Below are 56,804 nucleotides of genomic sequence, written 5' to 3' on the forward strand. Positions count from 1 at the left end.
TACGTTATCTGGACAGCAAATATCAGGCTGTCATCTACGAGACGTATCTGACCGGGCATACGGTCCGGGAGGCGGCGGTGATATTGGGGATCCCGGAGGGAACGGTCAAATCACGGCTGTACGCGGCTATGAAGACATTGCGACGGTCGTTAGGAGAGCTGGGTTCGCGATGAGGAAGCGAAAGGTGAAACACACCGACGTGGCGGCGTACGTGCTCGGTGTGCTGGACCGCGCGGAGGCTCACGCCTTCGAGAAGCATTTGAAGGGCTGCGTGCGATGCGGACGGCAGGTCGCGGAATTCGCGTCGGTGGAAGACGCGCTGGCGAAGGCCGACCTGCGCTACCTGTCCCCCGTCGCCACGCGATGTCGCGGCCGGCTGTCGACGATCACGGCCAACCTCGTCGTGGTCTTCCTGGCGTGCGTCGTCGCGGCCTTGATGTCGTCGCAACGATCGTCCCGGCGGGTCTCGTCGGATGCGGACATCTCGGCTCCTGCTCCCCTCGACGACCAGCGATTACTCCCGTTACCGCTTACGTTCGAGTAGTCTGCCGCAAGCCGACACGAAGGTCTCTACGGTGCATACCGAAGTAAATCCCGAGAGTCCCTTCGGCGGGCCTTCGGTACCGAAGCGTCGCGCCGCCGGGTTACTGGGTCGAGACAGCGAACTCGACACGATCACCGGCCTGTTCCGCGCCGCCCTGCACGGCCGCGCCGTCAGCGCGGTGGTGGTCGGCGAGTTCGGCATGGGCAAGTCGGCGATGCTCACCGCGGCCGGTGAGCTCGCCGGGGCGGCCGGGTTCACCGTCGCGATCGCCACCGCGTCCCGGCTGGAAACGCACCTGAGCGGCGGTGTCGGCCGCCAGCTGGTCGAAGGGCTCACCCACGCGCCCCCCGAACCCGGATCGCCGCGACCGCGCACACCGCATGCGGCCGAAATCCTGCCGGACCACCCTCCCCGGACCGAACGGGAACAGACGGAGGCGCTCGACGCCTTCTTCCACACCGTCCGCCAGGCCGCCGAACAGGGACCGGTCTTCCTCGGCATCGACAACATCCACCTCGCCGACCCGTGGTCGATGCGCTGTCTCGCCTACATCCGGCATCGGGTCGAGCGGTTGCCGGTGCTGGTCGTGCTGACCTCGCTGATCGGGCATCTGCAGACCGGCGAGGTCGCCCTGCTGGAGATGTCCGGCTGCACCCCGGCGACGATCCTGCTGCGCGGTCTCGGGACGCGGCACGTCGCCGAATTCCTCCAGGTCTCCGCCGGACGGTTCGCCGAGGAATGCCGCGAGATCACCGGCGGCAACCCGTTCCTGCTCGGCGCGCTGCGCCGCCGCCTGGTCCCGGGGATGGACCTGGACACCGCCGGGTCGGCGATGATCGGCGAGGTGCTGCGGGTCCGCATGCACGAGTACACCGCCGCGCCGAAGATGCTCGAAGCCGTCGCGATCCTCGGCGAGGACGCGAGTTTCGACCTGCTGGCACAACTGGCCGGGGTCGACGAGAGCACGGCGCTGGAAGCCATCGACACGATGGTGCGCGTGCACCTGCTGACCAACAGCCACCGGCCGGCGCTGACCTACCGGTTCGTCCGCAACTCGGTACTCGCCGACATGCCGCTCACCACCAGGGCGGTCACCCAGTCACGGGCGGCGCGGCTCCTGCACGACGCGGGTGCCGCGCCGGAGCGGGTCGGCGTCCATCTCCTGGAGGCGACCGCGATCAGGATCCCTTGGGCGGTCGACGTCCTGCGGCTGGCAGCGCGGCATTCGGTGGTCGAGGGCGACCCGGAGCTGTCCGTCCGGTTCCTTTCGCGCGCGCTCGAAGAACGGCTCAGCGAACGCAAGCGGATGGCGATCCTGCTCCAGCTCGCGCACGCGGAATTCCACTGTGCACCGGATTCGGCGCCGGCCAGGGTGCGCGAGGCCGTCGACCATATCGACGACCGGGAAACGGCGGCCTTCGTCGCGACGGCCATGATCCTTTCCCTGTGCTGCGGCCCGGACGCGCGGCTGGCGATCAACTCCGCCGGCCAGTTCGCCGCGCGGCTCGACGCGGGCGGGCCCGACGCCGTCTGGCCGCTGCTGTGCATGACCTATCTCGCCGAGGCGGGCAGCAGACTCGGGCCACCGCCGGACTTCCGCGATTTCGAACGGCAATGGGCGCCGCTGAACGATCCCGCCGCGCAACAGAGCCGATCGGGCCTGCTCGCGCTCGACACGGTGCGCGGCGGGAAGTCCTCGGCGGACGCCGTCCGGCATTTCGGGGAGGCGTTGTCCGGCGAACAGCCCGAACTGTTCGAGCAGCCGTATTTCTTCACGCTCGCGACGGCCGCGCTCGCCGACGAACCCGCGCTCACCGACAAGCTCTGCCAAGTGCTCGATACCAAACGCCTGCCGTGGGACTTCCACGTGCCGAAAGGCGCCCTCGCCACCCTCGCCCGCGGGATCGCCCTGCAGGCGGGCGGAGACCTCGTGCGCGCGAGTGTCCACTTCGAATCGCTGGTGCGGCAGTTCGACGAACGCGGCGCCACCAGCCGTTGCCCGATCGCGGTGCTGTGCGCGGGAAGACTGATCGAGGTCTCGGTCGACCTCGGCCGCCACGACGTCGCGAACGGGGTGCTGGACAAAATCGATTTCGGGGCCACACAAGCACTGTTCACGCACAACTACCTGCTTTACGCCCGAGGCAGGCTCCGTGCGGCCACCGGTGAACCGGAACTCGGGTACGAAGACCTGCGCGGCTGCGGCCGCCGTCTCGAACACCACGGCATGCGCTTCCCCGGTTTCGCCCCTTGGCGGGCGCACGCCGCCCGCACCGCACTGGCGCTCGGCCGCACCGACGCGGCGGCCCGGCTCGCCGAGGAGGATCTCAAGGCCGCGGAGCGCTGGGGAGCGCCGAGGATCCTCGGCGGCGCGCTGACCACGGCCGGCCTCGTCCGCGAGGACGAAGAGGGCGAACGCCTGCTCACCAAGGCCGTCGACGTCCTCGGCGGGTCGACCGCGAAACTCGCGCTGGCCGAGGCGCTGACCGAACTCGGCGTGCTGCAGGCCCGGCACGGGCAGGCCGAGAAGGCGATCGGCACGCTGCGGATGGCCGCGCAATCGAGCAAGCACTGCGGGGCGCGGCCGCTCGCGAGACGGGCCGCGGAGGCTTTGCGGGACGCGCGGACGAGTCTCACGACGGCGAAGGACAACGAACACGGCCTCACCAAACAGGAGTACCGCGTCGCGCTGATGGCGTCACAAGGTCTCACCAACCGGGAGATCGCCGAAGCACTGCATCTGACCCGCCGCACCGTCGAACTGCATTTGTCCGGGGCGTACCGCAAACTGGGGATCACCGGGCGTACCGAATTGAGTTCGGCACTCGGGCGGTCTCAGCGCGTGGACACCGATTGACGGTTTCCGGGGGCGGCGGGTTCACTCCGCGGCATGCCGGGAATCGAATCCGAACCACTCAAATTCGCCTATTGGGTCCCCAATGTGAGCGGCGGTCTGGTCACCAGCGACATCGAGCAGCGCACCGACTGGGGATACGAGTACAACCGGGATCTCGCCGTCCTCGCGGAGAACAGCGGCTTCGAATACGCGCTGAGCCAGGTCCGCTACACGGCCAGCTACGGTGCCGCCTACCAGCATGAATCGACCGGGTTCAGCCTCGCGCTGCTGCTCGCGACGCAGCGGCTGAAGGTGATCGCGGCGGTCCACCCCGGGCTGTGGCATCCCGGCGTGCTCGCGAAGTTCATCGCGAGCGCGGACGTGATCTCCGGCGGGCGCGCGGCGGTCAACGTGGTGAGCGGCTGGTTCAAGGACGAATTCACGAAGCTCGGCGAACCGTGGCTGGAACACGACGAACGGTACCGTCGTTCGGAAGAGTTCATTCGCGTACTGAAGGAACTCTGGACGAACGACCACGCCGAATTCACCGGCGATTTCTATCGGATCCACGATTTCGACATCAAACCCAAACCGGCCGCGCGGCCGCATCCGGAGATCTTCCAGGGTGGCAACTCCACCGCCGCACGGAAGCTCGCGGGCCGGGTCTCCGACTGGTACTTCAGCAACGGCAAGGATTTCGACGGCTTCAGCGAGCAGGTCGAGGAAGTCCGCGGCTACGCGGCCGAGAACGACCACGCCGTTCGCTTCGGGCTCAACGGCTTCGTGATCGCACGGGAGACCGAGAGCGAGGCGAAAGCCGTGCTGCGCGAGATCGTCGAGAAGGCGAACACCGAGGCCGTCGAGGGCTTCCGCGGCGCCGTCAAACAGGCGGGAAGCTCCACATCGGACAAGAAGGGGATGTGGGCCGACTCGGAGTTCAAGGATCTGGTGCAGTACAACGACGGCTTCCGCACCGGGCTGATCGGCACGCCGGAGCAGATCGCGGACCGGGCCATCGAGTACAAGAAGCGCGGGGCGAACCTGCTGTTACTCGGCTTCCTGCACTACCTGGAGGACGTGGAGCACTTCGGGAAGCACGTGCTGCCGGTGATCCGGGAAAAGGAGGCCGACCTCGAACGCAATTAGTCCTCTGGATGCAGGGGTTTACGGCAGGTAGACGGTCTGGCCCGGGTGCATGGTCGGGCCGCAGTCCTTGAGCGGGCCGCCGAAGCGCGCCTTCTCGACGTCCGGCATGGTCTTCGCGGCGTACTCCTGCACGGCCTTCAGCTTCTCCGGGCTGGACACGGCGTCCTTGCGCACGAAGTCGCCGTTGCGCGGCCCGCTGCCCGGGTACACGAAGATCGGCTCGTAGTCGCGGTCGATCCGCGGGTCGACGGTGATGCCGTTCCCCGCGGCCCACGGGCCCCACGAGTGGATGAAGGTCGGCTTGACCTTGTCGAACACGTAGTCGCGCAGCCCCGGCACGTCGCCCTTCTTGAGGAAGTCCGCGACGTCCGCCTCGACGAGCCCGGCCATGTCGACCAGGTGCAGACGGCTGGTCATCGACGAGCCGCCGAGGTCCGGCAGCAGCAGCGACGCCTGCTGGAGGCCGAGGATGTCGGCCATGGTGTTGAAGCCGCGGCCGAAGCGGTCGGCGATCAGGCACGCGGGCACCGTCGGGACCTCTTGGAACTTCTTCGACGCCGACGCGAAACCCATCCCGGACGGGATCGCGGCCGCGACCAGCACGAGCACCACGACGGTCCGCAGCGCCGCCCGCGAACGGCGCAGGAGTTCACCGGCGGCCAACGTCCCCGCCAGCACGGAGAGGATCCAGATCGGGGTCGCGAACCGGTGCTGGCCCATCCAGTCCGGGACCATCACGCCGTACGCGATGATGCCCAGCGCCAGCGGCACCAGCAACGCGATCAGCGCGCGCCGCCATTCCGCCCGGACCAGCGCGTAGCCGATGGTCAGCGCCAGCAGGATCGTCCCGGCGACACCGGCGTAGCCGACCAGCTCGAACGGCTGCTTCAGCGCCGAAAGCCCGGGCAGGCCCTGCCCCTTCGCGATGGAGGGGTTCGCCAGCAGCCTGCCGAACTCCGCGATCCGCCAGGCGAGATACGCCCCGAACGGGATCGCGAACGCGACCACCGACACCACGACGAGCTTGATGCTCCGCCCCAGCAGCGGCTTCCGCAGCTGGAACAGGACGACGAGCGGGTACGCGCCGCCGTAGATCAGGCCTTCGGGGCGGGTCAGCGCGGCGAACGCGACCAGCACCCCGGACCAGACGGCGACCTTCGCGGTGAGCACGGTGTCCTTGCGGACCGCCACGAACAGCAGCACGGCGAGCCACGCGACGGCCATCCCGAACAGCGAGTTCTCCAGACCGGAGATCGTCCAGATGACGAACGACGGGATCGCGGCCAGCGTCAGCCCGACGACCAACGTCGCCAGCCAGGCGAAGCGCGCGAAGACCTGCTTCGCCGCGACGTGGCACGCGGCCAGCGTCCCGGCGGTGAACAGGAGCCCCAGCAGCTTCGGGAAGAGCACGTAGTCGGGAAGGCCGAACAGCATGCCGCTGTCGAAGATGCCGACGAGCTTGCCGAGCGCCAGCATCACGAGCCATGTCGAGTTCGACCAGCCCTCGACCGACGGCTGCCCCGGCTGCAGCACCGGGCCGATCCCGTCGGCGAAGCTGCGCGCGTAGGAGAAGGTGATGGCCGCGTCGTCGACGATCCAGTGGCCGTAGAGGGTGGCGTGCCAGGCCAGCGCCGCCACCCCGGCGAGGACCGCCAGGTACGGCGCGACACGGGCGGCCAGGCCACGACGGGCCGGCGTCTCCGCCGGGTCGGGCACGTCTTTTTCGGAAGCTTCGCTGAGTGCGCTCGCCGTCATGTCCCCGTCTTTGCCTTTTCGCTCACGTGCCGTCGCCGAAACTGTAGCCAATACCCCATCGGCCGCCCGCGACACGTCATATCCAGGCGTGATCCGCGCCACACCCCTCTGCTAGGAAAGATGCGAGATGTCGTTCACCAACCGGACCGAGGCATTGCCGTCCGGGTAGAACTCGACGATCGACAGCGAGGCCAGGTCCAGATGCAGGCGGAACAGCAGCGACGGCCCGGCGTCCAGGCCCATCCGCAGCAGCGCCTTGATCGGCGTGACATGGCTGACCAGCACGATCGTCCGGCCGCCGTACTTCGCGATCAGCTCGTCGCGGGCCTTGCGGACCCGACGGTGGACGCCGTCGAAGCTTTCCCCGCCCGGCGCCGCGATCGAGGTGTCGGAAAGCCAGCTGGACTGGAATTCCGGGTCGCGGTCCATGGCCTCTTTGAAGGTGAGGCCCTCCCAGTCGCCGAAATCGGTCTCGATCAGCCCGGGGTGGGTCTCGACCCGGCCGCCGAGCGCGTCGGCGATCGCCTGCGCGGTCTGCTGGGTGCGGATCAGCGGTGAGGCGATGATCGGCGCCGCCTCGCCGTCGACGACCAGGCCCTCCATCGCGCCGAGGCGTTTCGCGGCGGCGGCCGCCTGCTGCTTGCCGTGCTCGGTGAGCGGCACGTCGCCGCGGCCGGAGTACCGCTTCTCGACCGACATCGCCGTCTGGCCGTGCCGCACGAGGAGCAGTTTGGTCGGTGTCCCGGTCGCGCCGGTCCAGCCGACGGGGCTGACCCTGTCCTGCTTCACGGTCTTCTTCGGCGCTTCCGCCTGCTTCCCGGCGTCCATCGCTTCGTTCGCGAGCCCGTCCGCGTGGGAGTTCTCCGCGCGCGGGATCCACTCGTAGCGCACGCGCGAGAACCGCGCCGCCAGCTCCTTGGCCTCGGCGTTCAGCGGCTGCATCGACGGGTGCTTGACCTTCCAGCGCCCGGACATCTGCTCCACCACGAGCTTCGAGTCCATCCGGACGTCCACTGTGGACGCTCCGAGCTCGGCGGCCGCGGCGAGCCCGGCGATCAGGCCGCCGTACTCGGCGACGTTGTTGGTCGCGATGCCGACGTAGGCCTTGCGCTCGGCGAGCACCTCGCCGGTGGCCGCGTCCTTGACGACCGCGCCGTACCCGGCGGGCCCCGGGTTGCCCCGAGAACCGCCGTCGGCCTCGACGAGCACGTGGTCGGTCACAGGCCGGACTCCAGGGTGCGCACCAGGATGGCGCCGCAGTTCTCGCACTGGATGACGTTGTCCTCCGGGGCCGCCTTGATCTCGGCGATCTCGCGGCGGTCGATGTCGAGCTGGCAGGCGCCGCAGCGGCGGGCCCGCAGCAGCGCCGCGCCGATGCCCTTGTGCGCCCGGACCCGCTCGTAGAGCTTCAGCAGGTCTTCCGGGAAGCGCGGCAGGAGCTTGGCGCGGTCTTCGTCGCGACGTGCCTTCGTGGTGTCGAGATCGGTGAAGTGCTCGTCGCGGCGCCCGATGGCTGCGGCGACCTCGCCCTCGGCCTTCGCGACCTCGGCGCTGGTGCGCTGGGCGTCGAGTTCGAGCGCCTCGCGGCGTTCCATCAACTCCAGCAGGTCGTCCTCCAGCGCGGACTGACGCCGGCTGAGGCTGTTCAGCTCGTGCTCGATGTCGGTCATCTGCTTCGCCGCGACGGAACCCGATTCGAGGAGTTTGCGGTCGCGGTCTCCGCGAGCGCGCACCGACTCGATCTCCTTCTCCTGGCGGGCGATCTCGCGGTCGAGATCGGACGCCGCCGTCTGGACCGAGACCAGCGCGTCACGTCGTTCGCGCACCGTCTTCTCGCCCGCGTCGATCTCGGCGATCTCCGGCAGGGTGCGGCGGCGGTGGGCGGTACGCGAGAGTTCGGCGTCCACCTTCGCGAGTTCGAGCAGCTGGCGCTGGACGGCGGGGTCGGCCTTCACGGTGCTCCTTGGAGTTCTTAGTGCTCGGTTCGGGTGGCCCGTAGCGTCCACGGGTCGGTGCACCGCGTGGAGACGTGAACGTCGACGTTACCCGCAAACGCGGCACGGACGACGCCCGAGGCTTGCTCGCACCACGGCCACTCGCTCGCCCAGTGCGTGACGCCGACCAGGGCGGGGACTTCGGCGATGTCGGCGAGGTGCTCGCCGGCGGGATGATGCCGGAGATCGGCGGTGACGTACGCGTCGACCCCGGCGGCGGTGGCCCGCTTGAGATAGCTGTCGCCGGAACCGCCGGAGACGGCGACACGGCGGATCGGGCGGGCCGGATCGCCCGCGCCGTAGACGCCGGGCTCCGTGCGGGGCAAGGCGTTCGCGACGCGTTCGACGAAGGCGGAGAACGGTTCGGGCGCGGGCAGTTCGCCGATGCGGCCGATGCCGGTGACCCCGTCATCGCGGGGGTCGAGCGGGCCGAGAACGGTCAGGCCGATGGCGTCGGCGAGCGCGTCGGAGACGCCGGGGGACGCGGAATCGGCGTTGGTGTGCGCGCAGTAGAGGGCGACACCGGCGCGGATCAGGCGGTGCACGAGGCGCCCCTTCGTGCTGTCCGCCGGCACGCCGTGGACTCCGCGCAGCAGCAGCGGATGGTGCGCGACGATCAGCTGCGCGCCACCGGCGATCGCCTCGTCGACCGTCTCGTCGACCGGGTCGACGCAGAACAGGACCTTGTCCACGTGCTCGGCCGGGTCGCCGCAGACGAGTCCGACGGCGTCCCACGATTCGGCGAGTTCGGGCGGGTACGCCTGCTCCAGGGCGGCGATGACTTCGGCTAGCGCGGGCACCCGGGGATTTTCGCATGTAGCGTTTCCGGGCATGCGACTTCGGGTGCTCTGTGCCGCTTCGCTGCTTCTCGTGGTGTCACCCACGCCGGCGTCGGCGTCTCCGGGCCTCTGGGAACTGACCGATCTGGCCGCTCAGCGCGTGCAGATCGCCGACAAGGTCGCGGCCGCGAAGTTCGGCACGCCGTCGCCGATCGACGACCCGGTGCGCGAACGGCAGATCCTCGACTCGGTGGCCGCGAAGGCACCCGGCCTCGGTCTCGACCCGGCCGATGTGGTGCGGTTCTTCCGCGACCAGATCGAGGCGAACAAGGTCGTGCAGCGCGGCCTGTACGCGCGATGGACCGAGCACCCCGGCACGCGGCCGCCCGGGCGACCCGATCTGGGGACCGAGGTGCGGCCGGTGATCGACCGGCTCAACGCGGGGCTGCTCACCGAACTCGCGGAGACCGGGGACGCGCGGGCGCGGCGGTCGTGCGACGTGCGACTCGCGGTCACTGTGCGGCTGGTCGACGCGCGGCGCGGGCTGGACCGGCTGCACTCCGGGGCGCTTTCGGAGGCCGTGCGATCGGCCTGTTCACGCTCCTGACCTGCGAAAAGGGAGCAAGGGACCTTTGCTACCACGCCGGCTGCCACCGCTCGCGCCGCATGTCGCGAAAGCCACTTTCGGGACATCTGACGTCCTGAAAGTGGCTTTCGCGACATCCTCGGGAGCGGCCAGTTGAGCCGCTGACCTGTGCAAAGAGAGCAAGGGACCTTTGCTACCACCCGGGCTCAGTCCAGGGCTTTCGCATCCTTGCTGATCGCCCAGCGGCCGGCCGCGCGCATCACGCGCCCCGTCCACAGAACCGCCCGGTAGGCCTTCGTCGCCTGATCGGGCACGTCGGGCCGGACGACCTGGTACGGCGCCACGGACGCGCTCGACCGGAGGTGCAACGGCATCCTGGTCATCGCCTCTTTCGGCGATCTCGCCTGGACGAAGTGATGCTCCGACAGGATCCGCCCGACCTCGTAGGGGTGCGGAAGCTTGACGGTGATGCGGTACCAGCGGAGCCCGGTTGCCGGCGACTCGACGCTGGGTGTTGGTGCGCTCATACGCGACCTTCCTGCGTGTTTCTCTCCAGGAGGTCTACTCCCGCTTCGCCCCGGCTTTCCAGCTTCGCGCGCCCGGTAGCCGTCCGGAGCCGGTGAGCGGTCGATCTCCATCGGCCTTCACACTGATCAGGTGCTGCACATCGTCTTCGTCTGTTCCGGCAACATCTGCCGCTCCCCGATGGCCGAGCTCGTCTTCCGCGCGAAGGCCGAGGAGGCGGGTCTCGATCACCTCGTGCAGGTGTCCAGCGCGGGCACCGGCGGCTGGCACGTGGGCGAGGCCGCGGACAAGCGGGCCCGCGCGAAGCTGGCCGAACACGGTTACCCGACCGGCCACGTCGCGGCCGAGGTCGACCGCGGGCATCTGGCCGCCGATCTGCTGCTCGCGGCGGACGAGGGACACCTGTCGTTCCTCCGGCGCAAGGTGTCGGACCCGGCGAAGGTCCGCCTGCTGCGTGAGTTCGATTCGTCCGCGCCCGCGGGTGCCGAGGTCCCGGACCCGTACTACGGCGAGGACGATGGCTTCGAGGACGTCCTCGGCATGATCGAGCGGGCCGTTCCGGGCCTGCTCGACTGGGTGCGCGCACACGCCTGAGGCCGACCGCTTACCGTGGTGGGGTGCGGTTGAAGTTCCTGCTGAAGCCCGGGTGGCTGGCGTTGACGTTGGTGGTGTTCACCTTCGCCATCACTTGCTTCACCCTGCTGGCACCGTGGCAGTTCTCCCGTAACACCGAACGCGAGCATCAGAACGCGGCGCTGCGGGAGTCGTTCTCCGGGCAGCCACGCTCGCTGGAGGAGCTGCTCCCCAACGGAGCCGTGCCTGATCAGCGCACCGAATGGCACCTGGTCGCGCTGAAGGGCACGTACCTGCCCGAGGGCGAGGTCGTGGCCCGTCTGCGCTCCGTACAGGGCGAAGCGGCCTACGAGGTCCTGACGCCGTTCCGGACCGTCGAGGGCACGGTCGTGCTGGTGGACCGCGGGTACGTCCGGCTCGACGACAAATCGCGCGCGCTCCCCTTCGCCCCGCCTCCCGCCGGAACGGTCGACATCGTCACGCGTGCACGCCACGACGAAAGGGACGGGAAGAACCGCGACGCCTTCGCCGACGAGTCGACCGGCGGGAAGCTGCAGAGCTACGTCATCGATTCGCAGGTAGTCGCGCGGGCAGCGAAGCTGGACATCCGTCCGGGTTACTTCCAGCTCGACGTGAACCAGCCCGGCGTGCTGGGTGCCCTGCCGCTGCCGCAGACCGACGCCGGACCGTTCTTCTCCTACGCCCTGCAGTGGATCGCGTTCGGCGCGATGGCGGTGATGGGATGGCTGTACTTCACCGTCCGCGAGCTGAAGCCGGGCGGCGCGCTGACGACGGAGCGGCCGCAGCGGCGCAAGAGCGTCGCGGAGATGCTGGCCGAAGACGAACGCTCCGAAGTGGCCACCTGATCTGACCCGAAAATGGACCTTTTGCAGGTCCATTTCCCGTGTTCCTCTTCGAATATGCTGATTCACCCGTGGGACGCCGCCCACGACGACGCCGAATGGCGGGCCTGGCTCTCGACGCACGACTTCGGCCAGCTGATCGCCGGCGGCACGGGCCGTGACCTGCCGATCGTCAATCCAGTGCACTTCGTCTACGACGGCGACCGGACGGTCCTGCTGCACCTCGCGCGCCCCAACCCGGTCTGGCCGCTGCTGGAGGAACACCCGCGCGCGCTGCTCGCGGTGATCGACGAGCACACCTACATCCGCTCCGGCTGGAACACCCCGGCCGACCCGCCGCACGGGGTGCCGACGTCGTACTACGCGTCCGTCCAGCTCGAATGCGACGTCCGGCTGGTCGACGACGCCGCGGAGAAGGCCGCGCTCCTGGACCGGCAGCTCGCGCATTTCGAGCCCGGTTCGGGCAGGTCGAGGGTGAGCGCGACCGAGGCTCCGGACAAGCGGCTGCTCCCCGGCATCCGCGGCGTCGAGTTGACCGTGACCGGGGTGCGGGCGAAGTTCAAGTTCGGCGGGAACAAGCAACCGGCCGACCGGTCACGGATCGACGCGGAACTCGCGCGGCGCGACGGGCCGATGGACGCACGGGCGCGGGCGCAGCTGGCGCGGCGGGAGCGGTAGCAAAGGTCCCTTGCTCTCTTTCCGCAGGTCAGCGGGCCTGGTGGTAGCAAAGGTCCCCCGCTCCCCCGCCCGTCCCGCAGCCAGGACGACCGACGGGCACTGTGTGGATTTTGGGACATCTGACGTCCCAAAATCCACACGGTCAGTCCCCAGGTGGTAGCAAAGGTCCCTTGCTCCCTACGCGATTTCGGGTCACCCTACGCAACAAAATCCACGCGGCCACCACACGGAGTAAGGGGTGTGTGGATATAGGGACACTCAACGTCCCTATATCCACACACCCCCACCCAAAGTGGTAGCAAAGGTCCCTTGCTCCCCCGGCGAGCGGAAACCGCAGGTCAGCGCCGACGCCGCCGCAGCCCGAGGACACCCGCCAGCACCACCGAGCTGATCGCGCCCAGCCACCCGACCACCCGCGAGAGCTCCACGGCCCGCGTCACGTGCCCGGCGTCCGGGTTGCGGCCGATGCCGAGCACCGGCAGTTCCTCGACCCCGTGCGGATACACCGTCCGCCCGCCGACCCGGATCTCCAGCGCCCCGGCGAAAGCGGCCTCGACGCGGCCGGCGTTCGGGCTCGGGTGCGCGGTGGTGTCCCGCCGCCACGCCCGCCACGCGCCGCCCGCCGAGCCGCCGACGACCGGCGCCGCGAGCACGGTCAGCCCGGCCGCGACCCGGGTGGGCACGAGATGGACGATTTCGTCCAGCCGGGCGACGAGCCACCGGTACCGCTCGGGGCGTCCGCGGCCGATGCCGCGCAGCAGGCTGATCGCCCGCGAGCCGAGCAGACCGGGGACACCGGCCAGTGCTCCCCACACCAGCGGCGCGATGACGACGTCCGCGGTGTTCTCGGCGAGCGTCTCCACCGAGGCGCGCGAGAGGCCGATGACGCCGAGGTCGTCGGCGACCCGCGGGTCCAGTGTGGACAGTGTGCCGCGCGCGGTCTCGAGTTCGCCTTCTTCGAGATCGCGGGCCAGTGAGGTGCCGTGCGCGGCCAGACCGGCGGCGCCGAGGACGGCCCAGGTGGTCACCGCGGTCGTGGTCGCCTGCAGGACGGGACTGCGCCGTCCCGCCCGCTCGGCGAGCACGCCCACCAGCACGGCGGAGCCCGCGAGACCGCCGGTCCACAGGACACCGGCCACCGGATGTTTCGACCGGACCTTCGCGTCCACCGCCGAAGCCGCTCTGGCGAACGCCGTCACCGGACGCCGCGACCGAGGGTCCCCGATCGCCCCGTCCGCGGCCACCCCCAACACCAAGCCGATCGCGCGCGCCGCGCTCACCGTCGCCCCCTGCATGCAGTATCCCTCGAAGACCTGCAGAGATTACTCGAAGATCATCCGTCCAGAAGGACGGCCATCTCGTCACGCGCCTGGATGACGATGTCCCGCATCGCGCGTTCGGCCCGGTCAGGGTCACCGGCGTCGACGGCCATCGCGACCTCGACGTGCAGGGCGACGGCCTCGGGCTGCGGCTCCTCCGGCATCAGCCCGTGCCCGGTGCGCCCGGCGAGGACCTCGGCGACGACCGCCGAAAGCTGGGCGAACATCGGATTCCGCGACGAGGACAGCAGCAGATCGTGAAAAGCGACGTCGTGCCCGAGGAAGGTGTCGAGGTCCCGCCGGTGCGCCGTCTCCTCAAGCCTCTTCGCCAAGGCACGGAGGCGGCCGCCCTCCTCCGGCGTCGCCCGCAGCGCGGCGTACCGGGCGGCGCACGGTTCCACGCCGGAACGCAGTTCGGTGAGGATGCGCAGCGCGGTCTTCCGCTCGGAGCCGTCGAGTTGCCAGCGGAGCAGCCTCGGGTCGTAATGGTTCCACTCGCTCGGCTCGCGCACGATCACCCCGACCCTGCGCTTGCTGCTGGTCAGGCACATCGTTTCGAGGACGCGCACCACCTCGCGCGCCACCGTGCGCGAAGCGCCGAACCGCTCTTGGAGCTCCTCCGAGCGCAGCACGGAGCCCGGCGGAAGCTCCCCGTTCGCGATCGCGGAACCGAGAGCGTCGAGCACTTCGGCATGCCTGTCGTTGCCCACCAGGCGAGTCTAACGTTCTGACTCGATTAAGTAGTACTTGATGTTGCTTAAGTAGTACTTTTGAGCTGTACTCGTCCCGGCTACAACGACGTGGGAGGTACGGATGACCGTCATCGTGGTGATGGGCGTTTCCGGCTCTGGCAAGACGACCGTGGGCACGGCACTCGCCGAACGCCTCGGCGTCGACTACGCCGAAGCGGATACGTTCCATCCGAAGGCGAACATCGAGAAGATGAGCTCCGGCCACCCACTGAACGACGAAGACCGGCAACCCTGGCTCGAAGCCATCGCCACCTGGATCCGGGACCACCAGTGCTCCGGCGGCGTCGTGACGTCTTCCGCGCTCAAGTATCGCTACCGCGACATCCTGCGCAGCGGCGGGAAAGTCTGGTTCCTGCACCTCCACGGCGACCGCGACCTGCTCGCCGATCGGATGAAGACCCGCTCCGGCCATTTCATGCCGGTGTCCCTTTTGGACTCGCAGCTCGCCGACCTCGAACCGCTGCGTCCGGACGAGCACGGCCTCGTCGCCGACATCGCGAAGAAGCCGGAAGAGATCGTCGAAACCGCCCTTTCCGCTTTCAAGGACCGCTGATGACCACCACACTCGCCGCCGCCTGGACCGGACACGACACCCGCCTCATCGGCGCGACGGTGCTCGCCATCGCCGTGATCGTCGTCCTGATCACCAAGGCGAAGCAGCATCCGTTCCTGGCCCTCATCCTCGGCTCCGGCGTGCTCGGGCTCGTCGGGGGCATGCCGGTGGACAAGCTGATCAAGAGCTTCAGTTCCGGCGTCGGCTCCACCGTCGCGTCGGTCGGCGTGCTGATCGCGCTCGGCGCGATCCTCGGCAAGCTGCTCGCCGACTCCGGCGGCGCGGACCAGATCGTCGACACCATCCTGCGCCGTGCGGGCGACCGCGCCCTGCCGTGGGCGATGGCGCTGGTCGCCGCGCTAATCGGGCTGCCGATGTTCTTCGAAATCGGCCTGGTCATGCTGATCCCGGTGATCCTGCTGGTCGCCAAGCGCACCGGGAAACCGTTGCTGATGCTGGGAATTCCCGCGCTCGCCGGGCTTTCGGTACTGCACGGTCTCGTCCCGCCGCACCCCGGCCCGCTCGCCGCCGCGGGTGCGTTGAACGCGAACGTCGGCCTCACCCTGGCCTTCGGCCTGCTCGTCGCGATCCCGACGGTGATCATCGCCGGACCGCTGTTCGGCAGGCTGGCCGCGAAGATGGTCCCGGACGCCGTCGCGCCGGAGCGGCTCGTCCCGGAATCGTCCTCTTCGGACGGACGGCGGCCGGGCTTCCTCGCGACGCTGTCCACGGTGTTGCTGCCGGTCGTGCTGATGATGGGCAAGGCGCTCGCGGACATCCTGCTGACGAAGGAGAACCACCTCCGCCGCGTACTGGACTTCATCGGCGACCCGCTGGTGGCACTGCTCGCCGCGGTGCTGCTCGGCATGCTCACCCTCGGCAAGTCCGCGGGCTTCACACGGGACAGGCTTTCGTCCACGGTGGCCGATTCGCTGCCGCCGATCGCCGGCATCCTGCTCATCGTCGGCGCGGGCGGCGGGTTCAAGCAGACCCTCGTCGACGCCGGGGTCGGCAACGTCATCACCAGCCTGGCCACCGGCGCGAACCTGTCGCCGCTGTTGCTCGGCTGGCTGGTCGCGGTCGCGATCCGGCTCGCCACCGGCTCCGCGACGGTCGCCACCGTGTCCGCGGCGGGCATCGTGGCACCGCTCGCGGCGACCATGGATCCGTCGCACAGCGCGCTGCTGGTGCTGGCGATCGGCGCCGGATCCCTGTTCTTCTCCCATGTCAACGACGCCGGGTTCTGGCTGGTCAAGGAATACTTCGGGCTTTCGGTCGGGCAGACGCTGAAGAGCTGGTCGATCATGGAGACGGTGATCTCGGTGGTCGCGATCGCGCTGATCCTGCCGCTGGGCGCCTTGTTGTAGCCGCGACACCTTGCGCGTGAAGGCCCCCTTCCCTCGGCTCAGCCGAGGGAAGGGGGCCTTCACGTATCTCCGGGTTGACACGTGACCTTTTGGTCACCTATTCTTCCGAAGTGCCCGACGACGACCTGGTTTTCAAGGCCCTGGCGGATCCGACCCGCAGGTTCCTGCTCGACCAGCTGTTCGCGCGTGACGGCCGCACACTGACCGAGCTGGAGTCCGAAGTGGACATGAGCCGGTTCGGCGTGATGAAGCATCTGAAGTTGCTGGAAGAAGCCGGACTTGTCGTCACGCGCAAGGAGGGCCGGGAGAAGAAGCATTTCCTCAACCCGGTACCGATCCGGCAGATCCACGACAGGTGGATCGACAAGTTCACCGAGCGCAACGTGACCGCGTTGCTCGACCTCAAAGCCGAACTAGAGACCGAGGAGCCCTCATGACCGACACCCAGGTTTACCGCGTCTACATCAAGGCCACCCCGGAGAAGATCTGGGACGCCATCACGAAGCCCGAGTGGTCGCAGAAGTACGGCTACACCGGCCTCGTCGACTTCGACCTGCGGCCGGGCGGCAAACACGCCACCCATCCGACGCCCGAGTACGTCCAAGCGGGTTTCACCAACGACTTGGTCGACGGCGAGGTCCTGGAGGTGGATCCGCCACGCAAGCTGGTCATCACCTGGAAACTGCGGATGGACCCAGCCTTCGACAAGGAGCCGTACACCAAGCTCACCTACGAGATCGAAGAGACGAAGACCGCGGGCACCCGGCTGACCGTCACCCACGACGTCACCGACGCGCCGACGACGGCCGCGCTGGTCAACGGTTCGCAGGAGGACATCAACGCCGGACCGGGCGAGAACGCCGGTGGCGGCTGGGCGTGGATCCTGTCGGACCTCAAGACGCTGCTGGAGACGGACGAGCCGCTCGTCCCCGCCGCTTCCTGACCGGCACCGACCCGAAGGGGCCCTTCACCGCAGCACAAGCGGTGAAGGGCCCCTTCGGCTTTCTCAAGCCTCAGGCGCCGCGAGGATCGCGTCGAGCAGACCAGGGAACACCGAGTCGAGTTCTTCGGCGCGCAACGCGTTCATCCGCGATGTGCCCTCGTAGTACTGCCGGATGATCCCAGCGCGCCGCAGCACCTTGAAATGGTGCGTTCCGGTCGACCGAGTCACCGAGATGTCGAACGTCCCGCAGCGGATGTCGCGCCCCGCCGCGGCCAGTTGCCGCACGATGCTCCGACGCACCGGATCCACGAGCGCCTCCAGTACCGACTGGAGGGCGACCTCCGCGAGGTCCGGGTGGTCGGTAATTCGCTCGACCGTGCTCTGCGACATGCCCGCAATGGTACGACACCGGTCAAAGTTTGACGACCGCCAACGTTTGATGTCTATCATACTTTGACAGTCATCAACCTACTGCGGGGACACCTGATGCCGAGTTCGAGCACGCCGACAGCGCTAAAGACGCGAAGCGGGGTGACGATCACCGCGCTCGCCACGGGATTCGTCATGGCCTCGCTGGACACGACCGTGGTCAACGTCGCGGGCGCCGCCATCCAGGCGGACCTCGGCAGCACCTTGACGGAGCTGACCTGGATCATCGACGGCTACATCCTGACCTTCGCCTCACTCCTGCTGCTGGCGGGCGGCCTGGCGAACCGGCTCGGCGCGAAAGGCGTTTACCAAGCGGGTATGGCGGTGTTCTTCGCCGCCTCGCTCGTCTGCGCGCTCGCGCCGAACGCCGAATGGCTGATCGCCGCGAGGCTCGCCCAGGGCATCGGCGCCGCGTTGTTCATGCCCAGTTCCCTGTCTCTGCTGGTGCGCGCGTTCCCCGAACGACGACAGCGCACGCGGATGCTGGGGCTGTGGTCGGCCATCGTCGCCACCTCCGCCGGTATCGGCCCGACACTGGGCGGGCTGTTGGTCGGCGCGTTCGGCTGGCCGAGCATCTTCCTGGTGAACCTGCCCATCGGGATCATCGGGATGCTGCTGACCCGGCACCACATCGCCCCGGTCGGCAGCAGTCCTCAAAGTCTCGCGGTACCAGGACATCTGCTCGGCATCGTCGCCCTCGCGGCGATCAGCTTCGGGTTGATCGAAGGGCCGCGGTTCGGCTGGGTTTCGGCGCCGGTGCTCGGCACCGCGGCGGTGGCGCTGATCGCCCTCGTCCTGCTCACGGCCCGCGAGCGGCGGACCGCGAACCCCCTGTTGCCGTGGCCGTTGTTCCGCGATCCCCGGTTCGGCGGGGCCAACCTCGTCGGCTTCCTGTTCAATTTCGCGTTGTACGGCACGATCTTCTTGCTGGGCTTGTACTTCCAGAACGCGCGCGGCGCGGACCCGTTCGAAGCGGGGCTACAGCTGTTGCCGATGACGATCTTCTTCCCGGTCGCGAACGTCGTCTTCTCCCGGATCTCCGGCCGGTTCGGCAACGGAGCGCTCATCACGGCCTTTCTCGCCCTTGCCGCGGTTTCGACGCTGTGTCTGGTGATGATCTCCCCCGGAACGCCGTACTGGGTGATCGCGCTCGGGGTCGGCACGGCGAACCTCGGGGCCGGGGTCATCTCGCCGGCGATGACCGCGGTACTCGTGGACGCTGGCGGACCGGAGCACGCAAATGTCTCCGGATCCGTGCTGAACGCGAACAGGCAACTGGGCTCGCTGGTCGGGGTCGCGGCGGTCGGCGTGGTCCTGCACGCGACACCGGATTGGACCGCGGGGGCGTCGCATTCGTTCCTGCTCGTCGGCCTGGCCTACGCCGCGGGCTCGTTCGTCTCTTGGCGGCTGCTCGCGTGAAGGCCCCCTTCCCTCGGCTGAGCCGAGGGAAGGGGGCCTTCACGCGCGATCTAGACCCGTTTGGTCGCGGCCTTGAGAGAGGCCTTCGCGGCGGCGGAACCGCCGATGGTGTCCAGCGCGAACAGCGCCGCACCGACCACGGGGGCGACGTCGACCACCTGGATCGAGGCCTGCGGGGCCACTTTCAGGCACCGCCGTTCGATCTCCGCGATCACCGGCGCGCCGACCCCGGTCAGCACTCCCCCGCCGAGGATGACTTCGGGTGCCTCCTCGGTGAGTTCGAGCCGTCGCAGGATGACCGAGACCAGCAGGGCGACCTCTTCGACGAACCGGTCGACCACGTCCTGCGCCACCTCGTCGCCGTCCGCCGCGACGGCGAACAGCAGCGGGCACAGACCGTGGATCGAGTCGGCGTGCAGATCCTGGAAGTGCAGGCGCTGCACCACTTCCAGTACCGAGGACGCCTTGAAGTGCGCACTGACGGCGGCTTGCAGAGCCGTGCCGGGACCGCGGCCGTCCTCGGCGCGGACGGCCCACCACAGGGCCTCCTCGCCGAGCCGGTAGCCGCCGCCCCAGTCACCGGAGATCTTGCCCAGCGCGGGAAACCGGTGTTCACGGCCGTCGGCGCTGACGCCGGCGCCGTTGATCCCGGCGCCGCACACCACCGCCACCCCCGTTCCGTCGGAACTGCCCGCGCGCAGCAGCGCGAGCGTGTCGTTGCCGACGATCAGCGTGTCGCTCCAGCCGCGCGCCGCCAGCGCGGCGTGCAGGATCGCTTCCTCCCGCGGGAAATCCAGGCCCGCTAGATAGGCCGACGTATGTGTCGCGAACGGACGTTCGTCAGGAAGCCCTGCCCCGCGAAGGGCTTCCAGGACCAGCTTCTCCAACGCTTGGACGCTGCCGTCGACCCCGATGTTCTGCGGGGACGCGCCCGGTCCTCGCGACTGCCCGAGCACCCGTCCGTCCCGCGAGACGATCAGGACGTCGGTCTTGCTGTTGCCGCCGTCGATCGCGACGACGACGTCCTGTGAGCCGGCCGTCATGCCCCCGCCCACGGCAGGAACTCACGGTTGATCTTCACCAGCGTGTCGGCGAGCTGATCGGCCTTGGTGTACTGGCCGATCAGCGGATGCGCGAGCAACGCGTCGGCCACCCTGTCCCGGCCGCCCTTGATCGCCGCCTCCAGCGCGAGGTGCTCGTACGCGGTCACCCCGGCGATGAGCCCGGCGAACCGCTGCTCCACCGGCGGCTGCGGGATCGGACGCGGACCCTTACCGTCCACAAGAGACGGAACCTCGATGACGGCGTCGTCCGGCAGGAAGTCGAAAGTGCCTTCGTTGCGGACGTTGACGACGTGTTCCTCGGCGGGGCCACCCGACGTGAGCGCGTGCACGAGCTGCACCGCGGCCTCGGAATAGTAGGCACCGCCCCGCTTTTCCAGCTGCTCCGGTTTGGTCACCACCTCCGGGTCGAGGTACACCTTGAGCAGTTCTTCTTCGACGTCGCTCACGACGTCCGCGCGCGGCCGCTCGGTGCGCTGTTTGGTGACCTGCTCGTCGTGCCCGTAGTAGTACTTCAGGTAGTACGACGGCACGACGTTCATCCGCCGCATCCATTCGACGGGCGCGGTGACGTGCTCGCCAAGGAATTCCGCGTGCTCCGCCAGCAGTTCCGGCAAGCGGTCCTCGCCGTCGACGAGCACCTTCCGCTCCCAGCTGAGATGGTTCAGTCCGGTGTGGACGAGTTTGACGTCGTCGACACCGGCGCCGAGCAGGTGCGCGAAGGTGCGCTGCAGGTGGATCGCGACGTTGCAGAGCCCGACGGCGCGGTGGCCCTCGTTCAGCAGCGCGCGGGTGACGATGCCGACGGGGTTGGTGAAGTTGACGATCCACGTGTCGTCCCCGGCGATCTTCCGGACCCGGTCGGCGATGTCGAGCACCACCGGCACGGTGCGGAGCGCCTTGGCGAGGCCGCCCGCGCCCGTGGTCTCCTGTCCGACACAGCCGCAGGCGTGCGGGAACGTCTCGTCCCCGCGGCGCGCGCGCTGCCCGCCGACCCGCAGCTGGATCAGCACCGCCGACGCGCCTTCGACGCCTTCTTCGAGACTCGCGGTGGTGCGGACCCGGGCCGGATGCCCGGCGTGGCTCAGCAACCGGTTGCTGAAGTCCCCGACCGCTTCCACCCGGTACGCGTCCGGATCGATCAGCACGATCTCGTCGACGTCCAAAGTGGACCGCCGTCCGGCGATCCCGTCGATCAGCTCGGGCGTGTAAGTGGATCCACCACCGACGACTGCCAGTTTCATCCCTTGACCCCTGTGAATGTGACGCCCTTGACGAAGGACTTCTGCGCGAATACGAACAGCACGATCACCGGCAGCATGATCAGCGCGGTGGCCGCCATGGTGAGGTTCCATTCCACGTGGTGCATCCCGCGGAACGACGCGATCGCCAGCGAAAGCGGCCAGCTGTCGCGGGTCTCACCGGTGTAGAGCAGCGGACCGAAGTAGTCGTTCCAGGTGAAGAGGAAGCAGAACATCGCGGTGGCCGCGATCCCCGGCTTCGCCATCGGGATCAGCACCTTGACCATCGCCTGGAACTCGTTGCAGCCGTCGATCTTCGCCGCTTCGAGATAGTCCTTCGGAATGGTGAGGAAGAACTGGCGCAGCAGGAAGATCGAGAAGGCGTCGAAGAAGAAGTACGGCACGATCAGCGGAACCAGCGTCCCGGTGAAACCGAGCCGCACCCACAGGTCGTACAGCGGCACGACGGTGACCTGCGGCGGCAGCATCATCGCGGCCACGGTCAGCATGAAGAACAGGTTCTGTCCGCGGAACTTCAGCTTGGAAAGCGCGTACGCCGCCGGGATCGCCGAAACGAGCGCTCCGAGGGTGGCCAGCGACGAGTAGAGCATGCTGTTGCCGAAGTACTGCAACAGCGGCGCCTTCTCGAACACCTCGACGAAGTTCTCGAAGTGCCATTCCTTCGGCCAGAAGTTCGACGAAAGCGCCTGGTCGCTCGACATCACCGCGGTGAGGAAGACGAACAGGATGGGCAGCATGAAGATCACGCCCATCGCGATGCCCACGCTGTGCGTCGCGATCCAGTACAGCTTCTTGTCCCATTTGCGCCGCACCCGCACCTTCGGCGGTTCGGACGCCGGGGCGGTGTGCCGGGGCTCGGCCAGTGTGGTCATCCGCCCTCCTCCTGGTGCTGGGACTTACGAAGCTGCCGCACGAGAATCCAGGTGAACCCGGCCGAGACGATGAACAGCAGGACCGCCATCGCCGCCGCGTAACCCATGTTGAAGTACCGGAAACCCTGGACGTACAGCCAGACCGGGTAGGTCAGCGTCGAGTTCTGTGGTGCGCCGATGAATCTCGTGTTGCCCGCGACGTCGGCCGCGCCCGCGGCCGCCGATCCCGCGACGATCGCCTGGGTGAAGAACTGCAACGCGAAGATCATCGAGTTGACGACACCGAACAGCAGCACCGGCGAGATCGACGGCAGCGTCACGTGCCAAAACCGGCGGACCGGCCCGGCGCCGTCGAGTTCGGCGGCCTCGTACTGCTCCTGCGGCACATCGAGCAGCGCCGCCAGGATGATGATCATCAGCTCGCCCGAACCCCACATCACGAGCAGGGTCAGCGCGGGCTTCGACATCGCCGGATCGTTGAACCACAGGCCGCCGTCGATGCCGACCGCGCCGAGGAACGCGTTGACCGGTCCGTATTCCGGGTTGAACAGGAACACGAACGCCAGGGTCGCCGCGGCGGGCGGGGCCAGCGAAGGCAGGTAGCAGAGCGTCCGCACCAGGCCGACACCCGATTTGAGCCGGGAGATGATCGACGCCGTGCCGAGGGCGAACACCACACGGCAGAACGTCAGGACGATCACCAGCCACAGCGTGTTGTACGCGGCGGTGCCGACCAGCGGCTCGCTGGTGAACATGCGGATGTAGTTGTCGAAGCCGACGAATTCCGGCGCGTTGATCAGGTCGTAGCGGGTGAACGAGTAGTACACCGTGGCGATCAGCGGGTAGCCGAAGAAGATCAGGAACCCGAGCGTCGCCGGTGCGATGAAGTAGAAGACTGTGCGACGACGGCGTGCCGCGTTCCCCTTCCGCGTCCGGGTGGACGCGGAAGAGGAACCGACCGCCCTGGAATCCAGGGTCGTTGTCATGCGATCAGCCGCCGGCGCGTTTCTGGGCCAGCTCGTCGTTGATCTGCGCGTCGACCTGCTTGAGACCCGCGACCATGTCGGGGATGTTGCCCGCCTGCCACTTCTCCGCGAAGTCGTTGACGGCCTTGAGGTGCGCGTCGCCGATCGGCGTCGACGGGTTCGGCATCAGCTTCCCGCCGTTGTAGAGGTCGAGGAACGTCTTGAATTCCGGCGTGACCTCGAGCTTCGGGTCGGTCAGCGCGGCCTTGGTGCTCGGGACGTTCTTCAGCCCGTTCGACAGCTCGACCAGTGTCGAGGTGTCGAGGGTGACCTGCTTGATCAGTTCCCAGGCCGCGCCGGGGTTCTTGGCGCCCTTGGGGATCGCGATGATCGTGCCCGTGGTGAACGCGCCGCCGTAACGGTCCGGCTTGCTGTCGAGCACCGGCGGGGCCGCCGTGCCGAACTTCAGGGTGGGAGCCTGGTCCTTGATGAACGCGGTGCGGTACTCGCCGTCGATCATCATCGCGAGCTTGCCGCGCTGGAAACCGTGGTCCGCCGAGTACTCCTCGCCGAGGCCCGCCTTGAACTGCTCGACCTTGGCGTGGCCGCCGTAGAAGTCGACGAGCTGCTTCTGGAAGTCGAACATCGCCTTCCACTCGGGGCTGTCGGCCAGGTGCGACTGCCCGTCCGGGCCTAGGTAGGTGGCGCCGAAGTTCGGGGCCCAGTACTGCGCGTAGTTGGCGTAGAACGGCATCGACGGCAGGAAGCCCGCGGTCTTGATGGAGCCGTCCGGATTGAACTCGGTCAGCTTCTTGGTGGCCTCGAACAGTTCCGAGGTCGTCTTCGGCGGCGAGGTGATGCCCTTCGCCGCGAACATGTCCTTGTTGTAGTAGAAGCCGTAGACGTCGGCGAGCAGCGGCATGGCGCAGCGCTTGCCCTGGAACTCGGTGTAGCTGCGGACCGCGTCGGGAATCTGTGCCAGGTCGATCTTGTCGCGGTCGATGTAGGGCTTGAGATCCTGGAAGCTGCCCGTCGAGCACCACGCGCCGAGGTTGTCGGTGAAGAACGAGATCGCCACGTCCGGCGGGTTGCCACCGCGGATGGACTGGGTGATCTTGTCGTCGTCCTGCTGGCCTTCGTGCTTGATCTCGATGTTCGGGAACTTCGCCTTGAGCTTGTTGAGCCCGGCGGTGACCACGTTGTACTCGCGGTCGGTGAACTTGCTGTAGACGGTCAGCGTGAGCTTCGCGTCCGCGGCGGGGGCGGCCGCCGCGTCACCCGACCCGCCGTTCGGGCCGCTTGCCGCGCCCGAACAGGCGGACACCAAGGCGGCGACGGTGACCGCGCCGAGCACTATCGAGCCGCGCCAACGGCGGCCGCTTCTCCGAACCTGGGTCGTGGAACTCATGACCCTCCTCCTAGTTGGTTGGGGCGGGAGACGGTGGTTCTGTTCGTGAATCCGGGATAGCCACGATCGGGTTCGGCTCTCCCGCCCCGGACCGTCTCGGCCCGAGGAGCGAAGGGGTGTTGACGCCGAAGACGTCCCTGCGCACGGTGGCGAGCGCCGATTGGAGCGCACCCGCGCGGACCGCGTTGCCCTGCACCGAAGCGACCCCGACGGGGGTGCGGGGCAGGACCAGCTCGTGCAGCCTTTTCGCGACCAGGGCGGCGAATTCGTCACCACCGGCCCGGCTGGTGTCACCGGAAAGAAGCACGAGTTCGGGGTCGACGACCGCGATCAGGCTGGCCGCTCCGCCCGCGACACGGCGGGCGAGGTCGTCGAGGAAGGCTTCGTTCTCGCTTTCGCGGGCCTTGGCGACCGCGTCCGCGCCGGTCTCGGCGTCGATGCCGTGCGCGGCGGCGAGTTCGACGACCGCCGGGGACGCGACGAGGTCACCGAAACGATCTCCGGCGCGGGGCTTCTCGTTCGATGTGGCCACGGAAACCGGGTCGGGAACGCGCATCCAGTCGATCTCGCCGCCACCGCCGGTCGCGCCGCGCAACAGCCTGCGGCCGACCACCACCGCGCCACCGACGCCGTCGCTGAGCCAGATCATCACGAAGTCGTCGAGTCCGACGGCCTGGCCGACCGTCATCTCCACGATCGCGACGAGGTTGACGTCGTTCTCGATGGTGACCTCGACGCCGAGCTCCGCGCTGAGCCTGCGCGGCACGTCGAACCCGAGCCAGCCGGGGATGTGCGGCGCGGAGGAGAGCAAACCGGTGCGCGGGTCGAAGGCTCCCTGCGCGCCGATGACGACGTGGCGGAGATCGGTGGCGGCGAGCCCGGCGCTGTTCGCGACATGGGTGAGCGCCGCACCGAACGTGCCGACGACGTCCGCGCCCTCGTGTACCGGCACCGGGACCTGGTACTCGGCGAGTACCGCGCCCGTGACGTCCGCGACGACGAAATCGGCCTTCTGCGGTGTCAGGTCCACGGCCGCGACGTAGGCGACACCGCCGTTGACCTGCCAGAGCTGCGCCCTCGGGCCACGGCCGCCACCGCGCACGCCCGCCTTGGTGACGACGTCGTCCTGTTCGAGGCGGGTGAGCAGCTGCGCCGTCGCGGGCTTGGACAAGCCGATCGCGACCTCGAGCTCGGAGCGCGTCAGCGGGCCGTCCTTGAGGAGGACCTCGATGGCCGCGCGATCGTTGATCTCGCGCAGCATTCGCGGACTGCCGGCTCGCACTGGGGTTACTCCCGACTTCGTTAGGAAACTTTACAGACGGTTTCCGGGGACTGTAGTGAGCCGAGCCACAGCCGTCAACGGGGCCGGGAAACGGGGAGGTAACGCTTGCCGTGTCCCGCACAGTGGGTATGCATGGGCGCACCGAGCGTGGATGGCAGCCGTTCCAGTTCTTGACTGGTCATTCTTGAATGACTATTCTCAAACTCATGGCCCGACCACGCCAGTTCGACGAGACGACAGCGATCGAAGCCGCGGCGGCGGTCTTCCGGCAGCGGGGATACAACGCGACTTCAGTCGATCACCTCGTCGAGGCGACGGGTGTCCACCGGGGAAGCCTGTACGGCGCGTTCGGCAGCAAGCACGGCTTGTTCGCCCGGGCGCTGGAACACGTCACCGCGGACCGCGACGAGCAGCTCGACATCCTGCTGGTCGCACTGCTCGAACTGGCGCCCACCGACAAGCGGCTGCGCGCCCACGCACGGGCCGTCATCCAGGACCTCGGGACGACCCCCGACCAGCTGGGACGACGGCTGCTGGCCCGCGCCCGCGTGCAGGACACCGACGACGAAGGAGAAAAGACATGAGCAACAACCGGGTCACCATCAGCGGCGACCGGCTCGTGGTCGAACCCGTGGGGATCGACAAGGTCTGGTCATTCACCCGGCGGCTCGAATTCCCGCTCGCCCACGTCCGCGGCGCGACACACGACCCGGGGATGCGCGATGAGCCGAAGGGCTGGCGCGGACCGGGTCTCCGGATCCCCGGCAAACTCGCCGGCACCTTTCACGCCGACGGCGACCGGCAGTTCTGGAACGTCTCCGGATTCGACCGCACGGTCGTCATCACCCTCGACGAGGCCGAGGACTTCAACCGGCTCGTGCTCACGGTCGACGATCCCGCCGAGACCGTCACCGCCGTCAACAACGCGATCGCGGTCGCTTGAGTACATGAAGGCCCCCTTCCTTGCGCCTGGCGCAAGGAAGGGGGCCTTCATGTACTCGGCAAGGTGGGTTAGACGCCTGCCCAGGCCGCCAGCATCACGCGCGCGATCGAGGAGTTCCCCGGCAGCACCAGCTGCCGCGTCCCACCGGCGATCGGCGTCGGCACAGCGCCCGCGTTCCGCAGCTGACTGTTCGCGAAAGCGGCCCGCACCTCCTCGCGCGAAACCCAGAACGCCTCTTCGATCTCGTCCTCCGCGGGCACCAGCGGAGCGGAGATGTCGGCCCTGGCGGCGAAGCCGAGCATGATCGACCGCGGGAACGGCCACGGCTGGCTGCCGAGGTAGCGCACGTCGCGCACCTCGACGCCGACCTCTTCGCGGATCTCCCGCTCGACACAGCCTTCGAGCGACTCCCCCGCCTCGACGAAACCGGCGAGGATCGAGTACCGGTCCGGCGGCCAGATCGGCTGCCGGGCCAGCAGGACATGCTCGCCGTTGACACCGGCGTCGTCGTGCACGAGGCAGATCACGGCCGGGTCGGTGCGCGGGTACTCCTCCCGGCCGCAGCCGGTGCATTTGCTCGCCCAGCCCAGCTGGACCAGCTCGGTCGGGCTTCCGCAGCGCGTGCAGAACTTCGCCTGCCGCCGCCAGGCCTGCAGCGCCTGCGCGGTGGTGAACAGCCCGGCCGACGTGTCGTCGAGCAGGTCGCCGTAGCCGCGCAGGTCGACCCAGATCTCGCCTTCGTGCCGGGCGACCTGTTCCACGACGCCCCAGCTGCCCGCCATTTCGACGGTCTCGGTCTCCCCCGCGGGGTGGCCGGGCAGCGACCAGTAGTCGGTGCCCTGCCACTCCCCCAGGAAGACCGCGTCGGCCGGCGGCTCGGCGCCGAAGTCCTGCGACTTGCGGGTCGCGAGCGTGCCGGAACCCTCCACCACCGGAGTGCGCGCGTGCTCGTCGAGCAGCACGACGCGCGCGTTCGGCCAGCGCTCGGCGAGCCTGTCCGGGTTGGTACGCAAGGACTCCTGACGATCCGCGGTGGAGCGCGAAAGCGTCGGGAGCGCCCCTAACCCGAACGGCGTCTCCATCAGGCTGTTCCTTCCGCGAGTGTGCGCGCCACCGCGATCGCGTCGCCAGGGCGCGGCATATGACAAGCACTCACGACTCGGCAAAAGGCGCCCTGCCGCCACGATCGCGGAGCCTGACGGCCGGAGCGCGCTCTTTGGCTCACTCGGGTGCCACGAGTCAGGACCACGAATGGCCTCCTTCGTGCCTCATTCGGCCGGCTCTCCGACGGTCACGTCGCCCAGCGCCGTCAGCTTCGGTGCGAGGACATCGGCGTCGCCGACGACGACCCCGGTGAACCGCTTGGGCGCGAAGAACTCCAGCGCGGCGTTCGCCACGTCTCCGGCGGTGACCGCGGCGAGGCGCTCCGGATGCCCGGCGAGCCATTCGACGCCCAGCCCCGTCGCGGCGAGCGCGGACAGCTGCGCGGCCAGGCCCCCTTGCGACGACGCGGCCGTGACCAGCGAACCGATCGCGTACTGGCGCACCGACTCGACCTCTTCGGCGGTCGGCGGCACGAGACCGAGCCTGGCCAGCTCGTACCGCGTCTCCATGAGCGCGGCGGCGGTCGCGTCGGTCGCGGTGTCCGCGTCGACGTTCACCACGGCGGTCTGGTCGGTGAACTCGAATCCGGAGTGCGCGCTGTAGGTGTAACCCTTGTCCTCACGGATGTTCTCGACCAGCCGCGAGGAGAAGTACCCGCCGTAGACGAGGTTCGCCAGCTGCAGCGCCGGGTACCGCGGATCCGTGCGCGACACGGTCTGCGCGGACAGCCGGATCTGCGACTGCACGGCACCGGCCCGCGGCACCAGCAGGACATTGCCGCCGACGAGGTCGGGCAGTGCGGGCAGGCGGACGGCGGAACGGTCCGAAACCCAGCCGCCGAACGCCTTCTCCAGGTCGCCGATGACGGTCTCGGGGTCGATGTCGCCGACGATCACCAGCACGGATCCCCGCGGCAGCACCGAAGCCCGGTGCAACGCGCGGACCTGGTCCGGCGTCACGACGGCCACGTCTTCGGCCTGCGGAACCTCGCGCACCGCGGGGTGGTCGCCGTAGCGGTGCTTCTGCAGCGCCTCACGGGCGATCGTCCTCGGCTGCGTGCGGGAGACGGCGATCCGCTCGATGAGCCGCTCGCGTTCCCGCTCGACCTCGGCGTCCGCGTACGACGCGCCGGTGAGCGCGTCGGCGAGGACGTCGAGCATCGTCGGCAGGCCGTCGGCCAGCGAGGTGCCGGTGATGACCAGGCGCTCCGGGTCGACGCCGGACGCGAGGTCGCCGCCGATCAGCGCCAGATCCGCGTCGATCTCGATGCGGTCGCGGCGGGCGGTGCCGGTCAGCAGGGTTTCGGCCAGCACCTCGGCGGTGGCCGGGTGCAGCTTGTCCTCACCGGCGAACGGGATCCAGACGCGCAGCTCGACCAGCGGCACGGTGGCCTTGCGGACGGCGAGCACCCGCAGCCCGTTGCCCAGCGTGGTGTCCACATGGGACAGATCGGCGGCGGCGCGTTGCGTCCCCAGCGACGGGACCGGACGCGGCCCGGCGGCCGTGCGGCCGATCTCCTCGGCGGTGCGGTGCGGTGCGCTCACTGCTCGGAACCTTCCTGATCGGAATCGGCCTGCTCGGAATCAGCGCTGCCGGGGCGGATGACGAGGACGGCGCGCGAGTCCGGCCGCAGCGCCTTCGCCGCCGCCGAAACGGCTTCCGCGGTGACCGCCGACATCTTCTCGGCGAGCCGGTACACCAGCGACGCGTCGCCGTAGAGCAGCTCGAACGAGCCGAGCGCCAGCGTGCGGGACACCAGCTTGTCGTGCTCGGAGTGCAGGCTCGCGGCCCAGCGCGCGGTGACCTTCTTGAGCTCCTGGTCCTCCGGCGGCGTGGCCGCCAGCTTCTCCAGCTCCTCGTCCAGCGCGGCGAGGACCTGGTCGGTGCTCACCTCGTGCGGGTGGATCGCGGTGATGGTGAACGTGTCCGGATCGCGCGCCTCGAACGGGCCGAACAGCCCGGCGCCCGCGCCGATGTCGACGACCAGCGGCTCGCGGTGCACCAGCCGCTGCTGCAGCCGGGAGCCGTCGCCGTCGGTCAGCACGCCGGCGAGCACGAGGTTCGCCAGGTAGCCGTCGAGGTCGTTGATCGGGTCCGGCATGCGGTAGCCGACGCCGACCGCGGGCAGCGGGGCGTGCGGGTCGACGTGCTCGCCGCGCAGTTCGCCCTCGGGGGCGGGCTCGGCGAACGACGGGCGCTCCGGCGCGGGCCGGTGCGGCACGTCGCCGAAGTGCTTCTCGACCAGCTCGCGGGCCTCCTCGACGGTGAAGTCACCGGCGACGGTCAGCACCGCGTTCGCGGGCGAGTAGTAGGTGTCGAAGAAGGCGGCGCAGTCGTCCAAGGTGGCCTGTTCGAGATCCTCGAAACCGCCGTAACCGTTGTGCGCGTTGGGGAACGTGGAGTACAGCACCGGCGGGAGCAGGATCCACGGGAACCCGCCGTACGGCCGGTTCAGCACGTTGAGGCGGATCTCCTCCTTGACCACGTCGATCTGGTTGGCCAGGTTCTCCTGCGTCAGCTTCGGCGCCCGCATCCTGTCCGCTTCGAGGAACAGGGCGCGCTCGAGAGCCGCGGCGGGGAGGACCTCGAAGTAGTCCGTGTAGTCCGGATGGGTGGAGCCGTTGAAGCTGCCACCACTCGACTGGACGTACCGGAAGTGCGCGAGCTTCTCCAGGCTCTCGCTCCCCTGGAACATCAAATGCTCGAAGAGGTGCGCGAAACCGGTGCGCCCTTCGGGCTCGGAACGGAAGCCCACGTCGTAGTGGACGCTGACACCCACCACCGGAGCGGTCGCGTCGGGCGCGAGCACCACACGCAGACCGTTGTCGAGGGTGAATCGGACAAGCTCGGGATCGGCCATGCGCACCACCCTACGGGCTACTCAGGCCTCCAGGCGACGACCCTGGCGGGTCGCGGCGAAGGTTCCCACTAGCGCGGCGGTGAAGTCGCTCACCCGCGCGATCGGGACTTCGCCGTCGTCTTCCCTGCCGTACCAGTAGATCTTGGGCGGCCCCTTGAGCCCGGCGAATCCGGCGACCCACTGTTCTTGTTCGCCGAGAGCGAGCGCGTACGGCAGCGCACGGGAAAGGAGCACCTCCCGTTCGAGCTTCGGGACGGCCGTCGCCTTGGTCGCCAGCAGCGCGTCGCGGACGCCGAGCAGCCGCCGGTGCAGTACGACACCGGCGCCGGTGCGCACCGGCAGCCACCGGGCGGCGACGGCGAGTACCGCGCCCGCGGCGATGACGATCAGCCCGAGCTGGGCGTAGCCGACGGTCAAGGCCAGCAGGACGGTGAGGAACAGACCGTAAAGGCAGATCCGCAGGCCGACGCGCGGCAGCCTGCCCGGGAGCCGCGAGTACCAGCGGCGCTCGACGACACTGTCGTCCAGCGCGGCCCGCACCGATTCGACGCCGATCCGCGCGGACTGGATCTCCGACAGCAGCACCGACTCGCTCTCGCCGGGCAGAAGGAGATCGAACACGGCGCGTTCGTAAGTGGTCAGCTGCTCGTCCGGCGAATTACGGCGGACGAGCCGCCAGGTGGTCAGCTCGCCGGGCTCCTCACTCACCCAGAGGTAGTTCCGGACCGCGAGGTCGACGACCGTGGCGGCCAGGTCGACGGCGTCGGCGCGGCCCGAGAGCACGGTCCCGACCTGTCCGGGAAGCACGCCGTCGGGTGACGAGAACGCGGCCTGGTCGTCCTTCCCGGTGAGCAGCCGGACCGGGAGCGCGTCGCCCGGGTGCCTGTCCCGCCTCCGCAGCAGGGCCAGCCCGGCAGCGGCCGCGACCAGCACGAGCGCGAAGCCGCCCCATGCCCAGCCGACCGGGGCGGTGAGCACGAACGCCCCGGCGAAGGTCTTCGACGGCTCCAGGCGCGCGTTCGCCGGGACGGTGCCGCCGGGCAGTTCGACCGAGATCTCCATCCGCTGCCCCGGCGCGAGGTTCTGCTGGCCGAACCGGGTCAGCCCGGAATGCGCGATCTGGGCTGTCGTGCAGTGCGCGCGTGATCCCTCGGGCCCGGCGTAACAGGTGACCGCGTTCGGGATGGACGGAGCGGCGAAGCTCGCGCGTACCAGTTCGAGCCGGGCGTCCCAGCCGCCCGCGAGCTGCCAGCTCACCCTGGTCAAGCCGTCGGCTTCGGCGACCGCACCGTCCACTGTGTACCGGACGATCGAGGTGCCGCCCTTGAGCTTGACGGTGAACTCTTCTTCGGTCAGCTCGGCGTTGCCCGCCCCCTCGATGACGACGTCACGGATGCCGATGATCCGGTCGCGGTCGCGCGGGGCGGCCGTGCGGAGCGGGATCCGGCGGGTCATTGTCGCCTCGCTCGGCACGGACACCGCTTCGACGACCGTGAGGGCGCCGTCGCGTTCCACCTTGAGCGAGATCTCCGCGCTGTTCGGGAGTGAGGGCAGTTGCGGTTCGCTCTGCGCTCCCGCCGGCGCCGCACCCAGCACCAGCAGGAGACCGACCAGCAAGCAGATCTTCACGTCAGGCGGGGACCGGTTCCGGGCGAAGCGAGCGCAGATGCCCGGATTCGGCGAGCAGACCGTCCAAAGCGGACAGGAACGACGGCAGATGCGCGGCGAACCGGCGCAGATCCCGATCGCCTTCGAGCCCGCCGAACCAGTACAGCCCGGCCGAACCGTCCGCCGACGGGTCGAGCCCCTCGAACGTCCGTAGCCAATGCTCGGTGTCGCCGAGCACGATGGCGTACGGCAGCGACCGGGAGAACACCATTTCCCGGTCCCCCAGCGGAATGTCGGCGACCTTGACGGTGTGCAGGTATTCGAGCAGCCCGCGTACCTGGCCGACCAGACGCCTGCCGCGCGAAGTGCGCGGCGGCACCCACGAGGCACCCAGCAGCGTCGCGATCCCGGCGAGCGCGACCGCGACACCGAGCAGCGCGTGGCCTGCTGTGAAGGTCAGGACGACCGTGGCCACGAGTCCGAGCGCGATCAGCCCGATACCCGCCCACGTGGGTTTGCCCTTGCCCTTGTCCGGGCGCCGCGAGAACCAGCCCCTGCGCACGACGTCGGCGTACATCGCCTCGCCCGCGACACGGAGATCGACGGTGCCGCGGCCGCGGAGTTCCGACAGCAGCACGGAATCGGTGCCCTCGGGCAGGAGCGCCGTGTAGATCTCGCGCTCGAAGGCGGCGAGGTGCTCGTCCGGCGCGTTGCGACGCGCGATCTGCCAATCGACCGTGCCGGCGCCGCGGACTTCGGCGATCCACAGGTAGTTGCGGACCGCGAGGTCGACCACCGTCCCGCTGACGTCCACGACGTCGACCGTCTCGTCGACGACCGTCCCGACCTGTCCGGGCAGGACACCGTCCGGCGAGGCGAAGGACACCCGATCGCCTTCCCGCATGAGGACGTCGACCGGGCCGGTGCCCGCGGCGAGCGCGCCCCGGTCACGACGGCGCAGCAGCCAGACGGCGAGCGCGCCGAGGATCAGGAACAGGGCCAGCGCCCCGAATCCGATACCGGCGACGGTGGTGAGGGCGAAGGCGCCACCGACCGAGGCGAGCTGCTCGAAGCGCGCGTTCGCGGGCACCGTGCCCGCCGGGAGCTGCACGGCGAGGTCGACCCGTTCGCCCGGCGCGAGCTTGTCCTGCTCGATGCGGACGACGCCGCTGTGGTCGGTCTCCGCGAGCGAACACTGCCGGTCCGAACCGAGCGGCCCGGCGAAACAGTCCACTGTGGGCGTTTCGCGCGTCGGCGCGCTGAACGACGCGGACACGCGGGACAGTTCGCCGTCCCAGCCGCTCGCGACCTGCCAGCGCACCTGCTGGGCGCCGTTGACGTCCGCGACCGCACCGTCCACTTTGTACTTGAGGGTGGACGCGCCGCCGTCGAAGGTGGCGACCAGCTGTTCGCCGTTCGGCTCCGCCTTGCCCGCGCCCTCGACCGAGACGTCACGGATCCCGTAGACGCGGTCCTGCTCTTCACCCGCGGGAACCTTCAACGGGATCCGGCGCACCAGATGCTGTCCACCCGGGACGGTCACCTGCTCGGTGATCGACAGCGAACCGTCGCGTTCCACCTTCACCGCGACATTCGCGGCCGCTCCGCTCGGTGGCTGGAGCAGCCCGAGCTGACCGCGCGCGCCGAGCGGCGGCGGCTTCGGCAGCTGTGGCGCGTTCGTCAGCGAAGGGCCCGCTCCGGGCGCCTCCGGAACGTTCGTATCCGACGGCGGGGCCATCAAGGCCGAGCTCGCCGCGACGGCCACGACCGCCGTCCCCCATTTCGTCAACACAGCCACACACTCTAGGGCAGCCGATCTATGCTGACCGCCGAAACGCCGAATCCGCCACCTGGGCGAACGGCGTTGCCGAACCGCATGGGGGATCCACTCGATGAACCAGCAGCCGCCCGGCCCGCCTGATCCGCGGCGCCGGCCGACTCCGCCACCGCCACGGCAGCCACCCCGGCCGCCGCAGGGCGGCCGTCCGCTCCCACCACAGGGCGGCCGTCCGCTCCCGCCGCCGGGAGCGCGTCCGCTTCCGCCGCGCGGAGGCCCGCCGATGCCACCGCCGAACCGGCCGGGCCCCGTCCCGCCCGGTCGTCCGCCGGTTTCCCGGCCGACGCCGGTCCCGCCGCCGTTCCGGCCGGGTCCGCCGAGCGGTGGCATGCCGCTGCCCCCGCCGGGCGCGGCACCGCTTCCGCCGCCGCAGATCGGTGCGCCGGTCCCGTTCCGGCCCGGTGCCGCCGGCCCGCCTCAGCTTCCATACGGTCCGCGTTTCGCCCAGCCCGCTTTCGCGCCCTACGGGGGATATCAAGCCAAGAAGTCGAACGGCGGGGTCATCGCGGCGGTCGCGATCGTGGCCGTGATGGCGGTCATGGGCGGGCTGCTCATGGTGATCACCATCGCGAACGGCAACTCGAAACACACGGCGGACGTCGGCTACTCGAGCTATTCGGAAACCTCCACTTCGGACTACACGACGACCACGTCCAGCGACACGGCGTCGTCGACGACGACGACCACCGATTCGCGTGATTCGACCGGCACACGTGAGACGTCGGCCGGCTCCACCCGGGAGACGTCCGCCAGCCGTGCCCCGTCCGGCCCGCAACCGCACCACAAACTGGCGGACAACCCGCTGTGGCTCGATTCCGAAGTCGGCCTGCCGAACCAGCCGTGCAACCTCTCGCGCTGGGCGAACAACCCGGACGCGGCGGCGGCCTTCTTCGAAAGCGCGCGGCCCTGCCTGGACAGCGTTTGGCAGCAGGTCATGAACTACTCGAAACTGCCGTTCCGGGTCCCGACCGTGAAGTACCCGTCCGGCAAGAACTGGTCGAGCCCGTGCGGTGACGCCAGCGGCGGCTCGGTGGCGGCGTTCTACTGCTCGCAGAACGAGACGCTGTACATGCCGTACGAAGGCCTTCAAGTGCCTCAGTACGGCAACCGGCCCGGGGTCTACCTGGCGGTCTTCGCCCACGAGTACGCGCATCACATCCAGGCGCTTTCGGGGATCTCGGAGGCCTATTGGGACGCACGGTACGAAGCGGGCACCGACTCGGCGGCGGGTCTGGAGATGTCGCGGCGCAACGAGCTTTCGGCGCAGTGTCTCTCCGGGACGTTCCTGGGCTCGACGGTGGGGCGCGGCGGCTCGGTCGATCAGACGATGTACCGCGACGCCTGGCAGACACAGGACCGCGGCGACCACAACGGCGGCCCGCGCGACCACGGCTCCGACGCGCACGCGGCCTCGTGGTGGCAGCACGGCGCGCAGAAGAACCGGATGTTCCAGTGCAATACGTGGGCGGCGAAGTCGGCCGACGTTTCCTGACCCGCGCTGGGGTTTTCGACTGTCAGCCTGGAGGTGCGAAGGGGTTCTCCGGAGCCGGTTCCGGGGGTGTCTCCGGCTGGGCGACCGGTGCGGGTGCTTGCGGATAAGGCTGCGGATAGGACTGTCCGGCAGGCGGCCCGTACTGGACCGCGGGCTGCAACTTCGCCTGATCCCGCCGCCGTCGCTCGGCCAGCACCGCCGACAGGTACGCCCAGGACGGCACCCCCGGTGGCACCGGAGCCCCGATCTCCGCCGCGACCTGCTGCGCAAGCCCGTACCCGAGCGCTTCGGCCGCCTCCGGGCGAAGCTCACTCGTGCGGCTCAGGTACTGGCGGACGGCCAGCGCGAGATCGTTCGGCAGCCGGGTCAGGTCCAGCTGCGAAGCCCAGTACGCCAGCTGCGGCGGCATCCCGACGTACGGCGTCCGCGACGCGGGCATGCGTTCCCGGATCACCAGCGTGCCCGCCAGGTAGTCGCCGACACGGCGGCCGTTGGGCGACAGCAGCGACGTGACCACCGCCACGACGCCGAGCATGCCCAGCGCCCAGAAGTCGACGAAGAAGCCGGCGAGCCCGCGGACCAGCGCGTGCCGGAACCGCACCGGGCCGCCGTCGGTGCGGACCACCCGCAGGCCGAGCGCCATCTTCCCGAGCGTGCGGCCGCGGCTCAGTGTCTCGAAGATCACCGGGTAGCCGACCATGATCAGCACGACGGTCACCAGGAACAGGGTCAGCGCCAGCGCCTCGTCACCGAACACGGCGACCTGGCTCAAAACCAGCATCGCGACGAACAGGGCGATCAGCTGGAGGGCGACGTCGACCATCATGGCGAGCCCGCGGCTGGCCAGTTTCGCCGCGCGCACGTCCAGGACGACGGCCTCGCCGGTGACGAGTTCGGACTCTTGTTCCACCTGGCAAGCGTAGTGACGAATAGGCTGGGCGACCAAGGACGATCGCCGGGAGGGCTCCGAGTTGGACGTGGACGTGTTCGTCGCCGCGCACCAGGCCGAATGGAACCGGCTGCGTGACCTCGTCGGCCGCGCCGGGAAACTCAGCGGCCCGGACGCCGACGAGCTGGTGACGCTGTACCAGCGCGTCGCGACGCATCTTTCGATCATCCGCTCGGTCGCGCCCGACCCGGTGCTCGTCGCGCAGCTGTCCGGTCTGGTCGCGAAGGCGCGCTCGGCCGTCACGGGTTCGCACAGCCCCGCGTGGCGCGAGGTCGGCCTCTTCTTCACCCATCGGTTCCCGGCGGCGCTGTACCTGAGCCGGCGCTGGTGGCTGGCGTCGGCGGCGGCGTCGATCGCGGTGATGGCGATCGCGGCGGTGTGGATCGCCGGAGACCCGCAGGTGCTCGCGTCGCTGGCCTCGCCAGAGGAGTTCAAGGAACTGACCGCGCCGGGTGGGAAGTACGAGACGTACTACTCGTCCGATCCCGCGGGTTCCTTCGCCGCGCGCGTCTGGACCAACAACGCGTGGGTGGCCGCGACCTGCCTGTTCCTCGGCGTGGTGCTGGGCGTCCCGGTGATCTACGCGCTCTGGGCGAACTCCCTGAACCTCGCGATCGGCGCGGCGCTGATGTCCTCGGCCGGGCGGCTCGACGTGTTCTTCGGGCTGATCCTGCCCCACGGCCTGCTGGAGCTGACCGCGGTGTTCGTCGCGGCCGGGACGGGGCTGAAACTCGGCTGGACGGTCATCGACCCGGGACGCCGCTCCCGGACGGCGGCGCTCGGCGAACAGGGACGATCGGTCGTGGTGATGGCGCTGGGGCTGACCGTCGTACTGCTGATCTCCGGCGTGATCGAGGGTTTCGTGACCCCGTCGGGCCTGCCGACCTGGGCCCGGATCGGAATCGGAGTAATCGCCGAGGTCGCGTTCTTACTTTACGTGTTCGTCGTCGGGCGCCGCGCCGCGAAAACGGGCGAAGTGGGTGATGTCGACTGGCGATACGCTGGAGATTCTCGACCGGAAGCGGGCTGACCTGGGAAGTCGTGAGTGGCGATTCGGGTTGGAGCCGTCCCTGTCTTAGGTACCTATTGCTGATGCACGGGTGGCGGTGTCGCGTGACTGGATGGACGACACACGTGATCAGACGGACGACACGCGTGTCGTCCGTCTGATCACGTGTGTCGTCCTCTCAAACACGCACAACCGCCGAAACGGCACAGGTGCCCCTTCAGCAGGTGCAACTGCCCTCGAACGTGATGCTGTTCCCGTCCTCCAGGCTCGCGCTGCCCGTGAACCGGATCTCGAACTCGCCCGGTTCGGTCAGGACGATCTTCGGGCTCGTCGCCGAACCGTCGGCGCCGGTCTTGGCCGTCGCCGTCTCGGCGCCGCCTTCGAAGACCAGCACGTTCTTCGGCCGTGCCGCGCGGACGAAGAAGTTCACCGGCACGTCGGCCGCGGGCTGGCCGTTCTCCCCGATCACGCGCACCACGAACGGCTGGCCGGGCGTCTTCGTGGACAGCCGCTGCCCGTTCCCCGACAGGATCGCGAGCGTCCGTACCCCGGCCGCCCAGGTGTTGGACAGTCCTGGCAGGGAACAGACCTCCTGGTACAGACGTGCTCCGACGGTCGGCGCCTCCGCGGTCAGGCAGCGCGCGGTCGCCACGTTCGCCAGCAGCACCAGCCCGGGCAGCCCGGCGTTGCGGCGCCACTGCTGGTGCCGGTCCTTGCCGTCGCACGCCGCGAGTTTGACGCCCACCCCGTCGACGGGGCTGATCGCCGCCAGGCACTGTCCACTCGCGACATGCTTGTACGACAGCGCCGCCTTGTCGTACACCCATTGCGCGTTGGCGTCCTTCGCGTCGGAGAGGGCGAGCTTGCCGTCGGCCGCGGCCAAGGAGACGGTCCCGCCCCCGTCGGCGAGGTGGACGGGTGCCCCGGCGGGCTGTGCGGAAGCGGGTGACACGAGCAGCACCGCCGGAAGCACCGCGAAGAACAGCACGAGCTTGCGCAAACCTGGCCCCAATCCCGTCGGTCCGGATCTCCTTCCGAGCTAACCGCCCGCGCCCCCGGCCGCCAACCAGCACCACTCCATCGGGTTCAGTTGAGCGACGTCACAGCCGTCCGGCCGCCTTCAGCGCGAGATACCGGTCCGCCAGTCGCGGCGGCAGCTCCTCGGGTACGGCGTCGACGACCTCGACCCCGTGCCGCGCCAGCCGCGCGGTGACCTGGCGCCGTTCGGCCAGCACGCGCTCGGCCGCCGCCGCGTCGTAGACGGCCTCCGCGTCGCCACGGCCCGCCGCCATCTCGGCGACCCGGGGGTCCGCCACCGAAGCGATCATCAGCTGGTGCCGGGAGGTCAGCTTCGACAGCACCGGGAACAGGCCTTCTTCCAGCGGCGCCGCGTCCAGCCCGGTCAGGAGGACGACCAGCGCGCGCCGCCGGGTCCGCCGCAGCACCTCCGCGACCATTCCCCGCGCGTCGGTCTCGACCAGCGACGGTTCGAGCGGCGCCATCGCGTTCACCAAGGCGGGCAACAGATCCGCCGATCCCTGGACCGCCGCGTGGACCTGCCGGTCGTAAGCGAGAAGGTCGACGCGGTCACCCGCCCGCGCGGCGAGCACGGCCAGCAGGAGGGCCGCGTCCATCGCCGCGTCGAGGCGCGGCGCGTCCCCGACCCGGCCCGCCGAAACGCGGCCGGTGTCGAGCACCAGCACCACGTGCCGGTCGCGTTCCGGACGCCAGGTCCGCACCATGACGTCGGACGCGCGCGCCGAAGCCCGCCAGTCGATCGACCGGACGTCGTCGCCGATCACGTATTCGCGCAGCGAATCGAATTCCGTGCCCTGGCCCCGGATCAGCACCGCGTTGCGGCCGTCGAGCTGCTGCAGCCGCGCCAGCCGCGACGGCAGATGCTTGCGGCTGTGGAACGGCGGCAGCACCCGCACGGTCCACGGCACGTCGTGCGAACCCTGCCGGGCGGCGAGCCCCAGCGGCCCGGTCGACCGGACGGTGACCCTGACCGCCGTCCGGTCACCGCGACGGGTCGGCAGGAGCCGCGTGGTCACGACACGGCGTTCACCCGCGGGCAGCGTCAGGCGATGCCGGTCGTCCGCGCCGGCGCTGGGCGGCCAGGCGTCGCGAAGCCACGCGCGCACCGGGCGGCCGCCGGGGTTGGCCACGGTCAGCGTGACCTCGCACTCCTCCCCCAGCCGCACGGACGTCGCGCCGGACCGCGCGAACTGAAGCCGGCGCACGCTCCCGGCGAGCAGGAGATCCAGCGCCACCAACAGAAGCAGTACCGCCGCGGCGAGCCCGATCCCGGCCCAGGAGGGCAGCAGGAAACCGACCACCGGCGCCGCGAGGAGCGCCAGCAGCCCGAGCCGCCCGGTGACGGCCATCAGCGCGGAACGGGCACGGACGCGAGGACGCGGTCCAGCACGCCGTCGGCGGTCGCGCCTTCGAGTTCGGCCTCCGGCCGCAGGTCGAGGCGGTGCCGCAAAGACGGCCGTGCCAAGGCTTTGACGTCGTCCGGGGTGGCGTAGTCCCGGCCCGCGAGCCACGCCCACGCCCGGGTCGCCGCCAGCAGCGCGGTCGCGCCACGCGGGGAGACGCCGAGCCGCACGGACGGCATCGACCGCGTCGCCCGGCAGACGTCGACGATGTAGGCGAGCACCTCGGGGCGCACGGTGACCCCGGCGACGGCGCGCCGCGCGGCGTCGAGCTGGGCGATCCCGGCGACCGGCGTGACCCCGGCCGCGCCGAGGTCACGCGGGTCGAAACCCTGCGCGTGCCGGGAAAGGATGCCGAATTCGTCCTCGCGGGACGGCATCGGCATGGTCAGCTTCAGCAGGAACCGGTCCAGCTGCGCCTCGGGCAACGGGTACGTGCCTTCGTATTCGACCGGGTTCTGCGTCGCGATGACGATGAACGGGTCGGGCAGCGGCCGCGTCTTGCCGTCGCTGGAGACCTGTCGCTCTTCCATCGCCTCCAGCAGCGAAGACTGCGTTTTCGGCGGGGTGCGGTTGATCTCGTCGGCCAGCAGCAGGTTCGTGAACACCGGGCCCTCGCGGAAGGAGAACTCGCCGCTGTGCGCGTCGTAGACGATCGAACCGGTGATGTCGCCCGGCATGAGGTCGGGTGTGAACTGCACCCGGGTCGTCTCCAGGTCCAGCGCGGCCGCCAACGCCCGCACCAGCAACGTCTTCGCCACCCCGGGCACGCCTTCGAGCAGCACGTGTCCCCGGCACAGCAACGCGATGATGAGCCCGGTGACGGCCGCGTCGTTGCCCACCACGGCCTTTCCGACCTCGGCGCGCAGGGCGATCAGCGCCGCCCGGGCATCGGCCGCACCGTCCATACTGGACTGCTCGCTACTCAAGACCGCTCCACCTCTCGTTCCACGACATCGAGTCCGTCCGCCAGCCGCACCAGCGCGGCGTCGTCCGCGGGCGGGTCCCCGTACAACAGCGCGCCGATCTCGGCGGGCGCCCGGCCGGTCCGCGCGGCGACGGACTCCACCAATGCGGCCGGTTCGGCGTCACGGGTGAGCCCCAGCAACGGCCGGAGCCGGGCGCGGGCCGCCTCACGCAAGGTCTCCCCGGCGTGCGCGGCGGCCTTCGCCTTGCGATACAACCGAGCCCGTCCCTCGGTGGCCTCGGCCGCGCGGACCACGACCGGGATCGGCTCGGTCACCACCGGGCCCAACCGCCGCGAGCGCCACAGTGCCAGCAGTACCACCGCGACCCCGGCCTGCAACGCCGCGTACGACCAGCCTGCCGGGATCAGTTCGGACAGCGGCTTCTTCGCGGTCTCCAGCGACGGGTCGGTGGCCGTCGGCAGGTACCAGACGAGCCGCTCGTGCTTACCGAGCACCCGCATCGCCAGCGCCGCGTTGCCCTCGTCGGCCAGCCACTCGTTGGTCAGCGGGGCCGGGGTGCCGAGCACGGTCACCGTCCCTTGTGGACCGGGGACTTCGAGATACGAACCGCCGTAGCAGTCCAGCGCCCGTGGCTGCGTGGCGGAATACTTCAGGCCGCCCATCGTCGCGCTCCCCGCCGCGACGGGATCCGCGGCCTCGCACTCGGGCGCGCGGGTCTCGGTCTCGACCTGGCCGCTTACCCGCACCCCGGGAAGGACTTCCTCGACCGTGCCGGAGCCCGGCTGCACCAGCACGACGTGCTCGGCGCTCTGCCGGATCTCCGCGAAGGCGCTCTTGGGCACGTACTCGGGCTTGGTGATCAAGACCGTCGCGTCCCTCGCGACGCCCTTGGCCTCGGCGGCGGTGCGCACGATCGGGATCTTGACGCCTTCCCGTTCCAGCAAGGTCGCCAGCGCGCGGCCGCCGCCGGGCTCGTAGGAACCCGGTTCGAGCGCGCCGGTGGTCTGCTCGCCCCGGAAGAGCACGAGCAGCGTGCCGGTCAGCACGATCAGGAGGACGACCGCGAGCGGGAGCCGCACCCCGCGCCAGATCCGGCGGGCGTCGGGCGAAACCGAGGTCATCCGGCCGCCAAGGCGACGGGCCTGGCACGACGGCAACGTTCGTCCAAATCGGACAGTGACCGATAGCCGTCCGCCGTGGCCGGGATACCGCCGTAGTGGACGTCGTCGAACAACCGGGCGCCGGCGCGCAGGGGCACGGCGAGGTCGGGAAGCAGCCGTCCGGCTTCGATGGCGGCCTCGTCGGCGGTCCGCCCGGACTTCTCGTCCAGCAGCGCCCGTTCCTCCAAGGACCGCACCACGGCACGGAACCGCTCACGGACGGCGTCGTCGAAGTCGCCTCGCGACGCGGCTTCCTCGGCCGCCTTGCGGTGTTCGCCGGAGGCCTTGCGCTGCCCCGCGAACACGGCTCGCCCGCTTTTGGCCGACGTCGCCAAGGGCCCGGACTTCAACCGGATCACCACGACCAGCACGATCAGCACGACGGCCAGCAGCACCACGGCGAAGATCCCGCCGGGCACGACACCGTCGACCGTTTCGAGGAAGCCCAGCAGTTTCTCGACCACCCAGCTGAACGCCTCGGACAGCCAGCTCGGCCTCGCGGCCTGATAGGCCTGTCCCGAAAGCTCCTCGGCGGCGCGCAGCCGGGCGGTGTCCCGGTCGATGTCGACCGGGACTTCAGCGAGGAAGCGCGTCACCATGCCTGAGGCGGGGGCGGCGTCTGGATCCCGGCCGCACGGGCCAGCTCGATGTCCATCCCCTCACGGCGCATCCGCTGGTCGATGTAGAGGATCACGGTGACCAGCGCGCTGAACGGGCCGACGATCGTCTGCGCAATCACCGTGCCCACCGACTGCAGGATCAGGTCACCGGTCGACGGGATGTACACCTGGTCCAGATTGCCGAAGATGGACAGGAAGGCGCTGAAGCTGAACGGAATCGTGATGATCGACGCCAGGAACGACGAGATCACGTACGCCAGCAACAGGATTCCGAAGACCCGCCAGAACATGCCCGAGACCAGCTTCACCGACCGGCGGAACGCCTCCATCACGGTGCCGCGTTCGAGGATGAACGCCGGGCTGGCCAGCGCCCAGAAGGTGTAGGGGATGATCGCGGGAAGCAGGCAGAAGATCGCCCCGACCAGGATCGCCAGCGTGTAGAGCACGGTCAGCCCGAGCAGCGGCAGAAGCCGCGGCGCCGCCTCCTTCGCGGCCTCTTTGAACGTGACCGGTTTGCCCAGGACGGCCTTGCCCATCAGGACGGTCAGGAATCCGGTCAGGACGGTCGTCCCGAGCAGGGTGGCGACAAGGGTGATGAACGACGTCGCCAGCGTCCCGCCCAGGATGCCGAGCATCTGGTTCATCAGTTCCTGATCGGTGGCCGCCGGGCCGAGATCGCGGATCTGTTCGAGGTCGGCGGTGGTGTCGACCAGCAGCAGCCCGACCAGGTTGATGGCCGCGGTGAACACGGCGGTGACCGCGGCCGCACCGAAGACCATCCGCCAGTACTTGCGCATGGCCGTGACCGCGCCGTCGAGGATGTCGGTCAGGTTCAGCGGGCGCAGCGGGATGACGCCGGGCCTGCCGAGGCCGACCTTCCAGTTCGGGTACTGCTGCTGCGGCGGGGGCTGGTACGACGGCAGCGGAGGCGGCGGCGTCGCCCCGGAGGGTGACTGCCACTGCTGTGCCGGCGGCACTTCCCCCTGCGGCGGCGTCGGTGTGTCCGCCTGCGGCCGTGTTGGTTCCCCCGCCTGCGGCTTCGGCGTCTCAGTGCCTTCCGGCCCGGACGGTCCGCCGGTCTCCGTCATGCGACAGCCCCTTACCCGTTCACGTTGCTTACGAACACTCTTCCAGAGGGTCCGACACCCAGCCAGAGCTGGGGGGACGACACTGATGGGTGACCGCTCGCCTCATGCTGGATACCCTCTGCAGCCGAGCTGTGGGTGGGGAAGCCGTTAGCTCGTTATGCTGAACATCGGACCGGGTGCCCCCGGTTCGCCCCTAGAACCACCGGGACCGACTTGATGACGCAACCGCCCCACGGCCAGTGGCCGCCACGCGGCGCCGTCCAGCCACCGCCCGTGCACGGCCAGCCCCCTGCCCAGTGGCACGGCGCGCCGCACCACTTCCCGACGCCGCCGCCGCGCCGGTCGGTGGGCGCGATCGTCGGTATCTGCCTCGGCGCGGTCGCCGTACTGGTCCTCGGCCTGGTCGCGATCGTTTCACTCAATCGTGACGACTCCGATCACGTAGCGAATGCGGGCTACAGCACTCTGCCGAACACGCCTTCGCAGGGGGAACTGCCGCCGAGCGGGTCTTCGTCGCCCTCGTCGTCGACGAACCCGTTCCCGACGTCACCGACCAAGGCACCGTCTTCGTCGAGCGGACCGCAGAAGATCCTCAAACTCGGTGACCACCCGATCCTCCAGGACCCGAACGCCGGCCTGCAGAACCGGGTCTGCACGCTGCCGCAGTGGCAGAGCAGCCAGCAAGCCGCCGAGGCGTTCTTCACCGCGGCGGGCAAATGCCTCGACAACGCCTGGGGCCCGTTCCTCGACGCCTACGACCTGCCGTTCACCCCGCCCGCCCTGCACTTCCCGACCGGGGCCAGCTTCGAAACCGAATGCGGCACCATCCAGGTGGGCATCGCGACGGCGGCGTACTACTGCGAGAACAACCTCTACGTGCCGTTCCGTGGTCTGCAGACCGACCAGTACGGCAACAACCCCGGCGTCTACCTGGCCCTTTTCGCGCACGAGTACGGACATCACGTGCAGGAGGTCGCCGGGCTGATGGACGCGGCCTGGCAGAAGATCTACGACGCCGGCCAGAACAGCCCGGCCGGGCTGGAGATGTCGCGGCGCAAGGAACTGCAGGCGCAGTGCTTCTCCGGGATGTTCCTCGGCGCGCACGTCGACCAGGGCGGCACGGTCAGCCGGGACATGTACAACAAGGCCTGGAACGACCAGGAGACCCGCGGCGACAACACCTCGCGCAGCCAGGACCACGGGACGAACGCGCACTACGCGTCCTGGTGGCGGGCGGGTGCGAGCAACAACCGGATCGCCGACTGCAACACCTTCTCGGCTCCGTCCAGCGCCGTTTCCTAATTTTCGCGCGTGACCGGTCCACTCACGACTGGGTGTGTGGAAATAGGGACACTCAACGTCCCTATTTCCACACACCTCTCACCTGCGGTAATACTCAGCCGCACACCGACCACATCGAGTAGTCACAGGGCGAAGGCATACGATCGCGAGCCAGGGATCAGGCCGTCGCCGGCACACGCGGCCCGCGCAACACCAAAAAGACGTACATCCCGCCCGCGAAGCAGCTGAACACCAGCAGCGCCAGCCCGAGCGGCCGCCGCGCGTCGCTCGCTCCGGCCGTCGCGTCGGCCGCGTGCACCGCGATGGCGTCACCCGAAGCCCCGTCCGGGACGACGACGTCGAGGCGTTCGCCCTTGCCGTGTCCGCAGCCGTTGAGCGAGCCCTCCGCCGGCTTGCCGCCGAACTCGAATTTGACCTTCTCGGTGGCGCCGCCGCCCGTACAGGGTGCGGGCTCGACGACCTCCGCCTGCACGGTCACCCCCTTGGTCTCGTTCGAGATACCGAACAGACCGGGCCCGGCGAACCACGCCAGGAAGATCACCAGCAGGCCGACCCCGGCCGCCACGGCCAGGGAGTTCCACCCCGGGGTGAGCCCTCTGGCGGGGTCCGATCGCTTGCGCACGCTCGCCATGCTCCCAGAACCTCGCGGCAAAGCACAGGAGCCCGGGGAGGTGGTAGCAAAGCTCCCCTGCTACCGCTCGATGGTCTCCGCCGCGGTCACCTTCCGGATGTACAGCAGCTTGTCCCCCGGCTCGATCGCGTCCGCCTGCGGCGCGTCCACGCGGTACAGGACACCGTCGCGGACGACGCCCAGCACGATATCCGGCAGATGCCGCGGCGACCCGCCCTCTTCGGACGGTTCCACCGGGCGTTCGGCGATCGCGAGACCGGACTCGGGGGTGAGCAGGTCCTCGACCATGTCGACCACCAGCGGCGTCGACGTCGCCATGCCGAGCAAGCGCCCGGCGGTCTCGCTCGACACCACGACCTGGTTCGCGCCCGACTGCTTGAGCAGGTGGACGTTCTCCGCCTCCCGCACCGACGCCACGATATGCGACTTCGGCGCCAGCTCACGGGCGGTCAGCGTGACCAGCACGGCGGTGTCGTCCCGGTTCGGGGCGACGACGACGGCGCGCGCCCGCTGGACCCCGGCGACGCGCAGCACGTCGGCGCGGGTGGCCGAGCCGTGCACGGTCACCAAGCCGAGTGACGTGGCCGCTTCGAGGGCCTGCTGGTCGGTGTCGACGACGACGATGTGGTCGGGTTCGACGTTCTCGTCCCCGAGCAGCGCGTTGACCGCCGACCGGCCCTTCGTGCCGAATCCGACGACGACCGTGTGGTCACGCACCTTCGTCCTCCACTTTTGGATCTTGAAAGCCTGGCGGGAGCGCTCGGTGAGCACTTCGAGTGTGGTACCGACCAGGACGATGAGGAAGAGCACCCGCAGCGGGGTGATCACCAGGACGTTCACCAGGCGCGCGGACGGCGTCGCGGGCGCGATGTCGCCGTAACCCGTGGTCGACAGCGACACCGTCGCGTAATAGAGGCTGTCGAGGAAGCTGAGCCCGTCGCCGTTGGCGTCGCGGTAGCCGTCCCGGTCGAGGTAGACGATCAGCACGGTCGCGAGCAGGGCGAGCATCGCCCCGATGATCCGTCTGACGATCGACCGCAGCGGGCTGACCGTCAGTTCCGGCATCCGGATCACACCGACGAGCTCGTGGTCCGGGCGGTCGCTCAGCCTGACCGGGAAACGCTTGAGAACCCTCATGCACAGGCTCCGGCCTGGTCCGCGTCACTCACGGTCGGGAGGATAGCCGAAGATCCTTCCCTTCAGCTCGGTATGCGAAGCTCAGGGCATGTCTTCGGATTCCAAACCGTCTCAGCGGCCCGCCCACTTCCTCGCCGGCCTGCTCGGTGCGGCCGGTGTCCTGCATTTCGCCCAGCCGAAACCCTTCGACGCCATCATCCCGAAGCAGCTTCCCGGCTCTCCTCGGGCCTGGACCTATGGCTCCGGCGTGGCCGAGCTGGGTGTCGCCGCGGCGGTCGCGAATCCGAAGACCCGGCGGCTCGGCGGGCTCGCGGCCGCGCTGCTTTTCGTCGTGGTCCTGCCGGGGAACGTGAAGATGGCCATCGACGCCGACCGCCGGAAGGCCCCGAAGCATTGGCGGGCGGCCTTCTGGGCCCGCGTCCCGCTGCAGATCCCGCTGGTGCTCTGGGCACTCAAGGTCCGCGACCGCGCCTAGATCGTCGGGACGCTCCGCAGAAGCTGTCGCAGGCCTTCGGCGTCCAGCAGATCCGCCGGGCGCACGGTCCTGTCGTGTTTCACGTAGTGGAACGCCGCCCGTACCTTCTCGACGGGGATGTTCTTCAAGGCCGCCCACGCCAGGCGGTACGCCGCCAGCTGCACGGCCAGCGACTCGAGCCGGTCGGCTTCCGGAACGGCACCGGTCTTCCAGTCGACGACGGTCCAGCCGCCGTCCGCGTCGGCGAACACGGCGTCCATCCGTCCGCGCACCGTCACGCCCACGACGTCCGCCGAGAACGGCACCTCGACCGCGTGCGGCACCCGATGCGCCCACTCGCTCTTCTCGAACGCGGTCTGCAGCGCCTCCAGCTCGGTATCGGGCGCCTCGTCGACGTCCGCCGCACCCGGCAGGTCGTGGATCTCCAGCAGCTGCTCGCCGCCGAACCGCTGCTCCAGCCAGCCGTGGAAAGCCGTCCCCCGGCGCGCGTAAGTGTTGGGGCGCACGGGAAGCGGCCGCCGCAGCCGGTTGGCCAGCGCGGCGGGATCTGCCGACAGCTCGACCAGCTGACTCACCGAAAGATGGGGCGGCAGGACGACCTGTTGCACCCGGTCCCGCGCCCGCGCGCGTTCCTCCAGCAGCACCTTTGTGTCGGAGATCCAACCGTCCGGATCGTCCTCTTCCTCCTGCTCGGCGTGTTCGGCCTCTTCCATCGCCCCGAGCACCATGTCGACGCCGTTGGTGACGCCCTCGCGCCGCGGCCACAGCGGATCGACCGGCCACCGCGACCGGCGGGAGTCGGCGACCAGCGGATTCTCGCCGTCGGCTTCCGGCTCGTCGGCCCAGTGCTCGATCCGGCCGACCGAGTTCCCCCGCATCACCTCGCCGATTTCGAGCAGGAACTCCGACGGGCCCTTCGGCCGCGCGCTGCTCTCGTTCCACCAATGGCCGGAGATCAGCATGGTGTGCTCGGAGCGCGTCAGCGCGACATAACAAAGCCGCCGCTCCTCGTCCGCTTCACGCGCGACGAAGCCTTCTTCGTGCAGTTCCAGCGCTTCCTGGACTTCCTTGCGGTCCGCGCCCTCGGGGATCCGTAGCTCGGGCAGGTCCTCCGAGTCGCCGCGGAGTGCGGCGGGCAGCGAGGTCGACGTCCGCAGCCACGACGACGAACGCCGCCGCCCGGGGAAGACCTCCTTAACCAGATGCGGAATCGCGACGATGCGCCATTCCAGCCCCTTGGCCGAGTGCACCGTCAGCACCTGGACCCGATCCGGGACCACCTCCACCTCGCCGGGGGTGAGCCCGTCTTCCGCGTGCGCTGCCGTGTTCAGATAGTCCACAAAGGACAAAAGGGTCGCCGTCGGCGAGGTTTCGGCGAAATCCGTGACGACGTCGGCGAAAGCGTCCAGGTGCGCGCGTCCGGCAGGCCCGGGACGCGCCAGCGACTCGACGTCGAGCAGCATCGTGCGTTCCACGTCGGCGACCAGTTCGGGCAGCGACTGGTCCAGCCGCCGTCGCAACGCCGACAGCTCGGCGCCGATCCGCCGGATTCGCCGGTACCCCTCGGGCGAATAGCGTTCCGGTGTCCCGGGATCGTCGATGGCGTCGGCGAGCCCCGCCTGCTCGACCCGCTCGGTCACCAGTACCGGTTCGTCCACATCGGACTTCCCCGACGGCGGCACCGGCGACGAGAGTTCACCGGCCCGGCGCCACAACGCCGCGAGGTCGGCCGCCGCGATCCGCCAGCGTGCCCCGGTCAGCAACCGGGCGGCCGCGCTGCCCGCGAGCGGGTCCGCGAGCACTCGCAACGTGCTCACCAGGTCCGCGACCTCGGGTTCGTCGAGAAGGCCGCCGAGACCGACGACCTCCACCGGAAGCCCGCGTGCCCGCATCTCGGCCGCGATCGGTGCCATGTCGGCCCGACGGCGCACCAGAACCGCCGCGGTCGGCGGTTTTCCGGTCTCCTCCACGGTTTCGAACCAGCGTTTCGCCACCGCGTCGGCCACCCACTCGCGTTCGGCGCGGATGTCCGGCAGCAGCGCGGCGGCGATGTCGGCGGCCCCCGCGCCTTCCAGCGCACGCAACCGCGCGACACCGAGACCGCGTTCCCGCAAGGGTTCCGAGATGGCGTTCGCGAGTTCGAGCACCTCGGGCGGATTGCGGAAACTGGTCAGCAGCCCGAAATCGAGCGCCGGGACGAGTCGTTCGCCGTTGTCACGCGGGAAGTCCGTGGTGAACCGGGGCAGGTTCGCCGCGCTCGCGCCGCGCCAGCCGTAGATGGCCTGCGCCGGGTCGCCCACCGCGGTCACCGGCATCGGCGGATGTTCGACGCCGCCGAACAGCGACCGCAGCAGGATCCGCTGAGCGTGCCCGGTGTCCTGGTACTCGTCGAGCAGGACGGCGCCGTAGCGCTCGCGCTCCCCCGCGACCACCGCCGGATAGCTGCTGGCGAGCTGCGCGGCCAGCGACATCTGGTCGGCGAAGTCGAGCGCGCCTTCCGCCCGTTTCCGCGCGTGATACGCCTCGACCAGCGGCAGGAGCGCCAGGCGGAACCGTTGCGCCGTCATGACTTCGGCCAGCTTCTGCGGCAGCGACGCGCGCTGCCCCTTCGCGCGGGGCGCGTTCTCGATGACCTCGCACAGCCAGGACGTGTACTGGGCCAGCCTTTCGGTCTCGACCAGATGCTCGCCGAGCTCCCCGGCCAGCGCCAGCAACTGCGCCGTCACCGTGGAGGGCACACGATCGGTGTCGAGATCATTGTCCCAAGTGGACACGACGCGATGCGAGAACTGCCAGGAGGACGTCTCCGAAAGCAGCCGGACGCCGGGTTGCACGGGCAGCCGCAGGCCGTGTTCGGACAGCAGCCGCCCGGCATACGCGTGATAGGTGAGCACTGTCGGCTCTCCGGCGGTCACCGTCGTGCGCAGGTCGCCGGTCGGGTCGATCCTGTCGAGCAGCCCCGATCCGACCAGCCGTCGCAGCCGGGTGCGGACGCGTTCGCCGAGCTGACGGGCGGCCTTGCGGGTGAAGGTGAGGCCGAGGACGCGTTCCGGCGGCACGACACTGTTGGCCACCAGCCACACCACGCGCGCGGCCATCGTCTCGGTCTTGCCCGCGCCCGCGCCCGCGACGACCAGCGACGGCTCGATCGGCGCGGCGATCACCTCGGCCTGCTCGTCGGTCGGGCTGTGCAGGCCGAGCGCGCGGGCGATCTCGCCCGGTTCGACCTGGCGGCGCTGGAGTTCGGAGATCAAGGGCCGGTCACCTGCCTGCCCTCGGGGCGCAGCGGACAGCAACCCCTTGCCGGGCAACGATCACAGTCCGGGTTCTCGGTGACGCCGTACTCCGGGCCCGCGGCGGATCCGGCCGCCGAGCGCACCAGCTCGAGCCACTGCTTGCCGCCGTCCTCGTCGAGCGGCGCCTGCTCGCGCTGGGTGGATCCGGTCTTGTTGTTGGACTTCGCGACGTAGACCAGCCGCGCGCCACCGGGTTTCGAACCGCCCTCGACCGCGCCGAGCAGCACGGCGAGCTGATACGCGGCCAGCTGCGGATGCTGTTCGGCGTCGGCGGCGGAGATCGGGACCTTGCCGGTCTTGATGTCGATGACGACCGGGCGGCCGTCCTTGTCCATCTCCACGCGGTCGACGCGGCCGCGCAGGAGCACGCGGACGTCGTCATCCCCGACCGGCAGTTCGACCTCGATGTCCTGTTCGACCCCGGCTTCGATCAGCTCTTTGCGGCTGGATTCCAGCCAGGAGATGAAGTTCCGCAGCATCTGCTCGACCCGCGACCGCTCGCGGCGCGAGAACCACGGCGCCCCGGCGTCGACCCGCACCCAGGCCTCGTCGAGGGCCGCGCGGATCTGCTCGTCGCTGCTTCCGCCCGCGACCGCCTGCGCGAGCCCGTGCACCAGGGTGCCCGTGACCGCCGCGAGCTGTGCCGGGTCGCTGCCGCCGTGGCGTTCGATCAGCCACCGCAGCGGGCATTTGACCAGAACCTCCACAGTGGACGGTGAGATGCGGATGAGATCGCCCGGCCCGTGCACGGGTTCGCCGGTGGAGGGTTCCAGCAGGCCGTACCAGGTGCCCGGATGCGCGCCCGGTACCCCGGCGGCGGCCAGTTTGGCGAGCTGACGCGCCGCCCGCTGCCGCCTTTCCGAGTCGCTCGGTTCGTCCCCGCTTGTATCAGCACAGACGACCTCGCGCAGTTCACCGACGAGTTCGGCCAGCACCAGCGAACGTCCGGCCGGCTTCATCCGCGAGTCGAGGCCGCCGTCGTCCGCGCCGTTCTCCTCCAGGTCGTCGATGAACCGCGAGGGCTGCTCGTCCTCCCCCGCGACCGCGCTGACCAGCAACGTCTTCCGCGCCCGGCTCGCGGCGAGGTAGAACAGCCGCCGCTCTTCGGCGAGGATCGGCGCGGTGGCGGACACCTTTTCGTCGTCGACACCGGACATGAGGTCGACCAGCCGCTCGACGCCGAGCACGGATCCGCGCAATCGCAGATCCGGCCAGCTGCCCTCCTGGACACCGGCGATGGACACGACCGTCCACTCGCGACCGGCGGACGCGTGTGCGGTGAGCAGCGAGACTCCGTCGCTCTTCATGGCCGCGGGGGCCAGCGTGTCACCCGCGATGTTCTGCGAGGACAGGTAATCCGCGAACGAGGCGACACTCGCCTTCGGCAACCTGTCGACATAGCGACCGGCCGCGTCGAAGAGCGCGACGATCGCGTCGAGGTCGCGATCCGCTTGGGAACCCAGCGATCCGCCGCGGTCGACCAGCCGCAGCAAACGCTGTTCCAGGCCGCTCGCCTGCCACAGATCCCACAGCACCTGCTCGACACCGTCCCCGCGCACCACGGCCTGGTGCGCGGCATGCAACAGACCGCCGATCCGGCGCATCGGGAGCGACTCGGCCTCGGCGAGACCGGTGAGGACATCGTTGGTACGTAAGGCTTCCACCAGCAGCTCGTCACTGGAGCGCTGCCCGCCGCCCGCGAGCTCCAACCTGCGCAAGCCGCGCCGCAGCCGCCGCAACGCGAGCGGATCCGCGCCGCCCAAGGGCGAGGAGAGCAGCATCTCGGCGAGGTCGACGTCGAGCAGTTCGGGGTCCGCGGCGAGCCGCAGCATCGCCAGCAGAGGACGGACCGCGGGTTGTTTCGCGAGCGGCAATTCCTCGGTCGCCGAACCGATCGGCACGCCCGCAGCCCGCAGAGCACGTTGCAGGACAAGGAAAGTGCGGGCGGGCGACCGGACGAGCACCGCCATCTCCGACCACGGCACGCCGTCGACGAGATGCGCGCGGCGAAGCTGATCGGCGATCCAGCTCGCCTCGGCGGCCGGGGTCGGCATCAGGCGGACCCGGACGACACCGCCCTCGGCGTCCGGCGCGTCGACGAGTTTGCGCTGCGGTGACGAGCCGGGCAGCACGGAGCCGAGTTTCGTGACAGCCGTGCGGATGACGGGTGCGAGCCGATGCGCCGTGGTCAGCAGGACCGTGCGCTCGCCGTCCTCGTCCGCGTCGGCGAACAGGCGGGGATCCGCGCCACGGAAGGAGAACACGGACTGGTCGGGGTCGCCCGCGACGACGAACTCGTCGGCCGCGTGCCCGATGAGGCGGACGAGCTGGGTCTGCAGTGGGTCGAGATGCTGCGCGTCGTCGACGAACAGGTGCCGGACGCGGCGCTGCTCGCGTTCCCGCAGATCGGGATCGTCCTCCAGCGCGAGCAGGGCGGAAGTGACCAGCTCCGCCGCGTCGAGGGCGGGCGCGCTCGCCACGCCGAGCGCGTTGCCGCCCGCGCCCTGCAACAGGGTGACCTCTTCGTACTGACTCCAGAAGCGCCCGGCCGCGATCCACTCCTCGCGGCCGCGGCGCCTGCCGAGTTCGACCAGATCCTCCGGGCCGAGCCCGCGTTCGGCGGCGCGGAGCAGGAGGTCTCGCAGCTCCTCGGCGAAACCGGGCACGCTCAGCGCGGGGCGCAGCTGCTCCGGCCAGTCGAGCGCGCCCTCCTCGATGTCACCGGCGAGCAGATCGCGGACGACGACGTCCTGCTCCGCCCCGGCCAGCAGGCGGGGCGGCGGGAGATCGTCGGCCTGCGCCTCCATCCGCAGCAGCGCGTACGCGTACGAATGCACTGTGCGCACGAGCGGCTCGCGGATCGTGCGCGGCAGCGGATCCTCTTCCGGATCGGTGGTGAGCCGATGGGTGATGTCGGCGCGCAGGACCTCGGCCGCCTTGCGGGAGGTGGTCAGGATGAGCACGCTCTCCGGATTCGCGCCCTCCGCGATACGCCGCGACGCCGCCGACGCCAGCAAGGCCGTCTTACCCGTGCCGGGGCCGCCGAGGACCCTGCGGAAACCGTCCGGGGCGGCCAGCAGGCGGCGGGCGCCGGAATCCCACTGGAAGGACGGCGTGCCGGTGACCGGCGTGCGGACCAGCCGCGCGTCGGTTCCTGCCGCTGTTCGCCGCCCGTTCACGCCCACGATGGAACCACGCCCCGCCGACACAACCTCGCAGCGGCACGGCAAAGTGGTCCCATGGATGACGAACTGCACGAGCGGGTGCGCGAGGTCATCGCGAGCGTGCCCGCCGGCTCGGTCGCGACTTATGGGGATATAGCGTCGGTTTCGGGAGCGCCGTCACCGCGGCTGGTCGGCCGGATCCTCGGCGAGGACGGCCACGACCTGCCTTGGCACCGCATTCTGCGGGCCGACGGGACACCGGCTCCGCATCTGCTCGACGAACAGCTGCAACGGCTGCGCGCGGAAGGCGTCATCGCCGACGGCCAGCGCGTCGACCTGCGGAAATACCGGTGGCAACGTGATCCCGACGACGACGCTGGTCCCGGCGCTCTCTTTTAGGTTAGCCTCCCCTAATGAGCTACATCGAGGCGAAGGTGACCGGTGTCCGGCGGCTCAGCCCGCATATGAGCAGGGTGACCTTCTCGGGGGCGTCGCTGGTGGACCAGGCGCCCGACCAGTACCTGAAGGTGTTCTTCCCGCAGCCCGGCCAGGCGGAACCCGTGCTGCCCGCGCCGCTGAGCGGTGACGAAGTGCTGTCCTGGTACCGGACCTACCTCGCGATGCCCGACGACGTCCGGCCGCCGATGCGCACGTACACCGTGCGCGCGCTGCGGCCGTCCGTGCAGGAGGTGGACATCGACTTCGTGCTGCACGGCGACGAAGGCCCAGCCTCCGCGTGGGCTTTGCGCGCTTCGGAGGGCGACAGGGTCGCTTTCCTGGGCCCGCACGGGCTCTACAACGTGCCTTCGGAGACGAACTGGCAACTGCTGATCGGCGACGAGACCGCGATCCCGGCGATCGGCGCGATCGTCGAGGCGCTGCCCGCCGGGACGCGAGCGCTGGTCTATATCGAGATCGGTGATCGCGAAGACCGGCAGGTCTTCGAAACCCAGGGAACCGTGGAGTTGCACTGGGTGGTGCGGGGTTCCGGCGACGTCGGCTCGGCGGTGCTGGAGGCCGTGCGGAAGGCGGAACTGCCGGGCGGAACGCCTTACGCGTGGATTTCCGGCGAGGCGAACATGGTGAAGCTGGCGCGGCGGCACCTCGTGCGGGAGCGCGGGGTCGACAAGCGGGCGATCTGCTTCACGGGGTACTGGCGGCAGGGGGTCAGCGAAGAGGCGGCTGGGCGTGAGGCCATGCGGCAGGCGGAGGCGGGGGAAGCTCCTGCCGAGGAGGACTGAGCGCTTATCGCGCTGTGTCATGAAAGGGTCGTTCAGGACGTTTTGCGTCCTGAACGACCCTTTCATGACATGGGGCATGCCCTGAAGGCCACCTTTGGGTCGTTGAACGTCCTGAAGGTCCCTTCGAGACATCAGCACCTGCGCCAGCAGGGCCCTGACCTGCAAAAAGAGAGCGAGGGACCTTTGCTACCACTTACGTAGCCATGCTAACCAAGCGAGAGCAAAGGTCCCTTGCTCCCTCGGAAGCCCGTGAAGGCCTCCTTACCTACCCTCAAGGTAGTGAAGGAGGCCTTCACGGATCTCCGATCGCACCTCGCACCTCAGTAGCCCCATACGCCACAGCAGCTGCGCGTGAAGGCCCCCTTCCCTCGGCTGAGCCGAGGGAAGGGGGCCTTCACGCGCGCCAAACAGAACCAAAGACCTCAGTGCGGCACCCACAACGTCACCCGGGTCCCCCGGCCCGGATGCGAATCGATCGTCCCCCGCCCGCCGACCTCCGCCAGCCGCGCCATGATCGACTGGCTGATCCCGAACCCCGGCGGCCGGTCCAGCATGCTGAAGCCGGTCCCCTGGTCCCGCGCGATGACCGCGACGCCGCCTTCGCTCTCCTCGACGCGAAGCACGACCTGTTTCGTCCCGGCGTGCTTCACGGTGTTTCGAAGCGCTTCGCGGACGGCGTCGCGGATGGCGGTCCGGCGCGCGTGCGAGAGGCGGTAGTCCTGTTCGGTCTCGGCGGCGACGAGCTGGGTGCGGAGGCCGTCGCGCGCCATTTCGGTGGCGACCTCGGCGAGGTCCGCCGCGAGGCCCCGAGCCGAAGGCGCGTCGGGGCCGGTCAGTTCGCGGCGCAGTTCGGCGGCCTGCGCCCGCGCCGTCGCGCGCATTTCCGCGAGCCGCTCCGGGGCCGCGGAATCGTCGTCCGGCGCTTCGAGCCCCATCGCTTCCAACGTCTGCAGAACGGAATCGTGCATGACCCGCTGCGTCCGCAGGCGCTCGGCGCGCTGCCCCCGCCGCATCCCGATGCCCAGCGCGAACCGGGTCCCGACTCCGAGCAGGATCAGGATCCCGGCCGTGGTCACCATCGCCACGACGAGCGCGACCATGCACCCCACCGACCGGCTCGTCGCGAGCGGATGGTCGAGCGGGAGCCCGCCGGCCCACGTCAGGAAGGCCCGGAACGGCACGGCCGCGATCAGCAGCAGACAAGCCGCGGGCAGCCCGAACGACAGCGTCCACAACGCCACCGTCCCGACCATCCACGTCCACGCGACATCGATGGCGAACGGCTGGATCTCGGTGGGCGCCGCGACGGCCACGATCGTCGTGAGTACCACGCCCACGGCGAGATCCGCGTACATCAACCGTCCGGACGTCTTCGCCCGGATCCCGCGGCCGCGCACCACCCACCAGACCGCGAAGACGTTGAGCAGCGTCCCGAGGATCGTCGTGCTCAGCACCGGCACGATCCCCGCCGACCCGTTGGAGACCAGGAAACCGATGTACACCTTCGGAAACGCGGCCACGCGGTAGAAGATCGGGCCGAGCGCGGAGTAGCGGATGGCGCGCATCAGCAGCGTGTCCGCGGAGTCCTCGCGATAACGCCAATCCGGCAC

At 69.6% G+C, this 56,804-nt stretch carries 52 protein-coding genes (2 of these 52 cut by a window edge); 21 read left to right on the forward strand and 31 right to left on the reverse strand.

The window, feature by feature from the left end:
• The 4 genes in view from ACIBTM_RS42315 to sfnG are tightly spaced (at most 33 nt apart) and all read left to right on the forward strand, a layout consistent with a single transcriptional unit that may run on beyond the window.
• Nucleotides 1-173, forward strand: partial view of a sigma-70 family RNA polymerase sigma factor gene (locus ACIBTM_RS42315; RefSeq protein WP_395882864.1) — the end only. The gene continues 382 nt to the left of window position 1, outside the view; the window shows 173 of its 555 coding nt (coding positions 383-555); its start codon lies beyond the left edge, outside the window; the stop codon is at nt 171-173.
• An 11-nt stretch (nt 174-184) separates the two neighbouring features.
• Nucleotides 185-544 carry a zf-HC2 domain-containing protein gene (locus ACIBTM_RS42320; RefSeq protein WP_395882770.1) on the forward strand — a complete coding sequence of 120 codons (360 nt, stop codon included), beginning with the start codon at nt 185-187 and terminating at the stop codon, nt 542-544.
• 31 nt (nt 545-575) lie between these two features.
• The gene (locus ACIBTM_RS42325; RefSeq protein WP_395882771.1) at nt 576-3,401 is read left to right on the forward strand and encodes an AAA family ATPase; all 2,826 of its coding nucleotides are present in this window, start codon (nt 576-578) and stop codon (nt 3,399-3,401) included.
• 33 nt (nt 3,402-3,434) lie between these two features.
• Complete coding sequence (gene sfnG / locus ACIBTM_RS42330) at nt 3,435-4,526, forward strand: dimethylsulfone monooxygenase SfnG (RefSeq protein ID WP_395882772.1); 1,092 nt, start codon at nt 3,435-3,437, stop codon at nt 4,524-4,526.
• Between the two features lie 18 nt (nt 4,527-4,544).
• Here the strand turns inward: sfnG and ACIBTM_RS42335 are convergent, their stop codons facing one another.
• The 4 genes from ACIBTM_RS42335 to ACIBTM_RS42350 all read right to left on the reverse strand — a co-directional run bounded on the left by ACIBTM_RS42335 (nt 4,545) and on the right by ACIBTM_RS42350 (nt 9,075).
• The gene (locus ACIBTM_RS42335; RefSeq protein WP_395882773.1) at nt 4,545-6,281 is read right to left on the reverse strand and encodes a hypothetical protein; all 1,737 of its coding nucleotides are present in this window, start codon (nt 6,279-6,281) and stop codon (nt 4,545-4,547) included.
• Nucleotides 6,282-6,392: 111 nt separating this feature from the next.
• Nucleotides 6,393-7,502 carry a bifunctional RNase H/acid phosphatase gene (locus tag ACIBTM_RS42340; protein ID WP_395882774.1) on the reverse strand — a complete coding sequence of 370 codons (1,110 nt, stop codon included), beginning with the start codon at nt 7,500-7,502 and terminating at the stop codon, nt 6,393-6,395.
• A complete protein-coding gene (locus ACIBTM_RS42345; protein ID WP_395882775.1) occupies nt 7,499-8,236 on the reverse strand; it encodes a zinc ribbon domain-containing protein in 738 nt (245 codons plus the stop codon). The genes ACIBTM_RS42340 and ACIBTM_RS42345 overlap by 4 nt, the downstream gene beginning before the upstream one ends.
• Before the next feature lie 17 nt (nt 8,237-8,253).
• Nucleotides 8,254-9,075, reverse strand: a complete 822-nt coding sequence (locus ACIBTM_RS42350) for a Nif3-like dinuclear metal center hexameric protein (protein WP_395882776.1) — start codon at nt 9,073-9,075, stop codon at nt 8,254-8,256.
• A gap of 31 nt (nt 9,076-9,106) precedes the next feature.
• On the opposite strand from ACIBTM_RS42350, the gene ACIBTM_RS42355 reads away from it, so the two are divergent.
• Nucleotides 9,107-9,661, forward strand: coding sequence for a chorismate mutase (locus ACIBTM_RS42355; protein WP_395882777.1), 555 nt, complete (start codon nt 9,107-9,109; stop codon nt 9,659-9,661).
• A gap of 185 nt (nt 9,662-9,846) precedes the next feature.
• Here the strand turns inward: ACIBTM_RS42355 and ACIBTM_RS42360 are convergent, their stop codons facing one another.
• Nucleotides 9,847-10,167: a hypothetical protein gene (locus ACIBTM_RS42360; protein WP_395882778.1), complete on the reverse strand. Its 321-nt coding sequence runs from the start codon at nt 10,165-10,167 to the stop codon at nt 9,847-9,849.
• A gap of 130 nt (nt 10,168-10,297) precedes the next feature.
• Here ACIBTM_RS42360 and ACIBTM_RS42365 point away from each other — a divergent pair, with 130 nt between their 5' ends.
• From ACIBTM_RS42365 to ACIBTM_RS42375, 3 genes are read left to right on the forward strand one after another with little or no spacing between them, the layout of a single operon-like run.
• Nucleotides 10,298-10,759 carry a low molecular weight protein-tyrosine-phosphatase gene (locus ACIBTM_RS42365; protein WP_395882779.1) on the forward strand — a complete coding sequence of 154 codons (462 nt, stop codon included), beginning with the start codon at nt 10,298-10,300 and terminating at the stop codon, nt 10,757-10,759.
• A 23-nt stretch (nt 10,760-10,782) separates the two neighbouring features.
• Nucleotides 10,783-11,604 carry an SURF1 family protein gene (locus ACIBTM_RS42370; protein ID WP_395882780.1) on the forward strand — a complete coding sequence of 274 codons (822 nt, stop codon included), beginning with the start codon at nt 10,783-10,785 and terminating at the stop codon, nt 11,602-11,604.
• A gap of 54 nt (nt 11,605-11,658) precedes the next feature.
• On the forward strand, nt 11,659-12,279 hold the full coding sequence (locus ACIBTM_RS42375) for an FMN-binding negative transcriptional regulator (RefSeq protein ID WP_395882781.1): 621 nt from the start codon (nt 11,659-11,661) through the stop codon (nt 12,277-12,279).
• Nucleotides 12,280-12,617: 338 nt separating this feature from the next.
• Here ACIBTM_RS42375 and ACIBTM_RS42380 read toward each other — a convergent pair whose 3' ends face one another.
• Complete coding sequence (locus ACIBTM_RS42380) at nt 12,618-13,574, reverse strand: cobalamin biosynthesis protein (protein ID WP_395882782.1); 957 nt, start codon at nt 13,572-13,574, stop codon at nt 12,618-12,620.
• A gap of 38 nt (nt 13,575-13,612) precedes the next feature.
• The gene (locus ACIBTM_RS42385) at nt 13,613-14,308 is read right to left on the reverse strand and encodes a FadR/GntR family transcriptional regulator (RefSeq protein ID WP_395882783.1); all 696 of its coding nucleotides are present in this window, start codon (nt 14,306-14,308) and stop codon (nt 13,613-13,615) included.
• Between the two features lie 103 nt (nt 14,309-14,411).
• On the opposite strand from ACIBTM_RS42385, the gene ACIBTM_RS42390 reads away from it, so the two are divergent.
• The 4 genes from ACIBTM_RS42390 to ACIBTM_RS42405 all read left to right on the forward strand — a co-directional run bounded on the left by ACIBTM_RS42390 (nt 14,412) and on the right by ACIBTM_RS42405 (nt 17,213).
• Nucleotides 14,412-14,903, forward strand: coding sequence for a gluconokinase (locus ACIBTM_RS42390; RefSeq protein ID WP_395882784.1), 492 nt, complete (start codon nt 14,412-14,414; stop codon nt 14,901-14,903).
• Nucleotides 14,903-16,270: a gluconate:H+ symporter gene (locus tag ACIBTM_RS42395; protein WP_395882785.1), complete on the forward strand. Its 1,368-nt coding sequence runs from the start codon at nt 14,903-14,905 to the stop codon at nt 16,268-16,270. Before ACIBTM_RS42390 ends, ACIBTM_RS42395 begins: the two co-directional genes overlap by 1 nt.
• Before the next feature lie 110 nt (nt 16,271-16,380).
• Nucleotides 16,381-16,707, forward strand: coding sequence for a helix-turn-helix transcriptional regulator (locus tag ACIBTM_RS42400; RefSeq protein WP_016331552.1), 327 nt, complete (start codon nt 16,381-16,383; stop codon nt 16,705-16,707).
• Nucleotides 16,704-17,213 carry an SRPBCC family protein gene (locus ACIBTM_RS42405; protein ID WP_395882786.1) on the forward strand — a complete coding sequence of 170 codons (510 nt, stop codon included), beginning with the start codon at nt 16,704-16,706 and terminating at the stop codon, nt 17,211-17,213. The genes ACIBTM_RS42400 and ACIBTM_RS42405 overlap by 4 nt, the downstream gene beginning before the upstream one ends.
• 63 nt (nt 17,214-17,276) lie before the next feature.
• Here the strand turns inward: ACIBTM_RS42405 and ACIBTM_RS42410 are convergent, their stop codons facing one another.
• The gene (locus ACIBTM_RS42410; RefSeq protein ID WP_395882787.1) at nt 17,277-17,603 is read right to left on the reverse strand and encodes an ArsR/SmtB family transcription factor; all 327 of its coding nucleotides are present in this window, start codon (nt 17,601-17,603) and stop codon (nt 17,277-17,279) included.
• A 96-nt stretch (nt 17,604-17,699) separates the two neighbouring features.
• Here ACIBTM_RS42410 and ACIBTM_RS42415 point away from each other — a divergent pair, with 96 nt between their 5' ends.
• Nucleotides 17,700-19,061 (forward strand): MFS transporter, encoded by a 1,362-nt coding sequence (locus ACIBTM_RS42415; protein ID WP_395882788.1) that lies wholly within the window; start codon nt 17,700-17,702, stop codon nt 19,059-19,061.
• Nucleotides 19,062-19,111: 50 nt separating this feature from the next.
• On the opposite strand, the gene ACIBTM_RS42420 is transcribed toward ACIBTM_RS42415, so the two are convergent.
• Genes ACIBTM_RS42420 through ACIBTM_RS42445 form a run of 6 tightly spaced genes read right to left on the reverse strand, consistent with a single transcriptional unit; the run spans nt 19,112 to nt 25,890 of the window.
• A complete protein-coding gene (locus tag ACIBTM_RS42420) occupies nt 19,112-20,116 on the reverse strand; it encodes an N-acetylglucosamine kinase (RefSeq protein ID WP_395882789.1) in 1,005 nt (334 codons plus the stop codon).
• Nucleotides 20,101-21,366 (reverse strand): 6-phospho-beta-glucosidase, encoded by a 1,266-nt coding sequence (locus tag ACIBTM_RS42425; RefSeq protein ID WP_395882790.1) that lies wholly within the window; start codon nt 21,364-21,366, stop codon nt 20,101-20,103. Before ACIBTM_RS42425 ends, ACIBTM_RS42420 begins: the two co-directional genes overlap by 16 nt.
• Nucleotides 21,363-22,256, reverse strand: a complete 894-nt coding sequence (locus tag ACIBTM_RS42430) for a carbohydrate ABC transporter permease (protein ID WP_395882791.1) — start codon at nt 22,254-22,256, stop codon at nt 21,363-21,365. Before ACIBTM_RS42430 ends, ACIBTM_RS42425 begins: the two co-directional genes overlap by 4 nt.
• Complete coding sequence (locus ACIBTM_RS42435) at nt 22,253-23,242, reverse strand: carbohydrate ABC transporter permease (RefSeq protein WP_395882792.1); 990 nt, start codon at nt 23,240-23,242, stop codon at nt 22,253-22,255. The genes ACIBTM_RS42430 and ACIBTM_RS42435 overlap by 4 nt, the downstream gene beginning before the upstream one ends.
• Nucleotides 23,243-23,246: 4 nt before the next feature.
• Nucleotides 23,247-24,629: an extracellular solute-binding protein gene (locus tag ACIBTM_RS42440; RefSeq protein WP_395882793.1), complete on the reverse strand. Its 1,383-nt coding sequence runs from the start codon at nt 24,627-24,629 to the stop codon at nt 23,247-23,249.
• Nucleotides 24,630-24,639: 10 nt separating this feature from the next.
• Entirely contained in the window at nt 24,640-25,890 is a 1,251-nt protein-coding gene (locus ACIBTM_RS42445) for an ROK family transcriptional regulator (RefSeq protein WP_395882865.1), read from the reverse strand.
• Between the two features lie 227 nt (nt 25,891-26,117).
• On the opposite strand from ACIBTM_RS42445, the gene ACIBTM_RS42450 reads away from it, so the two are divergent.
• Both ACIBTM_RS42450 and ACIBTM_RS42455 read left to right on the forward strand, forming a co-directional pair.
• Entirely contained in the window at nt 26,118-26,495 is a 378-nt protein-coding gene (locus tag ACIBTM_RS42450; RefSeq protein ID WP_395882794.1) for a TetR/AcrR family transcriptional regulator, read from the forward strand.
• Nucleotides 26,492-26,854 (forward strand): hypothetical protein, encoded by a 363-nt coding sequence (locus ACIBTM_RS42455; RefSeq protein ID WP_395882795.1) that lies wholly within the window; start codon nt 26,492-26,494, stop codon nt 26,852-26,854. Before ACIBTM_RS42450 ends, ACIBTM_RS42455 begins: the two co-directional genes overlap by 4 nt.
• A 68-nt stretch (nt 26,855-26,922) precedes the next feature.
• Here the strand turns inward: ACIBTM_RS42455 and nudC are convergent, their stop codons facing one another.
• From nudC to ACIBTM_RS42480, 5 genes are all read right to left on the reverse strand, one after another.
• Entirely contained in the window at nt 26,923-27,936 is a 1,014-nt protein-coding gene (gene nudC / locus ACIBTM_RS42460) for an NAD(+) diphosphatase (RefSeq protein ID WP_395882796.1), read from the reverse strand.
• Nucleotides 27,937-28,122: 186 nt separating this feature from the next.
• Nucleotides 28,123-29,502, reverse strand: coding sequence for a M16 family metallopeptidase (locus ACIBTM_RS42465; protein WP_395882797.1), 1,380 nt, complete (start codon nt 29,500-29,502; stop codon nt 28,123-28,125).
• Nucleotides 29,499-30,818 carry a M16 family metallopeptidase gene (locus ACIBTM_RS42470; RefSeq protein ID WP_395882798.1) on the reverse strand — a complete coding sequence of 440 codons (1,320 nt, stop codon included), beginning with the start codon at nt 30,816-30,818 and terminating at the stop codon, nt 29,499-29,501. The genes ACIBTM_RS42465 and ACIBTM_RS42470 overlap by 4 nt, the downstream gene beginning before the upstream one ends.
• Before the next feature lie 21 nt (nt 30,819-30,839).
• Nucleotides 30,840-32,447, reverse strand: a complete 1,608-nt coding sequence (locus tag ACIBTM_RS42475; RefSeq protein ID WP_395882799.1) for a DUF2207 family protein — start codon at nt 32,445-32,447, stop codon at nt 30,840-30,842.
• A gap of 1 nt (nt 32,448) precedes the next feature.
• On the reverse strand, nt 32,449-34,218 hold the full coding sequence (locus ACIBTM_RS42480) for a DUF2207 domain-containing protein (protein ID WP_395882866.1): 1,770 nt from the start codon (nt 34,216-34,218) through the stop codon (nt 32,449-32,451).
• Between the two features lie 268 nt (nt 34,219-34,486).
• Between ACIBTM_RS42480 and ACIBTM_RS42485 the strand changes: the two genes are divergently transcribed.
• A complete protein-coding gene (locus ACIBTM_RS42485; protein WP_395882800.1) occupies nt 34,487-35,755 on the forward strand; it encodes a neutral zinc metallopeptidase in 1,269 nt (422 codons plus the stop codon).
• Between the two features lie 22 nt (nt 35,756-35,777).
• Here ACIBTM_RS42485 and ACIBTM_RS42490 read toward each other — a convergent pair whose 3' ends face one another.
• Nucleotides 35,778-36,665 carry an RDD family protein gene (locus tag ACIBTM_RS42490; RefSeq protein WP_395882801.1) on the reverse strand — a complete coding sequence of 296 codons (888 nt, stop codon included), beginning with the start codon at nt 36,663-36,665 and terminating at the stop codon, nt 35,778-35,780.
• Nucleotides 36,666-36,726: 61 nt separating this feature from the next.
• Here ACIBTM_RS42490 and ACIBTM_RS42495 point away from each other — a divergent pair, with 61 nt between their 5' ends.
• The gene (locus ACIBTM_RS42495; RefSeq protein ID WP_395882802.1) at nt 36,727-37,734 is read left to right on the forward strand and encodes a stage II sporulation protein M; all 1,008 of its coding nucleotides are present in this window, start codon (nt 36,727-36,729) and stop codon (nt 37,732-37,734) included.
• Between the two features lie 196 nt (nt 37,735-37,930).
• On the opposite strand, the gene ACIBTM_RS42500 is transcribed toward ACIBTM_RS42495, so the two are convergent.
• From ACIBTM_RS42500 to ACIBTM_RS42525, 6 genes are all read right to left on the reverse strand, one after another.
• Nucleotides 37,931-38,713: a hypothetical protein gene (locus tag ACIBTM_RS42500; protein WP_395882803.1), complete on the reverse strand. Its 783-nt coding sequence runs from the start codon at nt 38,711-38,713 to the stop codon at nt 37,931-37,933.
• A gap of 100 nt (nt 38,714-38,813) precedes the next feature.
• Nucleotides 38,814-40,100 (reverse strand): DUF58 domain-containing protein, encoded by a 1,287-nt coding sequence (locus ACIBTM_RS42505; protein WP_395882804.1) that lies wholly within the window; start codon nt 40,098-40,100, stop codon nt 38,814-38,816.
• Nucleotides 40,100-41,059, reverse strand: a complete 960-nt coding sequence (locus ACIBTM_RS42510) for a MoxR family ATPase (RefSeq protein WP_083715427.1) — start codon at nt 41,057-41,059, stop codon at nt 40,100-40,102. The genes ACIBTM_RS42505 and ACIBTM_RS42510 overlap by 1 nt, the downstream gene beginning before the upstream one ends.
• Nucleotides 41,060-41,076: 17 nt before the next feature.
• Entirely contained in the window at nt 41,077-42,201 is a 1,125-nt protein-coding gene (locus tag ACIBTM_RS42515; protein ID WP_395882805.1) for a DUF4350 domain-containing protein, read from the reverse strand.
• Nucleotides 42,198-42,839 (reverse strand): DUF4129 domain-containing protein, encoded by a 642-nt coding sequence (locus ACIBTM_RS42520; RefSeq protein ID WP_395882806.1) that lies wholly within the window; start codon nt 42,837-42,839, stop codon nt 42,198-42,200. The genes ACIBTM_RS42515 and ACIBTM_RS42520 overlap by 4 nt, the downstream gene beginning before the upstream one ends.
• The gene (locus ACIBTM_RS42525; protein WP_395882807.1) at nt 42,833-43,948 is read right to left on the reverse strand and encodes a hypothetical protein; all 1,116 of its coding nucleotides are present in this window, start codon (nt 43,946-43,948) and stop codon (nt 42,833-42,835) included. The genes ACIBTM_RS42520 and ACIBTM_RS42525 overlap by 7 nt, the downstream gene beginning before the upstream one ends.
• Before the next feature lie 216 nt (nt 43,949-44,164).
• On the opposite strand from ACIBTM_RS42525, the gene ACIBTM_RS42530 reads away from it, so the two are divergent.
• Complete coding sequence (locus tag ACIBTM_RS42530) at nt 44,165-45,250, forward strand: neutral zinc metallopeptidase (RefSeq protein WP_395882808.1); 1,086 nt, start codon at nt 44,165-44,167, stop codon at nt 45,248-45,250.
• 157 nt (nt 45,251-45,407) lie between these two features.
• On the opposite strand, the gene ACIBTM_RS42535 is transcribed toward ACIBTM_RS42530, so the two are convergent.
• A complete protein-coding gene (locus tag ACIBTM_RS42535) occupies nt 45,408-45,815 on the reverse strand; it encodes a hypothetical protein (RefSeq protein ID WP_395882867.1) in 408 nt (135 codons plus the stop codon).
• Nucleotides 45,816-45,941: 126 nt separating this feature from the next.
• Nucleotides 45,942-47,018 carry a potassium channel family protein gene (locus ACIBTM_RS42540; protein ID WP_395882809.1) on the reverse strand — a complete coding sequence of 359 codons (1,077 nt, stop codon included), beginning with the start codon at nt 47,016-47,018 and terminating at the stop codon, nt 45,942-45,944.
• Nucleotides 47,019-47,106: 88 nt separating this feature from the next.
• Between ACIBTM_RS42540 and ACIBTM_RS42545 the strand changes: the two genes are divergently transcribed.
• Nucleotides 47,107-47,493 carry a hypothetical protein gene (locus tag ACIBTM_RS42545; protein WP_395882810.1) on the forward strand — a complete coding sequence of 129 codons (387 nt, stop codon included), beginning with the start codon at nt 47,107-47,109 and terminating at the stop codon, nt 47,491-47,493.
• Here the strand turns inward: ACIBTM_RS42545 and ACIBTM_RS42550 are convergent.
• Nucleotides 47,490-50,747 (reverse strand): ATP-dependent helicase, encoded by a 3,258-nt coding sequence (locus tag ACIBTM_RS42550; RefSeq protein WP_395882811.1) that lies wholly within the window; start codon nt 50,745-50,747, stop codon nt 47,490-47,492. The two genes, ACIBTM_RS42545 and ACIBTM_RS42550, sit on opposite strands and share 4 nt — an antisense overlap.
• On the reverse strand, nt 50,744-53,974 hold the full coding sequence (locus ACIBTM_RS42555) for an ATP-dependent helicase (protein ID WP_395882812.1): 3,231 nt from the start codon (nt 53,972-53,974) through the stop codon (nt 50,744-50,746). Before ACIBTM_RS42555 ends, ACIBTM_RS42550 begins: the two co-directional genes overlap by 4 nt.
• 54 nt (nt 53,975-54,028) lie before the next feature.
• Between ACIBTM_RS42555 and ACIBTM_RS42560 the strand changes: the two genes are divergently transcribed.
• On the forward strand, nt 54,029-54,352 hold the full coding sequence (locus tag ACIBTM_RS42560; RefSeq protein WP_395882813.1) for an MGMT family protein: 324 nt from the start codon (nt 54,029-54,031) through the stop codon (nt 54,350-54,352).
• Between the two features lie 14 nt (nt 54,353-54,366).
• A complete protein-coding gene (locus tag ACIBTM_RS42565; RefSeq protein ID WP_395882814.1) occupies nt 54,367-55,194 on the forward strand; it encodes a siderophore-interacting protein in 828 nt (275 codons plus the stop codon).
• A 422-nt stretch (nt 55,195-55,616) separates the two neighbouring features.
• Here ACIBTM_RS42565 and ACIBTM_RS42570 read toward each other — a convergent pair whose 3' ends face one another.
• Nucleotides 55,617-56,804 carry the 3' portion of a sensor histidine kinase gene (locus ACIBTM_RS42570; RefSeq protein WP_395882815.1) on the reverse strand. The gene runs 102 nt beyond the window's last position, so the window shows 1,188 of its 1,290 coding nt (coding positions 103-1,290); its start codon lies off the right edge, out of view; its stop codon occupies nt 55,617-55,619.

Source organism: Amycolatopsis sp. NPDC049868 (genome assembly GCF_044461365.1).
Classification (GTDB): domain Bacteria; phylum Actinomycetota; class Actinomycetes; order Mycobacteriales; family Pseudonocardiaceae; genus Amycolatopsis.

Coding starts and splice junctions, on each gene's coding strand:
- sfnG (WP_395882772.1), top strand. CDS start 3,435: ATGCCGGGAATCGAATCCGAACCACTCAAATTCGCCTATTGGGTCCCC.
- ACIBTM_RS42335 (WP_395882773.1), bottom strand. CDS start 6,281: ATGACGGCGAGCGCACTCAGCGAAGCTTCCGAAAAAGACGTGCCCGAC.
- ACIBTM_RS42355 (WP_395882777.1), top strand. CDS start 9,107: ATGCGACTTCGGGTGCTCTGTGCCGCTTCGCTGCTTCTCGTGGTGTCA.
- ACIBTM_RS42360 (WP_395882778.1), bottom strand. CDS start 10,167: ATGAGCGCACCAACACCCAGCGTCGAGTCGCCGGCAACCGGGCTCCGC.
- ACIBTM_RS42375 (WP_395882781.1), top strand. CDS start 11,659: ATGCTGATTCACCCGTGGGACGCCGCCCACGACGACGCCGAATGGCGG.
- ACIBTM_RS42380 (WP_395882782.1), bottom strand. CDS start 13,574: ATGCAGGGGGCGACGGTGAGCGCGGCGCGCGCGATCGGCTTGGTGTTG.
- ACIBTM_RS42390 (WP_395882784.1), top strand. CDS start 14,412: ATGACCGTCATCGTGGTGATGGGCGTTTCCGGCTCTGGCAAGACGACC.
- ACIBTM_RS42395 (WP_395882785.1), top strand. CDS start 14,903: ATGACCACCACACTCGCCGCCGCCTGGACCGGACACGACACCCGCCTC.
- ACIBTM_RS42405 (WP_395882786.1), top strand. CDS start 16,704: ATGACCGACACCCAGGTTTACCGCGTCTACATCAAGGCCACCCCGGAG.
- ACIBTM_RS42410 (WP_395882787.1), bottom strand. CDS start 17,603: ATGTCGCAGAGCACGGTCGAGCGAATTACCGACCACCCGGACCTCGCG.
- ACIBTM_RS42415 (WP_395882788.1), top strand. CDS start 17,700: ATGCCGAGTTCGAGCACGCCGACAGCGCTAAAGACGCGAAGCGGGGTG.
- ACIBTM_RS42425 (WP_395882790.1), bottom strand. CDS start 21,366: ATGAAACTGGCAGTCGTCGGTGGTGGATCCACTTACACGCCCGAGCTG.
- ACIBTM_RS42430 (WP_395882791.1), bottom strand. CDS start 22,256: ATGACCACACTGGCCGAGCCCCGGCACACCGCCCCGGCGTCCGAACCG.
- ACIBTM_RS42435 (WP_395882792.1), bottom strand. CDS start 23,242: ATGACAACGACCCTGGATTCCAGGGCGGTCGGTTCCTCTTCCGCGTCC.
- ACIBTM_RS42440 (WP_395882793.1), bottom strand. CDS start 24,629: ATGAGTTCCACGACCCAGGTTCGGAGAAGCGGCCGCCGTTGGCGCGGC.
- ACIBTM_RS42445 (WP_395882865.1), bottom strand. CDS start 25,890: ATGCTGCGCGAGATCAACGATCGCGCGGCCATCGAGGTCCTCCTCAAG.
- ACIBTM_RS42450 (WP_395882794.1), top strand. CDS start 26,118: ATGGCCCGACCACGCCAGTTCGACGAGACGACAGCGATCGAAGCCGCG.
- ACIBTM_RS42455 (WP_395882795.1), top strand. CDS start 26,492: ATGAGCAACAACCGGGTCACCATCAGCGGCGACCGGCTCGTGGTCGAA.
- nudC (WP_395882796.1), bottom strand. CDS start 27,936: ATGGAGACGCCGTTCGGGTTAGGGGCGCTCCCGACGCTTTCGCGCTCC.
- ACIBTM_RS42470 (WP_395882798.1), bottom strand. CDS start 30,818: ATGGCCGATCCCGAGCTTGTCCGATTCACCCTCGACAACGGTCTGCGT.
- ACIBTM_RS42485 (WP_395882800.1), top strand. CDS start 34,487: ATGCCACCGCCGAACCGGCCGGGCCCCGTCCCGCCCGGTCGTCCGCCG.
- ACIBTM_RS42505 (WP_395882804.1), bottom strand. CDS start 40,100: ATGGCCGTCACCGGGCGGCTCGGGCTGCTGGCGCTCCTCGCGGCGCCG.
- ACIBTM_RS42510 (WP_083715427.1), bottom strand. CDS start 41,059: ATGGACGGTGCGGCCGATGCCCGGGCGGCGCTGATCGCCCTGCGCGCC.
- ACIBTM_RS42515 (WP_395882805.1), bottom strand. CDS start 42,201: ATGACCTCGGTTTCGCCCGACGCCCGCCGGATCTGGCGCGGGGTGCGG.
- ACIBTM_RS42520 (WP_395882806.1), bottom strand. CDS start 42,839: ATGGTGACGCGCTTCCTCGCTGAAGTCCCGGTCGACATCGACCGGGAC.
- ACIBTM_RS42525 (WP_395882807.1), bottom strand. CDS start 43,948: ATGACGGAGACCGGCGGACCGTCCGGGCCGGAAGGCACTGAGACGCCG.
- ACIBTM_RS42530 (WP_395882808.1), top strand. CDS start 44,165: ATGACGCAACCGCCCCACGGCCAGTGGCCGCCACGCGGCGCCGTCCAG.
- ACIBTM_RS42540 (WP_395882809.1), bottom strand. CDS start 47,018: ATGAGGGTTCTCAAGCGTTTCCCGGTCAGGCTGAGCGACCGCCCGGAC.
- ACIBTM_RS42545 (WP_395882810.1), top strand. CDS start 47,107: ATGTCTTCGGATTCCAAACCGTCTCAGCGGCCCGCCCACTTCCTCGCC.
- ACIBTM_RS42560 (WP_395882813.1), top strand. CDS start 54,029: ATGGATGACGAACTGCACGAGCGGGTGCGCGAGGTCATCGCGAGCGTG.
- ACIBTM_RS42565 (WP_395882814.1), top strand. CDS start 54,367: ATGAGCTACATCGAGGCGAAGGTGACCGGTGTCCGGCGGCTCAGCCCG.